This window comes from Streptomyces glomeratus (genome assembly GCF_021462825.1).
Lineage (GTDB): Bacteria > Actinomycetota > Actinomycetes > Streptomycetales > Streptomycetaceae > Streptomyces > Streptomyces glomeratus.
In genome coordinates, this window is the sequence record NZ_JAKEEB010000013.1 from 114542 (window position 1) to 169405 (window position 54864).

The 54864-nt window shown below is 69.4% G+C and carries 47 protein-coding genes, 3 tRNA genes and 1 pseudogene (1 of these 51 running past the window's edge); 28 read left to right on the forward strand and 23 right to left on the reverse strand.

What is annotated here, in order from left to right; translation table 11 throughout:
• On the reverse strand, positions 1–225 hold the 5' portion of the coding sequence (locus LZ604_RS17965) for a CCA tRNA nucleotidyltransferase (RefSeq protein ID WP_234516281.1). 1245 nt of this gene lie to the left of the window's left edge; the window shows 225 of its 1470 coding nt (coding positions 1–225); its start codon is at positions 223–225; its stop codon lies off the left edge, out of view.
• A 243-nt stretch (positions 226–468) separates the two neighbouring features.
• On the opposite strand from LZ604_RS17965, the gene LZ604_RS17970 reads away from it, so the two are divergent.
• The 7 genes from LZ604_RS17970 to trxA all read left to right on the forward strand — a co-directional run bounded on the left by LZ604_RS17970 (position 469) and on the right by trxA (position 10289).
• Positions 469–2895 carry a DUF6049 family protein gene (locus tag LZ604_RS17970; RefSeq protein WP_234516282.1) on the forward strand — a complete coding sequence of 809 codons (2427 nt, stop codon included), beginning with the start codon at positions 469–471 and terminating at the stop codon, positions 2893–2895.
• A gap of 46 nt (positions 2896–2941) precedes the next feature.
• On the forward strand, positions 2942–5254 hold the full coding sequence (murJ, locus tag LZ604_RS17975) for a murein biosynthesis integral membrane protein MurJ (RefSeq protein ID WP_234516284.1): 2313 nt from the start codon (positions 2942–2944) through the stop codon (positions 5252–5254).
• Positions 5255–5372: 118 nt separating this feature from the next.
• The gene (locus LZ604_RS17980; RefSeq protein ID WP_234516286.1) at positions 5373–7091 is read left to right on the forward strand and encodes a protein kinase family protein; all 1719 of its coding nucleotides are present in this window, start codon (positions 5373–5375) and stop codon (positions 7089–7091) included.
• A 26-nt stretch (positions 7092–7117) separates the two neighbouring features.
• On the forward strand, positions 7118–7831 hold the full coding sequence (sigM, locus tag LZ604_RS17985) for an RNA polymerase sigma factor SigM (RefSeq protein WP_234516288.1): 714 nt from the start codon (positions 7118–7120) through the stop codon (positions 7829–7831).
• Entirely contained in the window at positions 7828–8757 is a 930-nt protein-coding gene (locus tag LZ604_RS17990; protein WP_234516289.1) for an anti-sigma factor family protein, read from the forward strand. Before sigM ends, LZ604_RS17990 begins: the two co-directional genes overlap by 4 nt.
• Before the next feature lie 185 nt (positions 8758–8942).
• Positions 8943–9914 carry a thioredoxin-disulfide reductase gene (trxB, locus tag LZ604_RS17995; RefSeq protein ID WP_234516292.1) on the forward strand — a complete coding sequence of 324 codons (972 nt, stop codon included), beginning with the start codon at positions 8943–8945 and terminating at the stop codon, positions 9912–9914.
• A gap of 42 nt (positions 9915–9956) precedes the next feature.
• Positions 9957–10289: a thioredoxin gene (gene trxA / locus LZ604_RS18000; RefSeq protein ID WP_234516294.1), complete on the forward strand. Its 333-nt coding sequence runs from the start codon at positions 9957–9959 to the stop codon at positions 10287–10289.
• Between the two features lie 98 nt (positions 10290–10387).
• On the opposite strand, the gene LZ604_RS18005 is transcribed toward trxA, so the two are convergent.
• From LZ604_RS18005 to rpmH, 9 genes are all read right to left on the reverse strand, one after another.
• The gene (locus LZ604_RS18005; RefSeq protein ID WP_234516295.1) at positions 10388–11005 is read right to left on the reverse strand and encodes a GNAT family N-acetyltransferase; all 618 of its coding nucleotides are present in this window, start codon (positions 11003–11005) and stop codon (positions 10388–10390) included.
• A 329-nt stretch (positions 11006–11334) separates the two neighbouring features.
• The gene (locus LZ604_RS18010) at positions 11335–12438 is read right to left on the reverse strand and encodes a ParB/RepB/Spo0J family partition protein (protein WP_234516297.1); all 1104 of its coding nucleotides are present in this window, start codon (positions 12436–12438) and stop codon (positions 11335–11337) included.
• Positions 12435–13508 (reverse strand): ParA family protein, encoded by a 1074-nt coding sequence (locus tag LZ604_RS18015; RefSeq protein ID WP_308283605.1) that lies wholly within the window; start codon positions 13506–13508, stop codon positions 12435–12437. The genes LZ604_RS18010 and LZ604_RS18015 overlap by 4 nt, the downstream gene beginning before the upstream one ends.
• 306 nt (positions 13509–13814) lie before the next feature.
• On the reverse strand, positions 13815–14531 hold the full coding sequence (rsmG, locus tag LZ604_RS18020) for a 16S rRNA (guanine(527)-N(7))-methyltransferase RsmG (RefSeq protein WP_234516298.1): 717 nt from the start codon (positions 14529–14531) through the stop codon (positions 13815–13817).
• Positions 14532–14692: 161 nt separating this feature from the next.
• Positions 14693–15205: a Jag family protein gene (locus tag LZ604_RS18025; protein ID WP_234516300.1), complete on the reverse strand. Its 513-nt coding sequence runs from the start codon at positions 15203–15205 to the stop codon at positions 14693–14695.
• 15 nt (positions 15206–15220) lie between these two features.
• Positions 15221–16492, reverse strand: coding sequence for a membrane protein insertase YidC (gene yidC, locus LZ604_RS18030; RefSeq protein ID WP_234516301.1), 1272 nt, complete (start codon positions 16490–16492; stop codon positions 15221–15223).
• Between the two features lie 3 nt (positions 16493–16495).
• Entirely contained in the window at positions 16496–16849 is a 354-nt protein-coding gene (gene yidD, locus LZ604_RS18035) for a membrane protein insertion efficiency factor YidD (protein WP_234516303.1), read from the reverse strand.
• Positions 16846–17220: a ribonuclease P protein component gene (rnpA, locus tag LZ604_RS18040; protein WP_234516305.1), complete on the reverse strand. Its 375-nt coding sequence runs from the start codon at positions 17218–17220 to the stop codon at positions 16846–16848. Before rnpA ends, yidD begins: the two co-directional genes overlap by 4 nt.
• Before the next feature lie 18 nt (positions 17221–17238).
• On the reverse strand, positions 17239–17376 hold the full coding sequence (rpmH, locus tag LZ604_RS18045; protein ID WP_003956500.1) for a 50S ribosomal protein L34: 138 nt from the start codon (positions 17374–17376) through the stop codon (positions 17239–17241).
• 413 nt (positions 17377–17789) lie between these two features.
• Between rpmH and dnaA the strand changes: the two genes are divergently transcribed.
• From dnaA to LZ604_RS18090, 9 genes are all read left to right on the forward strand, one after another.
• The gene (gene dnaA / locus LZ604_RS18050) at positions 17790–19691 is read left to right on the forward strand and encodes a chromosomal replication initiator protein DnaA (RefSeq protein WP_308283603.1); all 1902 of its coding nucleotides are present in this window, start codon (positions 17790–17792) and stop codon (positions 19689–19691) included.
• A 949-nt stretch (positions 19692–20640) separates the two neighbouring features.
• Positions 20641–21771, forward strand: a complete 1131-nt coding sequence (dnaN, locus tag LZ604_RS18055) for a DNA polymerase III subunit beta (RefSeq protein WP_234516307.1) — start codon at positions 20641–20643, stop codon at positions 21769–21771.
• Positions 21772–21947: 176 nt separating this feature from the next.
• Positions 21948–22823, forward strand: coding sequence for a phosphogluconate dehydrogenase (NAD(+)-dependent, decarboxylating) (gene gnd, locus LZ604_RS18060; RefSeq protein ID WP_234516356.1), 876 nt, complete (start codon positions 21948–21950; stop codon positions 22821–22823).
• 53 nt (positions 22824–22876) lie between these two features.
• On the forward strand, positions 22877–23998 hold the full coding sequence (gene recF / locus LZ604_RS18065; RefSeq protein ID WP_234516308.1) for a DNA replication/repair protein RecF: 1122 nt from the start codon (positions 22877–22879) through the stop codon (positions 23996–23998).
• Positions 23995–24528, forward strand: a complete 534-nt coding sequence (locus tag LZ604_RS18070; RefSeq protein WP_234516310.1) for a DciA family protein — start codon at positions 23995–23997, stop codon at positions 24526–24528. Before recF ends, LZ604_RS18070 begins: the two co-directional genes overlap by 4 nt.
• A gap of 362 nt (positions 24529–24890) precedes the next feature.
• Positions 24891–26966: a DNA topoisomerase (ATP-hydrolyzing) subunit B gene (gene gyrB, locus LZ604_RS18075; protein ID WP_308283604.1), complete on the forward strand. Its 2076-nt coding sequence runs from the start codon at positions 24891–24893 to the stop codon at positions 26964–26966.
• A 40-nt stretch (positions 26967–27006) separates the two neighbouring features.
• Positions 27007–29592, forward strand: coding sequence for a DNA gyrase subunit A (gene gyrA, locus LZ604_RS18080; RefSeq protein WP_234516311.1), 2586 nt, complete (start codon positions 27007–27009; stop codon positions 29590–29592).
• 18 nt (positions 29593–29610) lie between these two features.
• Positions 29611–30327 (forward strand): DUF3566 domain-containing protein, encoded by a 717-nt coding sequence (locus LZ604_RS18085; protein ID WP_234516313.1) that lies wholly within the window; start codon positions 29611–29613, stop codon positions 30325–30327.
• A 133-nt stretch (positions 30328–30460) separates the two neighbouring features.
• A tRNA-Ile gene (locus LZ604_RS18090) sits at positions 30461–30537 on the forward strand.
• A 1039-nt stretch (positions 30538–31576) separates the two neighbouring features.
• On the opposite strand, the gene LZ604_RS18095 is transcribed toward LZ604_RS18090, so the two are convergent.
• The gene (locus tag LZ604_RS18095; RefSeq protein WP_234516314.1) at positions 31577–31939 is read right to left on the reverse strand and encodes a DUF6344 domain-containing protein; all 363 of its coding nucleotides are present in this window, start codon (positions 31937–31939) and stop codon (positions 31577–31579) included.
• Positions 31940–32275: 336 nt separating this feature from the next.
• Here LZ604_RS18095 and LZ604_RS18100 point away from each other — a divergent pair, with 336 nt between their 5' ends.
• On the forward strand, positions 32276–32404 hold the full coding sequence (locus LZ604_RS18100) for a DLW-39 family protein (RefSeq protein WP_003999697.1): 129 nt from the start codon (positions 32276–32278) through the stop codon (positions 32402–32404).
• Between the two features lie 230 nt (positions 32405–32634).
• Entirely contained in the window at positions 32635–34002 is a 1368-nt protein-coding gene (locus LZ604_RS18105) for a hypothetical protein (protein WP_234516316.1), read from the forward strand.
• Positions 34003–34009: 7 nt separating this feature from the next.
• On the opposite strand, the gene LZ604_RS18110 is transcribed toward LZ604_RS18105, so the two are convergent.
• Positions 34010–35746, reverse strand: a complete 1737-nt coding sequence (locus LZ604_RS18110) for a serine/threonine-protein kinase (protein ID WP_234516317.1) — start codon at positions 35744–35746, stop codon at positions 34010–34012.
• Between the two features lie 86 nt (positions 35747–35832).
• Positions 35833–36381 carry a helix-turn-helix domain-containing protein gene (locus LZ604_RS18115; protein ID WP_234516320.1) on the reverse strand — a complete coding sequence of 183 codons (549 nt, stop codon included), beginning with the start codon at positions 36379–36381 and terminating at the stop codon, positions 35833–35835.
• Between the two features lie 179 nt (positions 36382–36560).
• Here LZ604_RS18115 and LZ604_RS18120 point away from each other — a divergent pair.
• Positions 36561–36633 (forward strand) — tRNA-Ala (locus LZ604_RS18120).
• Between the two features lie 424 nt (positions 36634–37057).
• Here the strand turns inward: LZ604_RS18120 and LZ604_RS18125 are convergent.
• The gene (locus LZ604_RS18125) at positions 37058–37753 is read right to left on the reverse strand and encodes a DUF5324 family protein (RefSeq protein ID WP_234516322.1); all 696 of its coding nucleotides are present in this window, start codon (positions 37751–37753) and stop codon (positions 37058–37060) included.
• A 475-nt stretch (positions 37754–38228) separates the two neighbouring features.
• Here LZ604_RS18125 and LZ604_RS18130 point away from each other — a divergent pair, with 475 nt between their 5' ends.
• Positions 38229–38762, forward strand: coding sequence for a peptidylprolyl isomerase (locus LZ604_RS18130; protein ID WP_234516323.1), 534 nt, complete (start codon positions 38229–38231; stop codon positions 38760–38762).
• Between the two features lie 96 nt (positions 38763–38858).
• A complete protein-coding gene (locus tag LZ604_RS18135; protein WP_234516324.1) occupies positions 38859–39770 on the forward strand; it encodes a rhomboid family intramembrane serine protease in 912 nt (303 codons plus the stop codon).
• A 305-nt stretch (positions 39771–40075) separates the two neighbouring features.
• On the opposite strand, the gene crgA is transcribed toward LZ604_RS18135, so the two are convergent.
• Complete coding sequence (crgA, locus tag LZ604_RS18140) at positions 40076–40330, reverse strand: cell division protein CrgA (protein WP_234516326.1); 255 nt, start codon at positions 40328–40330, stop codon at positions 40076–40078.
• A 141-nt stretch (positions 40331–40471) separates the two neighbouring features.
• Between crgA and LZ604_RS18145 the strand changes: the two genes are divergently transcribed.
• The 6 genes from LZ604_RS18145 (at position 40472) to LZ604_RS18170 (ending at position 44849) form a co-directional block, all read left to right on the forward strand.
• Entirely contained in the window at positions 40472–41275 is an 804-nt protein-coding gene (locus LZ604_RS18145) for a DUF881 domain-containing protein (RefSeq protein WP_234516328.1), read from the forward strand.
• A gap of 30 nt (positions 41276–41305) precedes the next feature.
• Positions 41306–41998 carry a class E sortase gene (locus LZ604_RS18150; protein ID WP_234516330.1) on the forward strand — a complete coding sequence of 231 codons (693 nt, stop codon included), beginning with the start codon at positions 41306–41308 and terminating at the stop codon, positions 41996–41998.
• 52 nt (positions 41999–42050) lie between these two features.
• Positions 42051–42212: a hypothetical protein gene (locus LZ604_RS18155; RefSeq protein ID WP_234516332.1), complete on the forward strand. Its 162-nt coding sequence runs from the start codon at positions 42051–42053 to the stop codon at positions 42210–42212.
• Entirely contained in the window at positions 42209–42847 is a 639-nt protein-coding gene (locus LZ604_RS18160) for an aminodeoxychorismate/anthranilate synthase component II (RefSeq protein WP_234516333.1), read from the forward strand. Before LZ604_RS18155 ends, LZ604_RS18160 begins: the two co-directional genes overlap by 4 nt.
• Positions 42844–44013 (forward strand): class E sortase, encoded by a 1170-nt coding sequence (locus LZ604_RS18165; protein ID WP_234516334.1) that lies wholly within the window; start codon positions 42844–42846, stop codon positions 44011–44013. Before LZ604_RS18160 ends, LZ604_RS18165 begins: the two co-directional genes overlap by 4 nt.
• Positions 44014–44087: 74 nt before the next feature.
• The gene (locus LZ604_RS18170; protein ID WP_372482155.1) at positions 44088–44849 is read left to right on the forward strand and encodes a class E sortase; all 762 of its coding nucleotides are present in this window, start codon (positions 44088–44090) and stop codon (positions 44847–44849) included.
• A gap of 100 nt (positions 44850–44949) precedes the next feature.
• Here LZ604_RS18170 and pknB read toward each other — a convergent pair whose 3' ends face one another.
• The 6 genes from pknB to LZ604_RS18200 all read right to left on the reverse strand — a co-directional run bounded on the left by pknB (position 44950) and on the right by LZ604_RS18200 (position 53087).
• Positions 44950–46944: a Stk1 family PASTA domain-containing Ser/Thr kinase gene (gene pknB / locus LZ604_RS18175; RefSeq protein ID WP_234516335.1), complete on the reverse strand. Its 1995-nt coding sequence runs from the start codon at positions 46942–46944 to the stop codon at positions 44950–44952.
• 170 nt (positions 46945–47114) lie between these two features.
• On the reverse strand, positions 47115–48602 hold the full coding sequence (locus LZ604_RS18180) for a peptidoglycan D,D-transpeptidase FtsI family protein (protein ID WP_234516337.1): 1488 nt from the start codon (positions 48600–48602) through the stop codon (positions 47115–47117).
• Positions 48599–50035, reverse strand: coding sequence for an FtsW/RodA/SpoVE family cell cycle protein (locus LZ604_RS18185; RefSeq protein ID WP_234516338.1), 1437 nt, complete (start codon positions 50033–50035; stop codon positions 48599–48601). Before LZ604_RS18185 ends, LZ604_RS18180 begins: the two co-directional genes overlap by 4 nt.
• A gap of 27 nt (positions 50036–50062) precedes the next feature.
• Positions 50063–51592 (reverse strand): Stp1/IreP family PP2C-type Ser/Thr phosphatase, encoded by a 1530-nt coding sequence (locus tag LZ604_RS18190; RefSeq protein ID WP_234516340.1) that lies wholly within the window; start codon positions 51590–51592, stop codon positions 50063–50065.
• 120 nt (positions 51593–51712) lie between these two features.
• On the reverse strand, positions 51713–52225 hold the full coding sequence (locus LZ604_RS18195) for an FHA domain-containing protein FhaB/FipA (protein WP_234516341.1): 513 nt from the start codon (positions 52223–52225) through the stop codon (positions 51713–51715).
• A 10-nt stretch (positions 52226–52235) separates the two neighbouring features.
• Positions 52236–53087 (reverse strand): FHA domain-containing protein, encoded by an 852-nt coding sequence (locus LZ604_RS18200; RefSeq protein ID WP_234516343.1) that lies wholly within the window; start codon positions 53085–53087, stop codon positions 52236–52238.
• Positions 53088–53701: 614 nt separating this feature from the next.
• On the opposite strand from LZ604_RS18200, the gene LZ604_RS18205 reads away from it, so the two are divergent.
• Positions 53702–53788, forward strand: a tRNA-Leu gene (locus LZ604_RS18205).
• A 418-nt stretch (positions 53789–54206) separates the two neighbouring features.
• On the opposite strand, the gene LZ604_RS18210 is transcribed toward LZ604_RS18205, so the two are convergent.
• Positions 54207–54473, reverse strand: coding sequence for a hypothetical protein (locus LZ604_RS18210; RefSeq protein WP_234516345.1), 267 nt, complete (start codon positions 54471–54473; stop codon positions 54207–54209).
• A 200-nt stretch (positions 54474–54673) separates the two neighbouring features.
• Positions 54674–54864 (reverse strand): annotated as a pseudogene (locus tag LZ604_RS18215) (DUF4097 family beta strand repeat-containing protein); the annotation flags it as partial.

A 54864-nucleotide genomic window follows, 5' to 3' on the forward strand; every position in this document is an offset into this window, starting at 1 on the left:
CAGCACATCCTCGGGGCGGGCGTCGGTCGTGAAGTCCAGATCATTGCCGAGCCTGCCGAGGAGGGCATCCCGCACCGAGCCGCCGACCAGGGCGAGCGAGAAGCCCGCCTCCTGGAAACGGCGGGCGAGGTCGTCGGCGACAGGGGACACCCGCAGCAGTTCACTCACCGCACGGTGCTGCACCTGGCTCAGGGCACTGGGGTTGTCTTCGTTGGCGTTCGGCACAACAGAAAAGGGTACGTGGCCCGCGCATGGGCGGGCGCCTCCATTAAACGGGCACAAGCTTTCCGTATTCATGCGTAAGCGCCCGGTACGGATTCCCAGCTCGATACACGTTTATATAGGACAGCCCTCCCCGGTCCCCGATCTTGGGAGGCGGACCGCGGCACTTCCCCTCCGCGCGCATCGTTACCATGCCTGGACGCACATTCCGACGAGCACTGACGACGACGAGGGACGGGCGAGCGCGTGGCCGAGGCGGCAGAATTCCAGGGGATGAGTCCCTCACCTGCCCGCCGGTGGCTCCGGCGCACCGGAGCACTGCTCGCGGGTGCGCCCCTGCTGGCCGGCCTGCTGCAGCTGCCCGCCGGGCCGACGGCGCACGCCGCCGAGCAGAGCGCTCCCATGGCGGCGGGCGGCTCCCGCACGGTCAGCGTCTCCCTCGACTCGGTCAGTCCCAACGCTCCGGCCGACGGCGACACCCTCACGGTCTCCGGCACGGTCACCAACAACGGCAAGCAGGCGATCACGGACGCACACGTGGGCCTGCGGGTCGGCCCGTCGCTGAACAGCCGTGGAGCGATCGACGGCGCCGCCCGCCGCACCGGCTTCACGCCGGGTCTCGACGGCACCGAGATCGGCGGCAAGTACATCGAGAAGTTCCCCAAACTCGCCCCGGGGGTCGCGCAGAACTTCACGCTGTCCGTGCCCGTCAAGGAGCTGGATCTGGGCTCCGACGGGGTCTACCCGCTCGGCGTCTCGCTCTCCGGCCAGACCTCCACACAGCCCTACGAGCAGGTCCTCGGCATCCAGCGGACGTTCCTTCCCTGGCAGCCGGACGGCGCCGACACCAAGACGAAGACGACCTACCTCTGGCCTCTGATCTCCTCCGTCCACATGAGCGCGGAGACCCTTCCCAACCAGCAGCAGACCCCCGTCTTCCAGAACGACGACCTGGCCAAGGAGATCGCTCCGGGCGGCCGCCTCTCCCAGCTGCTGTCGCTGGGCAAGGACCTGAATGTCACCTGGGTGATCGATCCCGACCTGCTCGCCTCCGTGGACGCCATGGCGGGCAGCTACAGCGTCAAGGGCGACGGCGACTCGGTCACGACCGGCAAGAACCAGGCGGCCGCCAAGCAGTGGCTCGCCGAGCTCGAGCAGGCGGTCCAGGACAGGGACGTCGTGGCTCTCCCCTTCGCGGACCCTGACCTCGCATCGCTCGCGCACGACGGCAAGAACGTCACCGGCTCTCTGAGCCACCTGAAGGACGCCACGGATGTGGCCGGGAGCACCGTGGAGACCATCCTCCACGTGAAACCCGAGACCGACTTCGCCTGGCCCGTGGACGGCGCGATCGATCCCTCGATCGTCAAGGTCGCCACCTCCGCCGGTGCCGACAAGATCATCGCCCGCAGCGACAGCCTCCAGGAGACGGGCGGCCTGCCGTACACCCCGACCTCGGCGCGCCCCATCGGCGGCGGCACCACGGCGGTGGTCGCGGACGCCGGCCTGTCGACCGCGTTCGGGGGCGACATGAGCTCGGCCGGCAGCTCCACACTGGCGGTGCAGAAGTTCCTGGCCCAGAGCCTGATGATCAACCTGGAGGAGCCGCAGAAGCAGCGCAGCATCGTGGTCGCCCCGCAGCGGATGCCGTCCGCGAGCCAGGCACAGTCGATGGCACAGGCGCTGCGCGAGCTCCAGTCCGGCGCCTGGTCGCTGTCCGCCGGGCTGTCTACGGCCGCCGACGCCAAACCGGACCGGCGGGCCACGACGCGGGTGCCGTCCATCTCCCGCTACCCCTCCTCGCTGCGCCGGGAACAGCTGCCCCAGTCGGCGTTCCAGAAGATCGAGGACACCCAGGACAAGCTCGACAACTTCAAGGTGATCCTCACCGACCCCGCACGGGTCGTGACGCCCTTCGGGCGAGCCATAGACCGCGCCATGTCCACCTCGTGGCGGGGGCGCTCCACCGACGCGTCGGAGTTCCGCCAGGGTGTGGAGTCCTACCTCGACGGGCTCACCGCCCAGGTCCGGCTGATCCAGAAGTCGGAGACCAAGCTCTCGGGCCGTAGCGCCACGATCCCCGTGACGGTGCAGAACAACCTCATGCAAGGGGTCGACCACCTGGTACTGCGGCTCACCTCCCAGCAGCCGACGCGTCTCAAGATCGGCAACGGCCCCTACGCGGAACAGCCCATCACCGTCTCCGGCGGGCACAGCCAGTCCGTGAAGTTCACCACCACGGCCAACGCCAACGGCCGAGCTACCGTGGTCGCCCAGCTCTTCACGGAGGACGGCCAGGCGTACGGCCCCGCCGTCACCTTCGACGTAAACGTCACCGAGATCACGCCCACGGTGATGCTGGTCATCGCGGGCGGTGTGCTGCTGCTCGTCCTCGCCGGGTTCCGCATGTACACCCAGCGCAAGCGCCTGGCCGCGCAAGAGGCCGAGGAGGAGCGGAACGACCCGGACACCACCTCGCAGGAGGGGGGTCTGAACGACTCCACGGACGGCCCCGTAGACACTGGAGACACCGATGGCTCCTCGGCGGACCCCGAACAGGCGTCGGACGCGGAGCCCGGGGCAGACGACCAGGAGCAGCCGAGTGACCCGGCACCGGACACCGCACCCGAAAGCGCCGACCCGTCCAGCACGGGTGAGAGAGTGGACCGTTGAGCGACGTCGTGGCCGGTCGGCCCGGGGACAATGAGGTGGGGTAACCATGAACGCGCCGTACGACGGTGACCACGGCCAGGGCGCCGTGGGCAGCTCGGGCCACCCCGGGGGCCCGCCGCCGCACGAGCCCGGCCAGGTTCCGCCGCAGCCCCCCGCGGACATGTATCTCCAGGACGCCTACCAGCAGGACCCCTACCAGGCACAGGACCTCTCCGCCCAGGATCCGGTCACCGAGGCCCTCTACGACCGCGCCGCGCACCCCCCGCCGCCCCCGGGCACCTACCAGCCCCGGCAGCCGCTCTACGGACAGCCGCCGACACCGCAGTACGCCCCGGACCCCCACGTGTGGGCCCAGCCGCCCGCGCCGGAACCCGAGGGACCGACGCAGCACCTTCCCTATGGCGACGACCCCCGCACGACGCAGTTCGTCGGCGTCGACGACCTGGTCATCCAGGCCGGCGAGGAACGCCATGAGCCGGACGCCTTCGCCCACCTCTTCCGGGACCAGCAGCAGGGCGGCGGTCAGCCGTACACACAGCCGACGTCCGTACCGGCTCCTGCTCCGGGCCAGGACCCGGTGGGCCGCTACCAGGAACCGGCCCACGCCCCCTCGTACCCGGCCGCGGCGTACGAGCCCACGCCTGGTCCGGCCGCCGCATCCGCTCCCACGGCCGCACCGGCCGACGCCGCACCCGCTGCACCCGCCGCACCCGCCAAGAAGGGCGGGCGGGCCTCGGGCCTGCTCAAGTCCAGCGCGGTGATGGCGGCGGGCACGATGGTCTCCCGGCTCACGGGCTTCATCCGCTCGGCGATGATCGTCTCCGCCCTGGGCGTCGGCGTACTCGGTGACACCTTCCAGGTCGCCTACCAACTGCCGACGATGATCTACATCCTCACTGTCGGCGGCGGCCTGAACTCCGTCTTCGTGCCGCAGCTCGTCCGCGCGATGAAGGAGGACGAGGACGGCGGCGAGGCGTATGCGAACCGGCTGCTCACGCTTGTGATGGTGGCGTTGGGCCTGCTGACGGCACTCGCGATGCTCGGGGCGCCGCTGCTGGTCCGGGTGCTGTCGAACTCGGTCGCGACCAACCCGCAGGCCAATGAGGTCGCTGTCACCTTCACCCGGTACTTCCTGCCCTCGATCTTCTTCATGGGCATCCACGTGGTGATGGGGCAGGTCCTCAACGCCCGCGGAAAGTTCGGCGCGATGATGTGGACTCCGGTCCTGAACAACATCGTCATCATCGTGACGCTGGGCATGTTCCTCTGGGTCTACGGCAGCGCCGCGCACTCCGGAATGACCGTGGACAACATCCCGCCGGAGGGCCAGCGGCTCCTCGGCGTCGGTGTGCTGCTCGGCCTCGTCGTCCAGGCCCTCGCCATGATCCCGTATCTGCGCGAGACCGGTTTCCGGCTGCGCCTGCGCTTCGACTGGAAGGGCCACGGCCTGGGCAAGGCCGCCATGCTCGCCAAGTGGACCGTGCTCTTCGTCCTGGCGAACCAGGCAGGTGCCATGGTCGTCAGCCAGCTGTCCACCGCCGCGGGCGAGCACGCCGGCAAGAACTTCCCCGGCACCGGCTTCGCTGCCTATGCCAACGCCCAGCTGATCTGGGGCCTCCCCCAGGCCATCATCACGGTGTCCCTGATGGCCGCCCTGCTGCCGCGCATCTCGCGCTCCGCCGCAGAAGGCGACGGAGGCGCCGTCAGGGACGACATCTCCCAGGGCCTGCGCACGACCGCCGTCGCGATCGTGCCGATCGCCTTCGGGTTCCTCTCGCTCGGCATCCCCATGTGCACCCTGATCTTCGGCTCCTCGGGCACCGGCTCCGCGACCAACATGGGGTACATGCTGATGGCCTTCGGTCTGGGCCTGATCCCTTACTCGGTGCAGTACGTGGTGCTGCGTGCCTTCTACGCCTACGAGGACACCCGCACCCCGTTCTACAACACGGTCATCGTGGCCGCCGTGAACGCGGGCGCCTCGGCCGCCTGCTACGTTCTGCTCCCGGCCCGCTGGGCCGTGATCGGTATGGCGGCCTCCTACGGACTCGCGTACGCCATCGGCGTCGGAGTCGCCTGGGCACGGCTGCGCAAGCGGCTGGGCGGCGACCTGGACGGCGCCCGGGTCCTGCGTACGTACGCACGGCTCGGGATCGCCTCGGTACCGGCCGCCGTGCTCAGCGGGGCGGCCTGCTACGCAATCGGCCACACGCTGGGCCAGGGCGTCGGCGGCTCGCTCGCCGCCCTGATCGGCGGTGGTGCCCTGCTCCTCGGTGTCTTCTACGTCGCCGCACGGAAGATGCGCATCGAGGAACTCAACTCAATGGTCGGCATGGTCCGCGGGCGCCTGGGGCGCTGAGGCGGGGGTACGCGCACAACCATCGTGCGTCGCCGTGTGTCGTGCATAGCGGCGGACTGTGGGCACAATTGGTTTCTGCGTCGGACAGCGCGCAACGGATGGGGAGGCAGGAACGACGGTGGCGGAACGGAGCACGGCTGCCGTCGACGTGGCAGACAACAGCGGCGACGAGCCGCTGACCGCCAAGGCGGACCAGTCCACGTCCGACGGGGTGGCCCAGGAGCGGGAGCGGGACACGGACGGCGACGACTCGCCGGGGGGCGGAGTGACCGGACATCCCGGAAAGGCCTCACCACCCGAATTGCACAGCGGCCACAAACTCGCCAGACGGTACCGTCTCGAGGAGTGCCTCACCCGTCTGGACGGTTTCAGCAGTTGGCGTGCGGTGGACGAGAAGCTCCGCCGCGCAGTCGGTGTGCACATCCTGCCCGCGGACCATGCGCGGGCCCGTTCCGTGCTGGCCGCGGCCCGCTCCTCCGCGCTGCTCGGTGACCCGCGCTTCGTGCAGGTCCTGGACGCGGTCGAGGAGAACGACCTCGTCTATGTCGTGCACGAGTGGCTCCCCGACGCCACCGAACTGACCACGCTGCTCGCCTCGGGGCCCCTGGAGGCCCATGACGCCTACCAGATGGTCACCCATGTCTCCCAGGCGATGGCCGCCGCGCATCGCGAGGGGCTCTCCCATCTGCGCCTGAACCCGGGCACCGTGCTGCGCACCTCCTCCGGTCAGTGGCGCATCCGGGGTCTCGCCGTGAACGCCGCCCTGCGCGGCATCGGGTCAGACACCCCGCAGCGCACCGACACCGAGGCCATCGGCGCCCTCCTGTACGCCGCCCTCACCCAGCGCTGGCCGTACGAGGACGACGCCTACGGTCTGTCCGGGCTGCCCAAGGGCGTCGGCCTGATCGCCCCCGACCAGGTGCGCGCCGGCGTCCACCGCGGCCTGTCCGAGCTGGCCATGCGGGCACTGGCCAACAACGGCGCCACCGCCTCTCGCCATGAGTCCCCGTGCACCACGCCCGAGGAACTGGCGAAGGCGATCGGCGAGATGCCCCGCATCCGGCCCCCGGAGCCCGCGTTCACGGCGCCGCCCGAGTACCAGCGCACCACCTATCAGCAGGGCACATACGGCCGCCCCTCGGGCGCCCCGGGCCTCACCCAGCCCGTGCCGACGCCCCCGCCCCCGTTGCAGAGCCGCACCGGCAAGGCCCTCAAGTGGGTCGTGTCCGCGCTGCTGATCGCCGCGTTGGGACTGGGGAGCTGGCAGCTGGCCGAGGCGCTGATGGACCACAAGTCCAACGACACCCACCAGACGCAGACGCCCGGCGGGAACGACGAGAACGGCGGCGGCGAGAAGAACACCGGCGCGCAGATCAAGGTCCGGGGCGCCAGGGAGTTCGTGGCGAAGGGCGATGCTCAGCACCCCAACGACGTCGACAAGACCTATGACGGCGACAGCTCGACCGTCTGGAAGACCAGCACGTTCATAGACGGCCCTGCCCTCGCGCCGTACAAGCCGGGCGTGGGCATCGTCTACGACCTCGGCTCGGCCCAGAAGGTCACCACGGCGTCCATCGGGCTCCGGTACGGCGGCGATCACACGACGGTCGATGTGTACGCGGCCGACTCCCTGACGCCGTCGTCGTTGACCTCGATGACCAAGATCGGCACCATCACGACGAGCGGTACCACCGCGACGGTGAAGGTCACCAAGCCGGTGAAGGCGCAGTACGTGCTCGTGTGGCTCACCGCCATGCCGTACTCGGGCCCCGATGCCAGCACGTACACCCGCGCCGGTTACAAGCAGGCCATCACCGATGTGAAGTTCACGGGCTGAACAGACGCCGAGGGGGAGGGGGTCCGGTGGCGGACGAGGCCGCATACGGCGATGCAAGCGATCAGGACCTCCTCGCCCGGCATGTGAAGGGCGACGGCGACGCCTTCGGTGAGCTGGTGCGGCGCCACCGTGACCGGCTCTGGGCGGTGGCCCTGCGGACGCTGGGGGACCGCGAGGAGGCCGCGGACGCCGTCCAGGACGCCCTCGTCTCCGCCTACCGGGCCGCCCACACCTTCCGCGGGCACTCGGCCGTCACGACCTGGCTCCACCGGATCACGGTGAACGCCTGCCTCGACCGCGCCCGCAAGGCGGCGTCCAGGAAGACCTCGCCCGTCGACGACACGGAACGGCTGGAGCAGCTCCTGGAGCCGCACGAGTCGGCATCCGCCCCGGCCGAGCGCAACGATCTCCATCGCGAGCTGCTGGAAGCCCTGGGCACTCTTCCGGCCGACCAGCGGGCCGCCCTGGTTCTGGTAGACATGCAGGGCTACCCGGTGGCGGAGGCCGCCCGCATCCTCGATGTGCCGACCGGCACGGTGAAGAGCCGCTGTGCCCGCGGTAGAGCCAGACTGCTGCCGCTGCTCACCCATCTGCGCACGGAGGGCAGCGGCCGGGACGGCAAGAAGTCGAACGACGGGCGGAACCGGACGGGGGGAGCGTCCGTCCCACCCGCAGCGGGACCACGTGACACAGGGTCGAGCGATTCAGCTGCTGTGAAGGGCGGAGGTGGGCGAGCGTGACATCCACGACCGGCACGGCCGGGCACCCGGAAGTCGAGGAGCTCTCCGGCCTCAGCGAAGGTCTCCTCCCGCCGACTCGTACCGCGGACGTGCGACGGCATCTGGACGACTGCGCTCTCTGTGCCGACGTCTATGACTCCCTCGCGGAGATCCGCGGTCTCCTGGGCACTTTGCCGGCACCGGAACGCATGCCGGACGATGTGGCGGGCCGCATCGACGCCGCGCTTGCCGCGGAGGCCCTGCTGGACGCGACGGCGCCCGCCACCGCGGAGGCTCCCTCCGTGGAGTCGGCAGCCACGCGTGTTTCACGTGAAACATCGTCCGCTTCCCCGGCCGGCCGTCCTTCCGGTCACGGTCGCGGAGCCACGGGACCCGGTCGTACCCAGCGCACACGCCGCGGCGGCCGCAGGGCCGTCGTGCTGGGAGCCGCTTTCACGACCGCAGCCCTCGGCCTGGGCGCCCTGTTGATGCACATCCTGAGCGACGACACGGACAAGACCCGGAATACGGTCGCAGAGCAGCACACCGACGCGGCCCACACCTACGCCGGAGGCACCCTGCAGAAGCAGGTGACCGACCTGCTGGGCGGACAGAAGACGGGCGGGGGGCGCGCCGGCAGCGGCAAGCCGTGGGGCGTCGAGTCCGAAGACAACACGTCGGGGTCCCCGGGCATGCGGCCCAACAGGACCTTCCAGGACACCACCGCCAACGTGCCGAGCTGCATCGAGCAGGCCATCCGCACCCACCAGGCCGTGCTCGCCGCCGACAAGGGCGTGTACCGGGGAATCGCTGTCTATCTCGTCGTCACCCCCGACGCCTCCGACACCACCAAGGTCACGGCCTACCTCGTCGATGCCGCCTGTGCGAAGAAGGCGTCGGCCGCGCCTGGCAAGGTGCTGCTGACCCGTTCATACGAACGCTCCTGACGCTCGCGCAGCGGACGGCTCCTGCCCAGGCGCCGCCGGACATATGTGTGTGGTGCCCGGTGCTGCGTGTGCCCGGGCACACCGGGAATGCGGGCCCCTTAGGATCCGTTGGGTGGGGTGAGAGTACTGAGAGAAGCTCCCACCGGCAGTAGCAGCAGCAGTCTCCAGAGACGAGGAATCAAGCCGTGAGCGACGTCCGTAACGTGATCATCATCGGCTCCGGGCCCGCCGGCTACACGGCGGCGCTCTACACCGCGCGCGCCTCCCTGAAGCCGCTGGTGTTCGAGGGCGCCGTCACCGCGGGCGGTGCGCTGATGAACACCACCGAGGTGGAGAACTTCCCCGGCTTCCAGGACGGCATCATGGGCCCTGAGCTCATGGACAACATGCGCGCGCAGGCCGAGCGCTTCGGTGCCGAACTGATGCCGGACGACGTCGTCTCCGTCGACCTCTCCGGTGAGATCAAGACGGTCACGGACACCGCCGGCGCGGTCCACCAGGCTAAGGCCGTCATCGTCGCCACCGGCTCCCAGCACCGCAAGCTGGGCCTGCCGAACGAGGACGCCCTCTCCGGACGCGGTGTCTCCTGGTGCGCCACCTGTGACGGCTTCTTCTTCAAGGACCAGGACATCGCCGTGATCGGCGGTGGCGACACCGCGATGGAGGAGGCCACCTTCCTCTCGCGCTTCGCCAGGTCGGTCACGATCGTCCACCGCCGTGACACCCTGCGCGCTTCCAAGGCGATGCAGGACCGCGCCTTCGCCGACCCGAAGATCAAGTTCGTCTGGGACAGCGAGGTTGCCGAGATCAAGGGCGACCCGAAGCTGGAGGGCCTGACGCTGCGCAATCTGAAGACCGCGGAGCTCACGGAGCTGCCGGTGACCGGTCTGTTCATCGCGATCGGACACGACCCGCGAACCGAACTCTTCAAGGGCCAGCTGGACCTCGACGAGGAGGGGTACCTCAAGGTGAACGCCCCCTCCACCCGGACCAACCTGACGGGTGTCTTCGGCGCTGGCGACGTCGTCGACCACACCTACCGCCAGGCAATCACCGCGGCCGGTACCGGCTGCTCCGCCGCCCTTGACGCCGAGCGCTTCCTCGCCGCCCTCGCGGACAGCGAGCAGCAGGCCGAGCCCGAGAAGACCTCCGTCTGACCCCCTTTCGCCCCACTGCACCACTGATTTAAGGAGCCCACTGTGGCCGGCACCCTGAAGAACGTGACCGACGACTCCTTCGAGCAGGACGTACTCAAGAGCGACAAGCCCGTCCTGGTGGACTTCTGGGCCGCCTGGTGCGGTCCCTGCCGCCAGATCGCGCCGTCGCTCGAGGCGATCGCCGCCGAGTACGGCGACAAGCTCGAGGTCGTCAAGCTCAACATCGACGAGAACCCGGCCACCGCGGCCAAGTACGGTGTCATGTCGATCCCGACCCTGAACGTCTACCAGGGCGGCGAGGTTGCCAAGACCATCGTCGGTGCCAAGCCGAAGGCCGCGATCGTTCGCGACCTCGAGGACTTCATCGCCGAGTAGTGAGCGGTGACGCCGCTGAGCCGAAGCGGCGATGTTTCACGTGAAACACGAATGGGCCAGCCCGTACGGGCTGGCCCATTCGCATGAATGCGCGCCGGTCACAGCGGCCGCAGCGCCGGCTCCTTCTGCACCGCTCCCAGAAGACGGTCGAGCGCCAACTCGACGTCCTCCTTCCAGGAGAGCGTCGAGCGCAGCTCCAGCCGCAGCCGGGGATACGTCGGGTGGGGGCGTACCGTCTTGAAGCCCACGGCGAGAAGGTGATCGGCGGGAAGGAGACACGCCGGTTCCTTCCAGCGGGCATCACCGAAGGCTTCGACCGCTTTGAAGCCTCGACGCAGCAGGTCCTTGGCGACCGTCTGGACCATCACACGACCGAGCCCCTGGCCCTGGTATCCGGGCATGATGAAGGCGGTCATCAACTGGACAGCATCCGGCGAGACCGGACTCGTGGGGAACGCCGTGGAACGCGGAACGTAGGCGGGCGGCGCATACAGCACGAAGCCCACCGGCACGTCGTCCACGTAGACCACCCGGCCGCAGGAACCCCAGTCCAGGAGAACGGCGGAGATCCACGCCTCCTTCTCGAGTGCGGAGGTTCCGGTCTTTACCGCTGCCTCACCGCTGACGGGGTCCAGCTCCCAGAAGACACACGCGCGACAGCGCTTGGGAAGGTCCGGGAGGTTGTCCAGCGTGAGCGGTACGAGCCGACGCCCCATGAAGGCAGTTCCTCGCTTCCTTCGCCCGCAGCGCCGCGGGCGGCTGTCAGAGCACTCCACTCCCTGAGCAGGCTGCCGACGAACCCACCGACCGCTCCCAGGCTCAAGCCCGCGGTCATCAGTCCGGTACGGCCCATGGTTCGCATGGCCCCCGCCTCCCCAATGAAGGTACCGCCAGGTGGATGCGCCATAACCCTTCGCATCGTATCCATGATGCGATTCCCTCGATACTGCCTGAAAGCAAAGAGCGGGCCGTGTTCCGGTACACACCGGACACAGCCCGCTTTCTCTACGACGGTCGATCGGCTCCCGCGGTCTCGGCGGCGGGCTCAGACCTCGAACTCCTCGGAGTCGTCGTCCGCCAGGCTCCTTTGAAGGACCGGTCCCTCACCCGGCGCGAGCGAGCTCAGGATCCGTTCGAGATCCTCCATCGAAGCGAACTCGACGGTGATCTTGCCCTTCTTCTGGCCGAGGTCGACCTTTACCCGGGTCTCGAAGCGATCGGAGAGCCGGGTCGCCAGCTCGCTGAGCGCGGGGGAGAGACGAGCGCCCGCGCGCGGCCCCTTGGAGCGCGGTGCGCTCTGCGGCCGGGATCCCATGAGGGTGACGATCTCCTCGACGGCTCGCACGGACAGCCCCTCGGCCACGATGCGGTGAGCCAGCCGGTCCTGTTCCTCCGAGTCCTCCACGGACAGCAGGGCTCGGGCGTGCCCCGCGGACAGCACCCCGGCAGCGACCCGGCGCTGCACCGCGGGCGACAGCTTCAGCAACCTGAGGGTGTTGGACACCTGCGGGCGCGACCGGCCGATGCGGTCCGCCAGCTGGTCGTGGGTGCAGTTGAAGTCCTTGAGGAGCTGGTCGTAGGCGGCAGCCTCCTCCAGCGGATTCAGCTGGGCCCGGTGCAGGTTCTCCAGGAGGGCGTCCAGGAGGAGCTTCTCGTCGTCCGTGGCCCGCACGATCGCCGGAATGGCGTCGAGGCCGGCCTCACGGCAAGCCCGCCAGCGCCGCTCACCCATGATGAGCTCGTAGCGCGACGCACCCAGCTGCCGCACCACGATGGGCTGGAGCAGTCCCACTTCCTTGATGGAAGTGACGAGTTCGGCGAGCGCGTCCTCGTCGAACACCTCACGCGGCTGCCGCGGGTTCGGGGTGATCGCGTCGAGGGGCAGCTCGGCGAAGTGGGCACCCAGCGGAGGCGAGGACGTCTCCCCGGCGCCGGTCGCCGACAGCTCCTCGGTTTCCTGTGAAACAGACGGAAGCGTGGCCACTTTCGCGGCCGCCACTCCTCGGTCCGTGGTCAGTATGGGCATCGCGCCCGGCGAGACGGACGGACCACCGACCGCCGCAGCCGGGGGCGCCGCCTTCTCCCCTGTCGGGGCAGCAGGGATCAGCGCGCCGAGACCACGGCCCAACCCCCTCCGTCGCTCGCTCACTGGATCCCCTCCACCATGCTCTGTTCCGTCTGAGCGCCGATATGAGCGTGCTCCGCGTCATAGCTGACGCCGACACCCTTCAGCGCGATTTCCCGTGCCGCCTCAAGATACGAGAGAGCACCACTCGACCCTGGATCGTAGGTCAGCACCGTCTGCCCGTAACTCGGGGCCTCCGAGATGCGGACCGAGCGGGGAATGCTCGTCCTCAGCACCTCGTCGCCGAAGTGGCTACGGACCTCTTCCGCGACCTGGGACGCAAGGCGTGTCCGGCCGTCGTACATGGTGAGGAGAATGGTCGACACATGCAGGTCCGGGTTGAGGTGGCCCCGCACCAGGTCGACGTTGCGCAGCAACTGGCCCAGGCCCTCCAGTGCGTAGTACTCGCACTGGATCGGGATGAGGACCTCCTGCCCGGCGACCAACGCGTTGACCGTCAGCAGGCCGAGCGATGGCGGGCAGTCGATGAGGATGTAGTCCAGCGGCTGCTCATAGGCCTGGATCGCCCGCTGCAGTCGACTCTCCCGCGCGACGAGAGACACCAGCTCGATCTCCGCACCGGCGAGATCGATGGTTGCAGGGGCGCAGAAGAGACCCTCGACATCGGGAACGGGCTGGACCACCTCAGCGAGGGGCTTGCTCTCGACCAAGACGTCATAGATGGAAGGCACTTCGGCGTGATGGTCGATCCCCAGCGCCGTGGACGCATTGCCCTGAGGGTCGAGGTCGATCACCAGGACTCGGCCACCGTGCAGCGCAAGCGACGCAGCGAGGTTGACCGTCGTCGTGGTCTTGCCCACTCCGCCCTTCTGGTTGGCGACCACCATGACCCTGGTCTGCTCCGGTCGCGGCAGGCCCTCGCCGGCGCGACCCAGTGCCTCCACCGCCAGTTGGGCAGCACGACCGATGGGAGTGTCGTCCATCGGGGGCGGTGTTTCACGTGAAACATCGTCCCCCATCGACTCGGTACGGGGACCGGGGACCGGATCGGTCATCGGTCCCGCGATGTTGGCGTCGGACCGCAAGGATTCACTCTCCTCGACTTCAGGCTCGCGATGAACAGAGCCTCCCATGCCTTCGGGGTTGTGAACCAGTGAGGTCTGGTCTTCTGTGGAGAAATCCACCTCTGTGGACAACTTCGTGCCCTGCCCGGGGGACGGAGCTCCCGAGGTGGACAGCCCTCCAAGGGTTCCCAGCGGTTTACGGTCGCGGGGTTCGGCCGCAGCCCGGCCCCGACTGATGATGCCGTGCAGCAGTGAGCGACGTTTCACGTGAAACACGATGCACAGCGGCCGTGGCCGGAGCTCCGCGACACTCCGAGATGCGTAGGTTGGGCAGCTTGGGTGGAGTACCGCGACTCATCCAGGATGCGCGGATCTTCAGCGACGTCGTCGCGCGCGCCCCGTCCGGGCCGCCTTCGCCCGCTTGGCCGCAAAGCGCACACCGCCCGGGCTCTCCCCCACCTCCACGCGCACCACGGTCGACAACGGATCCACGATCCCTTCGCCCACATGGAGAATCGACGTCTCCACGGCGCCGAGTTTGGACAGCGCGGTAGCGGCGCTCTTCAGCTCCTCCTCCGCGGTGTCCCCCTTCAGCGCGAGCATTTCCCCGTAGGGGCGCAGTAGAGGGATGCCCCAGGTGGCCAGGCGGTCCAGCGGGGCCACGGCGCGCGCGGTGACCACATGAACCGGCGGAATCTTGCCCATGACCTCCTCGGCACGGCCGCGGACGACGGTCACATGGTCAAGCCCCAGCAGTTCGACGACCTCGCTGAGGAAGTTGGTACGCCGCAGCAACGGCTCCAGCAGCGTGATCTTCAGGTCTTCCCGGACGAGCGCGAGGGGAATGCCGGGCAGCCCCGCGCCGGAGCCCACATCGCACACGGTCACCCCGTCGGGCACAACCTCGGAGAGCACTGCGCAGTTCAGCAGATGGCGCTCCCACAGTCGGGGCACTTCCCGTGGGCCGATGAGACCGCGCTGCACGCCTGCTTCCGCGAGCAGCTCCGCATAGCGGACAGCGTCCGCGAAGCGATCACCGAACACCTCACGCGCCTGCTCCGGCGCAGGGGGAAGCTCTGCTGCCTCCGTCACGGGGACCGTCCTTCCGTACCGCACGAGCGCACTGGGCGCAGACCACCAGAACTATCAGGGACCCACGGCTGCCAGGCACACAGCTGTGAGGGAACTACCAGGCTGACAAAGTTCGGCCCCGCCTGCTCAACAGACGGGGCCGGAAGAAGCTACGGACCGATTCAGGCGGGCAGCACGACGACGAAGCGCTGCGGCTCCTCGCCCTCGGACTCGCTGCGCAGACCCGCGGCCTTGACCGCGTCGTGCACGACCTTGCGCTCGAACGGCGTCATCGGCTTGAGCTTCACAGGCTCACCGGAGCTCTTGACCTCGGCCACCGCCTTGGCGCCGAGTTCCGAGAGCTCCGCGCGCTTCTTGGCGCGATAGCCCGCGATGTCCAGCATCAGCCGGCTGCGGTCGCCGGTCTCCCGGTGCACGGCCAGGCGGGTCAGTTCCTGGAGTGCCTCCAGCACCTCGCCGTCACGACCGACCAGCTTCTGCAGGTCCCGGCTGCCCATGTCACTGATGATCGACACGGACGCACGGTCGGCCTCGACGTCCATGTCGATGTCGCCGTCGAGATCGGCGATGTCCAGCAGACCCTCGAGGTAGTCCGCCGCGATCTCGCCCTCCTGCTCCAGGCGGGTCAGGGTGTCTGCACCCTCGGCAGCCGCGGAGGTGGTGCCTTCCGTCACGGGATGGACTCCTTCTTACTTCTTGGACGGGGACTTGGGCCGCTGCGGCCCCTTGCGCTGACCGGACTGAGCCCGGCTGCGGGTGCCGGAGCCGGTCTGCGGCGTCGCCTTCTTGGCGTTGCCGGCCGGCTTGGCGTCCTCCGGCTCGTCGGACTCGGTCAGCGACGGCTCGGTGGAATCACCGGCCGGCTTGGCCCCGCCGGACTGACGCTGGGACTTGGTCTGCCGCTTGGGCTGCTGGCGCTTGGGGGCCTCGGTGCTCGGCGTACCGTCCTCGACGGTGGCGACGGCCGCGGCCTCGCTCTTCATCACGGAGCCGTCGGACTGGGCCACGAGACCCGCCTTGCTCAGACCGTTGATGAACTTGCGCTCGAACTCGTTGCGGTCGCGGCCCTTGGCGACGATCGCCTTGACGATGGCCTTCTCGCTCCGCCTGCGGATCTTGCCGTGGTGCGTGACGTGCTTGGTCAGACGCTCCAGGTAGGCGGCCTGAGCCTTCGAACCCGGGGTCGGGTTGTTGTGGATGACGTACATCTGCTGGCCCATGGTCCACACGTTGGTGGTCAGCCAGTAGACGAGGACACCGACCGGGAAGTTGATACCGAAGACGGCGAACATGACCGGGAAGACGTACATCAGCATCTTCTGCTGCTGCATGAACGGCGTCTTCACCGTGGTGTCGACGTTCTTCGTCATCAGCTGACGCTGCGTGTAGAACTGCGACGCCGACATCAGGACGATCATGACCGCGGTGACGACCCGGACGTCGGTCAGCGAGGCGCCGAGGGCGGCGACCTTGTCCGCACCGTCGGTGAACTTCGCGGCCAGCGGGGCACCGAAGATGTGGGCCTTACGGGCGCTGGCGAGCAGCGGCTCGTTGATGACGCCGATCGTCTTGCCCGTCGCGATGCCGTTGAGCACGTGGTACAGGGCGAAGAAGAACGGGGACTGCGCCAGGATGGGAAGGCACGAGGAGAGCGGGTTGGTACCCGACTCCTTGTACAGCTTCATCATCTCTTCGGACTGGCGCTGCTTGTCGTTCTTGTAGCGCTCCTGGATCTTCTTCATCTCGGGCTGCAGCGTCTGCATCGCCCGAGTCGCCTTGATCTGCTTCACGAAGAGCGGGACCAGGCAGATACGGATCAGGATCACCAGGGACACGATGGACAGGCCCCAGGCCCAGCCCGTGTCAGCGCCGAAGACAGCGCCGTACACCGTGTGGAACTGGACGATGACCCAGGAGACGGGTGTCGTGATGAAGCTGAAGAGGCTGGCAATCGTGTCCACTAATCATGCTCCTTGGGCATGGGACGAGGTCTCTGCGGCCGGGCTCGAGGAGAGGTTCCCCTCGGTGGCCGGTTCGGCGGCGGAGGGCCCGCCCTTGCGTACGCGCCATGCGTCGCGCAGCATTTCGTGCCACCGCGGGCGCTTGCGCGGCGGGACATGGTCCACACCGCCCAGCGACCACGGATTGCACCGCAGGATGCGCCAAGCGGTCAGTGCCGTTCCCTTGATCGCACCGTGCCGGTCGATGGCCGTGTAGCCGTAGTGAGAACACGACGGGTAGTACTTGCACACCGGCCCCAGTAGTGGACTGATCGTCCACTGATAGATCTTGATCAGGGCCAGAAGTGGGTACTTCATCGCGCGCCCCCTCCTCCCAGCAGCCGCTGAAGGGCGGCATCCAGGTCTCGGGCCAGCTGTGCAGGGTCGGCGTCACCCGCACCGGGCAGCGCTCGTACGACTACCAGGCTACCGGGGGGCAACAGGGCCACTCGGTCACGCATCAGATGGCGAAGCCGGCGCTTCACCTTGTTGCGTACGACCGCACCGCCCACGGCCTTGCTCACGACGAAACCCGCACGCGTCGGGGGAGCGCTCTCCCCAGGCGCGTGCGGGTCCGTGGCACCGCTACGAAGGTGGACGACGAGGAGCGGGCGTCCGGCCCGGCGTCCTCGGCGTACCGCGGTCGCGAAGTCCTCGCGCCGCCTCAGCCGATGCTCGGTAGGCAGCACGTCATGACCTGTGCGCGATCAGGCGGACAGGCGGGCGCGACCCTTGCTGCGGCGGGACGCCAGGATGGCGCGGCCGGCACGGGTGCGCATACGCAGCCGGAAGCCGTGGGTCTTCGCGCGACGACGGTTGTTCGGCTGGAAGGTGCGCTTGCTCACTCGGGGGCTCCAGTAATGATTCGGTGGGTGGCGGGGTGTCGTCTGGCTGTCACCGTGCGCCCACGAGTAGCTCGCATTACGCCCGAGTGCACCGCTTCCCGATCACCGCATGTTCCCTGGTGGGAACACTGGACGTGATCTGTGCCCATCGGAGGCAGGCGGCAGCAGCCATCGACAACTCGACCTGGTTACGGTACGCGGGGCTGCGGCGTTCGGTCAAACCAGCGACCCGTGAGGGACACTTGTCCACAGCCTGGGGACAACAACTTGAACCACGCCGCTCGCCCTGACTACCGTGACTGGACTCCGATTCGTTCCCTTGTCCCCGGCCGAGCCGTTTCGTCCCCGGCCGAGTTACCTTCCGACCCGTCCCGCGACCACACGTGCGTGGGACCTGTGAGAGAGCGTGCCCTGTGGCTGACGTACCTGCCGATCTTGCCGCAGTGTGGCCACGAGTACTGGAAAAGCTCCTCGGTGAGGGGCGTGGACCGGGTGTCGAGGCGAAGGACGAGCACTGGATCCGGCGCTGCCAGCCGCTGGCACTGGTCGCCGACACCGCCCTGCTCGCCGTGCCGAACGAATTCGCGAAGGGTGTCCTCGAAGGCCGGCTGGCACCGATCGTCAGCGACACGCTGAGCCGCGAGTGCGGCCGCCCCATCCGCATCGCGATCACCGTCGACGACTCCGCGGGCGAGCCCCCGGCGCCGGCGCCGCCCGCCCAGCCGCGCTACGAGGAACCCGAGCTCCCCGGCCGCGACGCCTACGACGGCCAGGGCGGCTACGAGGAATACGGCCGCCACCGCGCGGACGACCACCGCGCGGGCCGCCCCGACCAGCTGCCCACGGGCCCCGGCGACCAGCTCCCCTCCGCCCGCGCGGACCAGCTTCCGCTCGCCCGTGCCGACCAGCTCCCGCCGGCTCGTCCCGCGTATCCGGGCGAGTACCAGCGCCCAGAGCCGGGCGCCTGGCCCCGCTCGTCGCAGGACGACTACGGCTGGCAGCAACAGCGTCTCGGCTTCCCCGAACGCGACCCCTACGCGACGCCGGCGCCGGACTACCGCACGCAGTCACTGGAGCGCTCGCCGTACGAGCAGCAGCGCCCGGGCTACGAGAGCGCCCGCGGCGACTTCGACCAGCAGCGCCCCGACCGTCGCGAACTCCCGGAGCCGCCCTCCGGCGGCCATGCGCGCCGGGGCGGTCCGGCCGGCCCGGGTCTGCCCCCCACCGGCGCCCCGGGACCGCTGGCCGCGCAGCCCGCGCCCGCCACCGGACCGGGCGAGCCCACCGCGCGGCTGAACCCGAAGTACCTCTTCGACACGTTCGTCATCGGCGCCTCGAACCGCTTCGCGCACGCGGCCGCGGTCGCCGTCGCCGAGGCACCGGCGAAGGCGTACAACCCCCTCTTCATCTACGGCGAGTCCGGGCTCGGCAAGACGCACCTGCTGCATGCCATCGGGCACTACGCTCGCAGCCTCTACCCGGGCACCCGTGTGCGGTACGTGAGCTCGGAGGAGTTCACCAACGAGTTCATCAACTCGATCCGCGATGGCAAGGCCGACGCGTTCCGCAAGCGCTACCGCGACATGGACATCCTGCTCGTCGACGACATCCAGTTCCTGGCGCAGAAGGAGTCGACGCAGGAGGAGTTCTTCCACACCTTCAACACGCTCCACAACGCCAACAAGCAGATCGTGCTGTCCTCGGACCGGCCGCCCAAACAGCTGGTCACCCTGGAGGACCGGCTGCGCAACCGCTTCGAATGGGGTCTGATCACCGACGTCCAGCCGCCGGAGCTGGAGACGCGCATCGCGATCCTCCGCAAGAAGGCGGTGCAGGAGCAGCTCAACGCGCCGCCGGAGGTGCTGGAGTTCATCGCCTCGCGTATCTCGCGCAACATCCGTGAGCTGGAGGGCGCGCTGATCCGGGTGACGGCGTTCGCGTCGCTCAACCGTCAGCCCGTGGACCTCGGCCTGACGGAGATCGTCCTCAAGGATCTGATCCCCGGCGGGGAGGACGCGGCCCCCGAGATCACCGCGACGGCCATCATGGCGGCCACCGCCGACTACTTCGGTCTGACGGTGGAGGATCTGTGCGGCACCTCGCGCGGCCGTGCCCTGGTGACCGCCCGGCAGATCGCGATGTACCTGTGCCGTGAGCTGACGGACCTGTCGCTGCCGAAGATCGGCGCGCAGTTCGGCGGCCGCGACCACACCACGGTGATGCACGCCGACCGCAAGATCCGCGCGCTGATGGCCGAGCGGCGTTCCATCTACAACCAGGTGACCGAGCTGACGAACCGCATCAAGAACGGCTGACAGCCGCACGCGAGACGGCACCGAGGGCGCCCCGGGACTCTATTCCCAGGGGCGCCCTCCGCCGTTCCCGGACCGCTCCCGTACGGCTCGCGGGCGCACCGGTCCGGTCCTCCCCGGGCCCCTGTGGCGGGCGCTCTCCGCCCCTCCGGCGATGGCACCCCGGCAACCCGCTGTTCGATTACTCGCCGCGTTACGGCCACTCTCCACAGATCCGGCGACTTTCTTCCGTCCACACGCTGGGGACTGCGGAGTTGTCCAGATCGCATCCACAGGTTGGGCCCCCGGAAAACGATCCGTCCAGCTCAGCCACCTGTGGATTGGTGGACGAAGGATCTCCACAGACTGTGGACGACATGAAGATCCACAGGCTGTGCACGGAGTTGTCCACCGGCGACCCACAGGCTCCGGCCGGTTGTCCCCAGTGTTTCCCCACTTCTCCACATCCCTGTCCACTGTTCGGCAATGCGACGCGGTCTCTCACCAGACGGAGTGAAAGGCGTCACATCGAGGTGCCCGGTTGGCCTGTGGGCAAGGCGGGTAAAGCTGGGGACGGCACTGGGGAGAAGTGCCCCCCGGCTGTGCACGGACTGTGCAGAACTTTCCGTTCTCCACAGAGAACCCTGGTTGTCCACTGCCGCCGCCCACAGGGCCGGTGGACAAAATCTCCGCGCTGAGCTGGGCAAACGTGGTTATCCACGGTATCCACAGGCCCTACTACTACCCCTACACGTAGAGAGCGGGGAATTCGTCTGGAAGCGGGTCCTGTGCACAACTCGCTCTCCGGCTCCCGACCGCCCCTCGTCACGACTTGACCCCGAGAGGCACCGACTGTCAGCGGCGTGCGTCAGACTGGTCCCCGGTGTCCTTCCCGTCACAGGGGCGCTCGACACCGAGTCACGACGAAGGCCAGCAGGGCGAGAACGCCGGCAACAGCAGGAGGCGGCTTACGGTGAAGATCCGGGTGGAACGCGACGTACTCGCGGAGGCAGTGGCCTGGGCGGCGCGCAGCCTTCCGGCCCGTCCGCCGGCGCCTGTCCTCGCCGGCCTGCTGCTGAAGGCCGAGGACGGACAGCTGAGCCTGTCCAGTTTCGACTACGAGGTCTCCGCGCGCGTGTCGGTGGAGGCCGAGGTCGAGGAGGAGGGCACGGTCCTCGTCTCCGGCCGCCTTCTCGCCGACATCTCCCGGGCCCTCCCCAACCGCCCGGTGGAGATTTCCACAGACGGTGTACGGGCGACGGTGGTCTGCGGCTCCTCCCGGTTCACCCTGCACACCCTCCCTGTGGAGGAGTACCCGGCGCTGCCCCAGATGCCGAACGCCACGGGCACGGTCCCGGGCGAGGTCTTCGCCTCCGCCGTGCAGCAGGTCGCCATCGCCGCGGGCCGCGACGACACGCTGCCCGTGCTCACCGGTGTGCGCATCGAGATCGAGGGCGACACGGTGACGCTGGCCTCCACCGACCGCTACCGCTTCGCGGTCCGCGAGTTCCTGTGGAAGCCGGAGAACCCGGACGCGTCTGCGGTCGCCCTGGTGCCCGCCAAGACGCTCCTGGACACCGCCAAGGCACTGACCAGCGGCGACTCCGTGATCCTGGCGCTTTCCGGTTCGGGCTCGGGCGAGGGCCTGATCGGCTTCGAGGGCGCGGGCCGGCGCACCACGACCCGACTGCTGGAGGGCGACCTCCCGAAGTACCGCACGCTGTTCCCGACGGAGTTCAACTCCGTCGCCACCATCGAGACCGCCCCCTTCGTGGAGGCCGTCAAGCGCGTCGCCCTGGTCGCCGAGCGCAACACCCCGGTGCGGCTGAGCTTCGAGCAGGGCGTGCTGATCCTGGAGGCCGGCTCCAGCGACGACGCACAGGCTGTGGAAAGGGTCGACGCCCAGCTGGAGGGCGACGACATCTCGATCGCCTTCAACCCGACCTTCCTGCTGGACGGTCTGAGCGCCATCGACTCCCCGGTGGCCCAGCTGTCCTTCACCACGTCGACGAAGCCCGCCCTGCTGGGTGGGAAGCCGGCGGTGGACGCCGAGGCGGACGAGGCCTACAAGTACCTGATCATGCCGGTGCGGCTCAGCGGCTGACGGCTGTCCACAGGGCGCCCCGAGCCCGGTGGAGCACCGGGCTCGGCGGACGAAGCCGCAGGTGGGAGGGGTTACGCATGAGCGCGTAGGCCCACAGGTGTGCATGAGGAGCCGGGTTTAGGCTCGGACACAGGTACGAAAGTGCCCTCATGCCATCGCAACCTAAGGAACAACTGATGGAGCTCGGTCTCGTCGGCCTCGGCAAGATGGGCGGCAATATGCGCGAGCGTATCCGCCGCGCAGGCCACACCGTCATCGGATACGACCGCAACCCGGACCTCGCCGATGTCCACAGCCTCGAAGAGCTTGTGGGCAAGCTGCAGGGCCCGCGCGTGGTGTGGGTGATGGTCCCGGCCGGTGCCCCGACCCAGTCCACGATCGACGAGCTGGCGACGCTGCTGGAGCCCGGCGACGTCGTCGTGGACGGCGGTAACTCCCGCTGGACGGACGACGAGAAGCACGCCGGGGAACTCGCGGCCAAGGGCATCGGCTTCGTCGACTGCGGCGTCTCCGGCGGTGTCTGGGGCCTCGAGAACGGCTACGCGCTGATGTACGGCGGCGACGCCGGGAACGTCGCCAAGGTGCAGCCGATCTTCGACGCCCTCAAGCCGGAGGGCGCGTTCGGTTCGGTGCACGCGGGCAAGGTCGGCGCGGGCCACTTCGCGAAGATGGTCCACAACGGTATCGAGTACGCCATGATGCAGGCCTACGCCGAGGGCTGGGAGCTGCTGGAGAAGGTCGACTCGGTGGACAACGTGCGCGAGGTCTTCCGCTCCTGGCAGGAGGGCACGGTCATCCGCTCCTGGCTGCTGGACCTTGCGGTCAACGCCCTGGACGCCGACGAGCACCTGGACAAGCTGCGCGGCTGGGCGGCCGACTCCGGCGAGGGCCGCTGGACCGTGGAGGCGGCCATCGACAACGCGGTGCCGCTGCCGGCGATCACCGCGTCGCTGTTCGCGCGGTTCAGTTCGCGGCAGGACGACTCGCCGCAGATGAAGATGATCGCGGCGCTGCGGAACCAGTTCGGCGGCCACGCGGTCGAGAAGAAGTAGTCCACAGGGCCGCCCCGCGGTCCACAACCCCTGGGGGAGGTCGGCGAACGACCATGCACGTCACGCATCTGTCGCTGGCCGACTTCCGCTCGTACGCCCGGGTCGAAGTCCCGCTCGACCCGGGCGTCACCGCCTTCATCGGCCCCAACGGCCAGGGCAAGACGAACCTCGTGGAGGCGGTCGGCTACCTCGCCACCCTGGGCAGCCACCGTGTCTCCTCCGACGCGCCCCTCGTCCGCGTGGGCGCCGAACGCGCGATCATCCGGGCGCAGGTCAGACAGGGCGAGCGGCAGCAGCTGGTCGAGCTGGAGCTGAACCCGGGAAAGGCCAACCGCGCCCGCATCAACAGGTCCTCGCAGGTCAGGCCCCGCGATGTGCTCGGCATCGTCCGCAGTGTGCTGTTCGCGCCCGAGGACCTCGCACTGGTCAAGGGCGACCCCGGCGAGCGGCGCCGCTTTCTCGACGAGCTGATCACCGCGCGCTCCCCGCGCATGGCGGGCGTCCGCTCCGACTACGACCGGGTCCTCAAGCAGCGCAACACCCTCCTGAAGACGGCCGCGCTGGCCCGCCGCCACGGCGGGCGCTCCCTCGATCTGTCGACCCTCGACGTGTGGGACCAGCACCTCGCGCGCGCGGGCGCCGAGCTGCTCGCCCAGCGCCTCGAACTGATCGCCGCGCTCCAGCCGCTCGCCGACAAGGCGTACGAGCAGCTGGCCCCCGGCGGCGGCCCGGTCGCCCTCGAGTACAAGCCGTCCGCGCCCGGTGAGGCCCACACCCGCGAGGCCCTCTACGAGCAGCTGATGTCCTCGCTCGCCGAGGCCCGGAAGCAGGAGATCGAGCGCGGAGTCACCCTGGTCGGACCCCACCGCGACGACCTGCTCCTCAAACTCGGTGAGCTGCCCGCCAAGGGGTACGCCTCCCACGGCGAGTCCTGGTCCTACGCGCTGGCGCTGCGCCTGGCCTCGTACGACCTGCTCCGCGCGGAGGGCAACGAGCCGGTGCTCGTCCTCGACGACGTCTTCGCCGAGCTGGACACCCGCCGCCGCGCACGCCTCGCCGAGCTGGTGGCGCCCGGCGAGCAGGTGCTGGTGACCGCCGCGGTCGACGACGACGTACCGCATGTACTGACGGGGACGCGGTACTCCGTGTCCGACGGCACCGTGGAGCGCGCATGAGCACCGACGAGCCCGCACCGGAGAAGACTCCCGAGCTGTCGGGAGTGGACCTCGCGCGCGTGGCACTGCGGGCGGCGAAGGAACAGGCACGCGCGCGGGGGGACGCGGCGCGGCAGAAGAAGCAGGCGCGGCTCGGCGGTCTGCGCTCCGGCGCGCGCGCCGACCGCCGCGACCCCATGGCGCTCGGGACCGCGATCAACCGTCTGATCACCGAGCGCGGCTGGGAGACCCCGGCCGCGGTGGGCGGCGTGATGGGCCGCTGGCCGCAGATCGTCGGCGAGAACCTGGCCAAGCACTGCGTTCCGCAGCGGTACGACGAGGACGAACGCGTCCTGACGGTGGCGTGCGACTCCACGGCATGGGCGACGCAGCTGCGGCTGCTGGCTCCGCAGCTGGTCGCGCGCCTCAACGAGGACCTCGGACACGGCACGGTCCGGCTGATCAAGGTCCACGGCCCTGGCGGCCCCGCCCACCGCTTCGGGCCCCTGCGTGCTCCGGGGAGCACGGGCCCCGGCGACACCTACGGGTGACCGACATCACTTCGGACCGCCGGACGCAATGCGCCGGCGACCCCTTCGCCGTTCCCGCGCGCGATCGCGAACATCCACCTGACTCCGACGTAGCCAAGGGTTGACAGCCGGAAGCGCTGAGTGCCTCTTAGAGCCTCTTGGAGCCCCGCTCCGCATATGGGGAGTCGGCCGAGACCGGTTCAGGGCGGCACATGGGGACCCAGGTACCGGCAAACCCCCATCACTGTCGGCGCTACCGGTAGACTGGGAGACAATCCCGCCCCGATCGTGGGGACCGTCCGGGTAACGCTGAGCAACGCTGATCAAGGCTTACCAACGCAACACGCCGCAGCCGCTCCGGCAACCGCCGACGAGCTTGGCTTGTGCTGTGCCAGAAAGGGCGCTTCGTGGCCGATTCCGGCAACCCCAACGAGAACATTCCGTCCACCGACGCCGGCGCGGCGACCAGTTCGAACGGCGAGGTCACCGCGTCGTACGACGCCAGCGCCATCACCGTCCTCGAGGGTCTGGACGCGGTCCGCAAGCGACCCGGCATGTACATCGGCTCGACCGGTGAGCGCGGACTCCACCACCTCGTGTACGAGGTGGTCGACAACTCCGTCGACGAGGCGCTGGCCGGTCACGCGGACACCATCGACGTGACGATCCTGGCCGACGGCGGCGTGCGCGTCGTCGACAACGGCCGCGGCATCCCGGTGGGCATCGTGCCCTCCGAGGGGAAGCCGGCCGTCGAGGTCGTGCTGACCGTGCTGCACGCGGGCGGCAAGTTCGGCGGCGGCGGCTACGCGGTCTCCGGCGGTCTGCACGGTGTCGGCGTCTCCGTGGTGAACGCTCTGTCGGCCAAGGTCTCGGTCGAGGTCAGGACCGACGGGTACCGCTGGACGCAGGACTACAAGCTGGGCGTCCCGACGGCCCCGCTCGCCCGGCACGAGGCGACGGAGGAGACCGGTACCTCGGTCACCTTCTGGGCCGACCCGGACATCTTCGAGACCACCGATTACTCCTTCGAGACGCTGTCGCGGCGCTTCCAGGAGATGGCGTTCCTCAACAAGGGTTTGACGATCAAACTCACCGATGAGCGCGAGTCGGCGAAGGCCACCGCCGGGGCGGACGAGGCGGGCGCCGACGAGAAGGACGAGGTCAAGGCCGTCACGTACCACTACGAGGGCGGCATCGTCGACTTCGTGAAGTACCTCAACTCCCGCAAGGGAGACGTGGTGCACCCGACCGTGATCGACCTCGAGGCCGAGGACAGGGATAAGAGCCTGTCCCTCGAGGTCGCCATGCAGTGGAACAGCGGCTACAGCGAGGGCGTGTACTCCTTCGCCAACATCATCCACACCCACGAGGGCGGTACGCACGAAGAGGGCTTCCGCGCCGCGCTGACCTCGCTGATCAACAAGTACGCGCGCGACAAGAAGCTGCTGCGCGACAGGGACGACAACCTCACCGGTGACGACATCCGCGAGGGTCTGACGGCGATCATCTCCGTCAAGCTGAGCGAGCCGCAGTTCGAGGGCCAGACCAAGACCAAGCTGGGCAACACGGAGGCGAAGACCTTCGTGCAGAAGGCGGTCTACGAGCACCTCAACGACTGGCTGGACCGCAACCCGAACGAGGCGGCGGACATCATCCGCAAGGGCATCCAGGCGGCCACTGCGCGCGTGGCGGCCCGCAAGGCCCGCGACCTGACCCGCCGCAAGGGCCTGCTGGAGTCGGCCTCCCTGCCGGGCAAGCTCTCCGACTGCCAGTCGAACGACCCGACCAAGTGCGAGATCTTCATCGTCGAGGGTGACTCCGCCGGCGGCTCGGCCAAGTCCGGCCGCAACCCGCAGTACCAGGCGATCCTCCCGATCCGCGGCAAGATCCTCAACGTCGAGAAGGCCAGGATCGACAAGATCCTGCAGAACCAGGAGATCCAGGCGCTGATCTCCGCCTTCGGCACGGGCGTGCACGAGGACTTCGACATCGAGCGGCTCCGCTATCACAAGATCATCCTGATGGCGGACGCCGACGTCGACGGCCAGCACATCAGCACCCTGTTGCTGACCTTCCTGTTCCGCTTCATGCGGCCGCTGGTCGAGGCCGGGCACGTGTACCTCTCCCGCCCCCCGCTGTACAAGATCAAGTGGGGCCGGGACGACACCGAGTACGCCTACTCCGACCGCGAGCGCGACGCCCTGATCGAGCTGGGACGGCAGCGCGGCAAGCGCATCCGCGAGGACTCGATCCAGCGCTTCAAGGGTCTCGGCGAGATGAACGCCGAGGAGCTGCGCGTGACCACGATGGATCAGGACCACCGCGTCCTCGGCCAGGTCACCCTCGACGACGCCGCACAGGCCGACGACCTGTTCTCGGTCCTGATGGGCGAGGACGTCGAGGCCCGCCGCGCGTTCATCCAGCGCAACGCCAAGGACGTCCGCTTCCTCGACATCTGAGTCGGTCTCAGCTGACCGCCAGGAAGGATCTTCACCAGTAATGGCCGACGAGAACACTCCCGTCACCCCCGAAGAGGGCGGCGAAGTCACGATGCGAGTCGAGCCCGTCGGGCTCGAGACGGAGATGCAGCGCTCGTACCTGGACTATGCGATGTCCGTCATCGTGTCCCGTGCGCTGCCCGACGTCCGCGACGGTCTCAAGCCCGTCCACCGCCGCGTCCTGTACGCCATGTACGACGGCGGCTACCGCCCCGAGCGCGGCTTCTACAAGTGCGCCCGCGTCGTCGGCGACGTCATGGGCAACTACCACCCGCACGGCGACTCCTCCATCTACGACGCGCTGGTCCGCCTCGCGCAGCCGTGGTCGATGCGGATGCCGCTGGTGGACTCCAACGGCAACTTCGGCTCCCCGGGCAACGACCCCGCGGCCGCCATGCGCTACACCGAGTGCAAGATGGCGCCGCTGTCCATGGAGATGGTCCGCGACATCGACGAGGACACCGTCGACTTCACGGACAACTACGACGGCCGCTCCCAGGAGCCGACCGTCCTGCCGTCCCGCTTCCCGAACCTGCTGATCAACGGCTCCGCCGGTATCGCGGTCGGTATGGCGACCAACATCCCGCCGCACAACCTGCGCGAGGTCGCGGCCGGCGCCCAGTGGTACCTGGAGAACCCGGAGGCCTCGCACGAGGAGCTGCTCGACGCCCTCATCGAGCGGATCAAGGGCCCCGACTTCCCGACGGGCGCCCTCGTGGTGGGCCGCAAGGGCATCGAGGAGGCCTACCGCACCGGCCGTGGCTCGATCACCATGCGCGCGGTCGTCGAGGTCGAGGAGATCCAGAACCGCCAGTGCCTGGTGGTCACCGAGCTCCCGTACCAGGTCAACCCGGACAACCTCGCGCAGAAGATCGCCGACCTGGTCAAGGACGGCAAGATCGGCGGTATCGCGGACGTCCGCGACGAGACCTCGTCCCGTACCGGCCAGCGCCTGGTCATCGTGCTCAAGCGGGACGCCGTCGCCAAGGTCGTCCTGAACAACCTCTACAAGCACACCGACCTGCAGACGAACTTCGGCGCCAACATGCTGGCGCTGGTCGACGGCGTGCCGCGCACCCTGTCCCTGGACGCGTTCATCCGCCACTGGGTGACGCACCAGATCGAGGTCGTCGTCCGCCGTACGCGCTTCAGGCTGCGCAAGGCCGAGGAGCGCGCGCACATCCTGCGCGGTCTGCTGAAGGCCCTGGACGCCATCGACGAGGTCATCGCGCTGATCCGGCGCAGCGACACCGTCGAGATCGCCCGCGACGGCCTGATGAGCCTGCTGGAGATCGACGACATCCAGGCCAACGCCATCCTCGAGATGCAGCTGCGCCGCCTCGCGGCCCTGGAGCGCCGGAAGATCGTCCAGGAGCACGACGAGCTCCAGGCGAAGATCCGCGAGTACAACGAGATCCTCGCCTCGCCCGTCCGCCAGCGCGGCATCATCAGCGAGGAGCTCGCCGCGATCGTCGAGAAGTACGGCGACGACCGCCGCAGCCAGCTGGTGCCCTTCGACGGCGACATGTCCATCGAGGACCTCATCGCCGAGGAGGACATCGTCGTCACGGTCACCCGCGGCGGCTACATCAAGCGCACCAAGACCGACGACTACCGCGCACAGAAGCGCGGCGGCAAGGGCGTGCGCGGCACGAAGCTCAAGGAAGACGACATCGTCGACCACTTCTTCGTGTCCACCACGCACCACTGGCTGCTGTTCTTCACCAACAAGGGCCGCGTCTACCGTGCGAAGGCGTACGAGCTGCCCGACGCCGGCCGGGATGCGCGCGGCCAGCACGTCGCCAACCTGCTCGCCTTCCAGCCGGACGAGTCGATCGCCGAGATCCTGGCGATCCGGGACTACGAGGCCGCGCCGTACCTGGTCCTCGCCACCAAGGGCGGTCTGGTCAAGAAGACGCCTCTGAAGGATTACGATTCGCCGCGCTCCGGCGGAGTCATCGCGATCAATCTCCGTGAGATGGAGGACGGTTCCGATGACGAACTGATCGGGGCCGAGCTGGTTTCGTCCGATGACGATCTGCTCCTGATCAGCAGGAAGGCGCAGTCGATCCGGTTCACCGCGACCGACGAGTCCCTGCGCCCGATGGGCCGTGCCACCTCGGGTGTCAAGGGCATGAGTTTCCGTGAGGGCGATGAGCTGCTCTCGATGAATGTTGTTCGACCCGGTACGTTCGTGTTCACTGCCACAGACGGCGGGTACGCGAAGCGGACCGTCGTCGACGAGTACCGCGTCCAGGGGCGCGGCGGCCTCGGTATCAAGGCCGCCAAGATCGTCGAGGACCGCGGTTCGCTCGTCGGCGCGCTGGTGGTCGAGGAGACCGACGAGATCCTCGCCATCACGCTGTCGGGCGGTGTGATTCGTACGCGAGTCAACGAGGTCAGGGAGACGGGCCGTGACACCATGGGCGTCCAACTGATCAACCTGGGCAAGCGCGATGCCGTGGTCGGTATCGCACGTAACGCCGAGGCCGGGCGCGAGGCGGAGGAGGTCGACGGTGACGTGGACGAGACCGCCGAGGCCGCGGCCACCGGCACGGACGAGGGTGAGGCGCCCTCGGCCGAGTAGCACGAGGAGTGAGTCAGCGTGAGCGGAGCCACGGGCGCCGGACCGACCGGTACGGACACGGACGGCGGCGGCCGTGGCTCCGCCGCGGAGCAGACGCACTCCCATGAGTCTCATGGATCCCAGGGGGGAACTGTGACGGACACCCGAGGCCCGCAGACCCAGCAGTACGCGGCTGGAGCGGGCCCGGCCGCTCAGGGCGCCACGCATCCCGAGCCGGAGCCGCAGCCGGCCGCGGCCTCCCCCCTGCCGGGAGAGCGCAGGCCGCAGCAGTCAGCGGGGCCCTACCACCCCCCGCAGGCCTACGCGGCGGAGCCGGGGACGGGCGCCGTGCGCCGCCCCCGGACCGGCGCACGCACCACTCCGCGCACCCGTAAGGCACGGCTCAGGGTGGCGAAGGCCGACCCCTGGTCGGTGATGAAGGTCAGCTTCCTGCTCTCCATCGCGCTCGGCATCTGCACGATCGTGGCGTCCGCGGTGCTGTGGATGGTCATGGACGCCATGGGGGTCTTCTCCACGGTCGGCGGCACGATCGCGGAGGCCACCGGCTCCAACGAGTCGAACGGCTTCGACCTCCAGTCCTTCCTGTCCCTGCCGAACGTGCTCATCTTCACGACGGTCATCGCGGTCATCGACGTGATCCTGGCGACCGCCCTCGCGACACTCGGCGCGTTCATCTACAACCTCTCCGCGGGCTTCGTGGGGGGTGTCGAGCTGACGCTGGCCGAGGACGAGTGAGCGTGGCCCGGGACCGGGCCCCGGCGGTTCGGAGGCCCGGAGTCCGCTCCCCGGGTAACCGATTTTGGGACTTCCCACGTCGTGCGCTAATCTTCAGGGGTCAGCGCGCGGGACATACACCGCAGAGCGCGGCGGGGCTATAGCTCAGTTGGTTAGAGCGCATCCCTGATAAGGATGAGGCCACAGGTTCAAATCCTGTTAGCCCCACCAGCGAAAAGACCCCCGGCCCACCAGGGCCGGGGGTTTTTTGACACCGACAGGGCCCCAGGCTCACGGTGTGGTGGGCTTCATCGGGCACCTCGCCGGGGCGGTGGGAGCCGAGGGAGCAGGGCAGAGCTCTCGGCCGGCCCTGATAGTCGCTGGCCGCGGGCCCCGCCCGCTCTAGCGGGTCTTCAGTTCCCCGATCCGAGCCGCCGTCGTTCCCGTCTTCGGGCATGTCCACACCGCCGTGTCCATGCGGACGGTCGCCGTCAGCGGATGTGTGTCCGGGTGTGTCGGGCACTGTGGCCAGATCGCCGATGCACCTTGGGACCATAGTGTCTCCACCGCCCAGTCCTGGACCTGATCTGCCAGGTGTACGAGCAATTCCGCGGCGGTGCCCTCGGGATGTGGAGTCAGGCCCTGGCCTGAACCGTCCGGGGCCCAGAGCGTGATCCCGTTCCTGTCATCCGAACGTATCTCTGGCTGCACCGCGCACTGTGCCCGGAGGTCCCGCAGGACTGTCTCCACAGCTTCGGCGAATTCCATGTTCACTGGGGCTCCTGATCACCTCGGGGAGAACTGCCTCACAGTCTCCCCTGCCCCTGTAGCTTGCGGATGATCTTTTCCGGCCCAGGGCCACCGTTTCAGCAGTCGCCTCAGCCTCGGCGCCGCGGCTGCCACCAGCGGCTGACGCCGACAAACGCGGACGGTGGCGGTCGGCGCCGGACCGCGCAAGACGGCCGGCTCGTGGAGGTTCCGGTGCCGCGCGCTCGCCGGTATCTCCGGCCGAATCACTTCACAGGCGAGGTCGATCCGGACTGCCCCGGAACTCCGGTCCGCACGGACGGGCCCGGTGGCTCGCCCGAAGGGGGATGACCGCCGGTTTTCGGTCAGCGCCGGGGGGTTCCGACGGCGAGAAGCGGACGGCAGCGTCCGGCCCGGTCCGGCGGAGTGGGAGCTTTCATGCCGACGGCCCGGCACCTGGGAGCAGATGCCGGGACGTTCGCCGTGGGGTTGTGTACGCAATCCCGTCCCGGCCGGGGCCGGTTCAGTGCTGGAGCCGCACGGTCGCTTCGGGAGGTTCGGCGGGCCGGCTGGGGGCTCTGAGGGCGCAGCGGGCGAGGCGGAGTGTCGGTGCGGAGGCCGGCAGCCGGTGGCGGCAGGAAGGGGAGGAACCGTGGGCCTCGGCGCGGATGCGCTGTTTCATCGTGGGGGGCAGGGACCGGTCCCGGGGCCAGCGTCCGTGGTCCGGTCGCGACGGCGTCACCTGAGCCGTGCCGTTGCGGGCCGGCTGGGACTGGGGTACCTCCGCGGCGGCGGTGGTCGTGGTGATGAGTCCCAGCGCGGTGAACAGCGCGAGGAAGGCGCTGACGATGGCGGTCCACAGCTTCATGACCTTGGTGCGGGCCATGACCCCTCACTTTCGGGTCGGGCGATTTGCGTACTTTCCTCATGATGTGTAAGGGGGCTCCGAAGTGGGGGACCGACGCCCATGGCGCGTCGATCTTCGGATGAACACCACTCGGATGGACGTACGGGGCCCGGAAAGGTCGGAAGAGGCGGGGGAGGGCGTCGAGCGTCACGGTCCGTGAGGCCCGCTCACGCGGAGACGCACCGGTGGCGTCGAGCCGTACTGCGGTGCGCCGGCGAGGAGTTGAGCACCGACTCAGGTCACCGAACGATATCGATCGGTGTGTATAGTCGGGCGCCAGAAGTCCCCTACGTCAAGGAAAGACGAGGTCGCGCGGTGAAGAAGCTTCTCCTGGTCGCACTGGCCGCCATCGGCGGGCTCCTCGTGTACCGCCAGATCCAGGCGGATCGCGCCGAGCAGGATCTGTGGACGGAGGCGACCGACTCCGTGCCCACGGGTTCGTGAGTCCTCAGGACGACAGACATCAGAGCAGGCCCCGACCGCCGACGCGGTCGGGGCCTTGTGTTTCCCGGGCTGCACGGGGAAGCGTTTCGGCCGCTCGTACGTAAGAGCGGAATACCGCCGTGGTGCGCGGGGCAGGATGGGCGGCGGTCCGGGACTGCGGAGCACGGCGGGGGTGCAGCGTGAGAAAGCGGCGTGCGGAAGCAGGGCACGCGTTCCCGCGGCGCGGTCGTATGGCGGCTCACGCGGCCGTCGCCCTGTGTGCGGTGTTGGCGCTCGGCACGGCCGCGGCGCTCCCCGCGCGGGCCGCGCCGCCCTCCGCAGCCGGCGACGGCAGTCCGGACGCGTACGCCTTCGCCCGCGACGCCAGAACGGTCGGTGGCGCGAGTGGCACCACGGACGCCGTACGCCTGGACCCCGGCCACATCTACCGGAGCGTCCTGCCCCCGGGCGCCAAGCGCTACTACCGGCTGGACCTCGACGCGTCCGCCAACGCCTACGTCTCCGCGACGGCCGTGCCCCGGGCCGGGGCACGGGTCTCCTCCTCCGACGGTCTGAAGGTGTCCGTCCAGGACGCCGACGGCACCACATGCTCCTCGGGAACCTCGTACTTCGGGCCCACCCAGAGCCCGCACCCGATCGCCGCCTGGGCCTCGCGCGAGACCGGCCCCGGCACCTACGGCTGCAAGGGGGCGGGCGCGTACTACGCGGTCGTCGAACGGCGCGATCCGACCGCCGTCCTGCCCGTCGACTGGGACCTCGAGCTGGACTGCGTCTCGGAACCCGCCCCGCGCCGGGCCGGGGCCACGGCCCCGCCGCGGACCTGGGACTCCGGATCGCCGGAGCCCGTCGTGGGGCAGGCCGCGCAGCGCGCGGGCGGGGCGGGCTTCGCCACGGCGAGCGCTGTGGGGCAAGGCGTCTGGCAGGACGGGATCAGGCCCGGGCAGACACTCTTCTACAAGGTTCCCGTCGACTGGGGACAGCAGCTTTCGGCCACCGTCGAGATGGGCAGCTCCGAGGGCGGCGACGGCTATGTCGGCACCGCGCTGGCCATGTCGCTCTACAACCCCGTCCGGGCCTTCGTCGACGACGCCGACGCCGGTTACAGCGGCGCGCAGACCTCGGCGTCGCTGGATCCGCTGCCGCCCGTCGACTACGCCAACCGCCGTGCCGTCGGCCAACGTGCCGGCGGGATGCGGTTCGCGGGCTGGTACTACCTCGCGGTGCACCTGGGCGCACCCGTCGCGGAGCGGTTCGGCGACGGCCCGTTCGGACTGACGCTGCGCGTGCGGGTCGGCGGGGAACCGGTGCCCGGGCCGGTGTACGCCGGGCGGTCCGCACCGGGCGAGGTGTTCCGGATCACGGCTGCGGACAGGCAGGAGGCCGCGGCCGGGGCGGAGACCGCTGCGGGCGGAGGCAAGGAATCCGGCGGCTCCTCGCCCCGCGCCGCGACCGGCGCCGGCGGCGGGGCGGCGGGGGACACCCGCACGATGAGGATGGTCGCCGTGGGCGGGATCGGCACCGGGAGCGCACTGGTCCTGTGGCTCGGGGTGTGGACCCTGGCCGCCCGGCGGCGGTCCCGGCGCCGGTGGGCGGGGTGACCGCCGCTCAGATCCGGGTCAGTGCCCAGAAGCCCACCGCGAAGCAGACGAGCGCGAGGAGCAGGACCGGTACGGCGACCTTCGCCGGCGGTCCCGCGCGCCGGACGGCCGCCCTCCTGCCGTGCCGCCCGCTCCGCTGCGGCCGGGTGGGCGCGTGCGGCGACGCGACGGTGTTCGCGTAGGCGGCCTGCCGGGCGGCCACCGCCGGAGCCGTGGGCGGGCCGGAGACGGGCACATACGTCGGTTCGTGGTGCAGGGCGGGCGCCGTGTACGCGGGGGCCGGAGCCGGGGCCACCAGGGTGGCGGGCGGCGTGGGCGGCTGCTCGGGCGTTCCCGGCATCTCACCGGGCGCGGGGCGGGGCACCGGGGGCGGCAGATGGAAGCTTCCGGTGTCCGACATCGTGGACGGCCGCGAGTGCGGCGTCGGATCGACGGCCGGCCTCGGCGGTACGCCGTAGGGCGCGGACTGCGGCCGTACGGCGGGGGGAGGCGGCGACCCGGGCGCGACGCCGGGGACGCCGGTGCCGGGGGGAGGGGCCGCGGGGGTGCCGGAGGGGGAGCCAGCGCCGGAAGGGGCGAAAGGGGCCGACGGGGTAGGAGGCGCCGGCGGTGCCGAAGGTGTCGGAGGTGCGGAGGCCGGTGTGGAGGCCGTCGTGTGGGACGCCGTCGGGGCGGTGGCCGGCCGCGGAGGTATCGCACCGCCGGTCGACCGCGCCGGTCCGCCGTCGGTCCCGACGGAGTCGCCGGGCGCGCCACCGGCCGGGGAGCCCGGTGTGCCGGCCGCGGTTCCCCGGCCGGCGGTCGCGGGATCCGGGGTGCGCCGGGCGTCCGGTGCGGTCTCCGGCCTCACCCCGGACCCCGTACCCAGCGGCCCCTCGGGCCCGAATCCCGCCGGGAGCGGCCCGATGTGATCGAAGATCTCGACCTGTTCCTCTTCGGCCCCCGGCTCGGGCAGCAACTCCCTGGCCGACGCGAGGGCCTTGCGCGCCCCCGTGGCGGTGCGGAAGCGGGCGGCCGGGTCCGGTTGCAGCAGCGTCGCCACGACCTCCCACAGCGGCCCGGGAATGCCGTGCGGTGCCCCGGGCGTGCCGTGGGCGGCGAAACGCTCGACCAGTGCCCTGGCGTCCGGCTTGGCGCCCTGGAGCAGATACAGCGCGACCAGGCCCACGGCGAACAGGTCGGCCGCGAAGTCGGGCTCCGCGCCCAGCAGTTGCTCGGGGGCGAGATAACCGGGCGTACCCACCACGTAGTCGGTCTCCGTCAGCCGCGGCTCGCCCAGCCGCATGGCGACTCCGAAGTCCGACAGCCGCAGCCGGGGCCGGGCGGTTCCGGTGGCCTCGAGGAGCACGTTGGCCGGCTTGACGTCCCGGTGCACGACCCCCTCCGCGTGCACGGCCGCGAGCCCGGACAGCAGCTGGTCGAGCAGAGTGCAGACGAACGAGGGAGGCAGCGGGCCGTAGTCCCCGACGAGGTGGACCAGCGAGCCCCCGGCGACCAGGTCCATGGTGAACAGGACCTTGTCGTCGTCCGCGGCCCAGCTGGCGGGCGCGAGCACATGGGGGTGGTCGATGCGCAGCGCCTGCTCGCGCACGAACCGCAGCAGCGCATGGGCGTCGCTCTGCTGCAGGACCTTGGCGGCCACATAGCGGCGCCGCCGGTGGTCCCAGGCGCGCCAGACCGCACCGACTCCCCCGCGCCCGATGGGGTCGACCAGTTCGTACCGTCCGGCGAAGACCTCACCCATGGTCGTGCGTCGCTCCCCCTTCCGGACGGCGCCGGGGACTCCCGCGCACCCCCCGGCACGAGGGCCCCCGGCGGCCGAGGCCTCGGCTAGTTCTGGTGTGACTGGTAGTGGGCCACCGCGTCGGAGGTCCGGCCGGCGCCGTACACCCGGAGGAACTCTGCCAGCTCCGGGTGGCTCGGGGCGAGGGTGTCCGCCGCCTCGATGATGTCGCCGGCCGCCGCCACCGAGCGCAGCAGCGACTGGATCTCGCGGACCACCCGCTTGACCGTGGGCGCTCCCGAACTGCTCGTCGTCTGCGTGGTGTTGTTGAGCACCGAGCCCCCCTGCGACTTTCTGATCTCGTCCATCCGTTCGGTGGCCTCGGCCGCGCTCACACTGCCGTCCGAGACCTGCCCCGCCAGGTCCTGCAGCAGCTGCACCCGCTGGACCACCGCGGGATTGCCGATCTTGGCGCGCTGACCGCTCATCAGCTGCGACAGCATCGGCGCCGACAGCCCCAGTACACCGGCGAGACGCGCCTGGTTGAGACCGAGATCGTCGATGAGCTTACGGAAGAGCGCCCCCAACGGCTCCCCGTACCAGTTCCGCTGCAGCTCCCGCGCTCTTGCGGTGGCTTCCTGCTGTGCGGCGTCCATTGCGTCTCCCCATCGCTTCCCCAATACCGTGGTTCGCTGTAGCGAACCACGACGAGCATCTTACGGAGAGTGGTCGTCCACGGGGACCCCCCTCTTTTTGCGAGATATGGGGGGTGACCCGGTACGCTTGTCCGCAGCGCCCGCCGGTGTGTGTCCGCTCCGGCCGGACGTGTCATCTCGGGGCCTTAGCTCAGTTGGTAGAGCGCTGTCTTTGCATGGCAGATGTCAGGGGTTCGACTCCCCTAGGCTCCACGTCTCGGACCGGCCAGACGCCTCCCCGGCGGCTGGCCGGTTTTCTTGTGGGGTGACCCGCGTCACATCAGTGCGTTTGCAGCAATTGCATTCCTTTGCGCAAACATGCGCACGCGCGCCCGGGGGTCGCCGGGTCAACCTGTGGCTGACGGGCGGCCGTGCGGGGGCAGTGCGAGGTGATTTGAGGCGTCTTGGGCGGGCCACCGCACCTGCGCAGGCATAAGTGGAGGAATACGTTCCGTAAAAGAAGTCTCCACGGAATGTGCACACATGACGCGTTGCAAACGTCATCGCACGGGGAAACGTGAACGCTCGTCGCGGCGTTCCACGTGAAACGTCACCCGGGCAGCACGGTGGGGCAGGAGCCGTTCAAGTCTCCTGCCCCACCCAGGCGTTGGTGTCCGGCCCCGGAGCGCCGCGCGGCTCAGCGTCGGTCGTCGTCCTCCGCGGAGTCCTCCTCGGCCTGCTTCGCCTGGACATCCGGGTCCAGCGGGCCGCTGCCGTCCACCGCCGTCAGGCGCTCGTTCTGCGAAACCTCCGTCGCGGCGGGCGGCTCGACGAGCCAGTCGGGGTTCGCCTGCTTGTCCCACCACTTCCACGCGGCGAAGGCACCGCCGGTCAGGAGGCTCAGCAACGCCAGCCCCTTGACGGCGCGGCCGGCCCTGGCCCGCCGCTGCTGCCGGCGCACGAGCTTCTGGATCTGCCGCGGCGAGACCTGGCCGCGCAGGGCGGCCAGTGCCGCGGCGCCACGGGCCGCGGCCTCCTCCCGTACCGGCCCGGCGGCGGCGGCCGCGTGCTCGATCTTCGGACGGGAGTAGTCGGCCGCCTGGCGGGCGGCCTTGATGGTGTAGGCAGCCGCTTCGTGTGCGGCCTGGTCCACCCTTGGCGGCACATGAGCGCGCACCTGTCCCAGTCGCGGGGCGAGATGGGCGTCGTACTGCATGCGGGCCTGTCCGGCGGCCTGCGACACCTTGGGCGCAAGACGAACACGCGCCTCGTGTGCGTAGTGCGCTGCCTTGTCCTTGGCCGTGTCGGCGTAGGGCGCCACCACTTCCGCGGCATGCAGCACGCTGTCCTTCGCCGAACCGGTCGCGGCGCGCACGCTGTCGATGCGGGTCACGGCGTTCCTCCTCCTCGGTGGCGTACGGTAATTCGACTTTCCAGCCTTTTACGGATCATGCCTCTCGAAGGACTACCGGGCATGCGAGGGCGGGCATCCGGGTCAGTGCGGCCCACGGGGAGCCACACGGGGCGCCTCCGGTCGGCGCTCCGACGAGCGACGAACGGGACGATCACGGGCAGGGAAGCGGACATCACATGCGGGGAACCGGACGATCATGTGCAGGCAACCGGACGATCATGTGCCCGGGCCACGCCTGCGTGGGCTGATCGCGTGTGATAGCTGACGAATACGGGGCAAGGGGGCTTGTCGTCGACAATGCCATGGATCGCCCCGTCGCGCCCCCGAGACGAGGCGACCGGGCCGATTTCCGGCAACACATCGGGGATGTGGGCCCAGCGGCCGTGGCCGGGCGACTCAGGGCGCGTACCGTGCGAGGATCGGGGAGTCACAGAGGACACACGGAAGGCACATCGTGGCTGAGCAGCTTTACGCCACCCTGAAGACCAACCACGGCGACATCCAGGTCCGGCTTCTGCCGAACCACGCGCCCAAGACGGTCCGTAACTTCGTCGAGCTCGCCAAGGGCGAGCGTGAGTGGACGCACCCCGCGACGGGCGAGAAGTCCACGAAGAAGCTCTACGACGGCACGGTCTTCCACCGGGTGATCAGCGGCTTCATGATCCAGGGCGGTGACCCGCTGGGCAACGGCACCGGCGGTCCGGGGTACCAGTTCGAGGACGAGTTCCACCCGGACCTCGCCTTCGACAAGCCGTACCTGCTGGCCATGGCCAACGCCGGCCCGGGCACCAACGGCTCGCAGTTCTTCATCACGGTCTCCCCGACGGCCTGGCTGACCCGCAAGCACACCATCTTCGGCGAGGTCGCCGACGCGGCCAGCCAGAAGGTCGTGGACTCCATCGCCACCACCCAGACCAACCCGCGCACGGACCGCCCGGTCAACGACGTCGTCATCGAGTCGGTCGTCGTCGAGTCCCGCGAGGGCTGACCCCTCCGGGGCACCCGCACGAGGGAACAAAAGCGCCCCGCCCATCCGTAAAAGGAAGGGCGGGGCCACCCGTTCGTACGGAGAGTGAGGGGACCCATGGACCAGGCGCCAGGCAGCCCGCAGGATCCGCAGAACCAGGGGCCGCACGGAGCCCGGGAACAGCCGGTCTGCTACCGGCACCCCGACCGCGAGACGGGTATCCGCTGCACCCGCTGCGAGCGTCCCATCTGCCCGGAGTGCATGGTCGGCGCCTCGGTGGGCTTCCAGTGCCCCGAATGCGTCCGCGGCGGCTCCGGCACGGGCCACCCCCCGGCCGCGTCCCGGCCGCGCACGCTCACGGGCGGCACGGTCACGGAAGACCCCCGGCTGGTCACCAAGGTCCTCATCGGGATCAACCTGTTCGTCTTCCTGCTCCAGCTGTCGCTGGGTGACGCCTTCAGAGACCATTTCGAGCTCGTCGGAGACGCACGGTTCACGGCCGCAGGCCCGCTCGAGGGTGTCGCGCAAGGGCAGTGGTACCGGCTGCTGACGGCGATGTTCCTGCACGCCAACTACGTCCACATCCTGTTCAACATGCTCAGCCTGTGGTGGATCGGCGGCCCCCTCGAGGCGGCCCTCGGCCGTGCCCGCTATCTCGCGCTCTACTTCACCTCCGGGCTGGCCGGCAGCGCGCTCACCTATCTGATCGCCGCCCCGACCCAGCCCTCGCTCGGCGCCTCCGGCGCGATCTTCGGGCTCTTCGGCGCCACCGCCGTGCTCATGCGCCGGCTCCGGTACGACATGCGCCCCGTGATCGGTCTTCTCGTGGTCAACCTGATCATCACGTTCGGGTGGGGCAACATCGCATGGCAGGCCCACATCGGGGGACTCGTCGGCGGTGTCGTGGTCGGCTATGCCATGGTCCACGCCCCGCGCGAGCGGCGCACTCTCGTCCAGTACGGGACGTGTGCGCTGGTGCTCGCGGCCGTGGTCGTGATGACCCTGGCGAGGACGGCCCAGCTCACCTGAGCGGCGGATCCGCACAGGCAGTAGCCCAAGGTTGTACCCAGCGTTGTCCACAGTCTGTGGCGGATCTTGTGCACGCTGTGGGGAACAGACGTGCCCCCTGTCACCGAGCGGAGTTTCCGCAGGTGAGACAGGGGGCGAACGCATTTGCGGGGGCCGGTGATTCCGTCATACCGGCGTCAACGCCCGATCCGGTTATCCACAGATCGTCGTTCTTTTTCCACTGGTCGCCGCCTCTGTGGACAAAGGCTGTGGATAACTCGCCGCACCCCACCGGACGGAGCCGGACGCAGAGCCCCGCGGGGCCGCTACTTCCACTGTGTGGAGACGCCGAACCCCGCCGCGATGAAGCCGAAGCCCACCACGATGTTCCAGTTGCGCAGCGCGTGGATGGGCAGCGAGCCGTCGGTCACGTAGAAGACGACGATCCACGCGAGACCGATGAGGAACATCGCCAGCATGACCGGCGCGACCCAGCCGCGGCTGTCCAGCTTGATGTTGGTGGCCTGCTTGGACGGCGGCGGCGTGTAGTCGGCCTTCTTGCGGATACGTGACTTCGGCACGAGGGTCTCTCCTGTCGATGCGCTGCGTGGCCGCGCAGGGAACGGGGCGGGCTCCGGGGCAGCGTACAAGGGGACACTGAGCGCTCCCCCGGGCGTCCGTTAGCGTAGTGCTTCCGCGGCGCCGAAGGAGATAAGGGTACGTTGAGCAATACGGCCGACTCCCCCCAGGCGGGTCCCGGGTCCCCCCGAACGGGGCCCCTGCCCCCCGCCGCGCGCCGGCTGCGGCCCGTGCGCGTGCTCACGGTGGGTGTCTTCGCCCTCGCCGGGCTGCTGTTCATCACGAGTTTCAACACGGCCAGGGGCACCAACATCCGCACGGACACCTCGCTGCTGAAGCTCTCCGACCTGATCCACGACCGCAGCCAGAAGAACGCCCGCCTCGACGAGTCCAACGCCGTGCTCCGCGACGACGTCGAGGCCCTCGCCAAGCGGACCGGCGGCGGCACCAGCAAGGCCGAGGAAGCCCGGCTCGCGGCGCTGGAGAAGAACGCCGGCACCCAGAAGCTCACCGGCAGGGCCGTCACGGTCACCCTCAACGACGCCCCGCCGGGCGCCACCGCCAAGCTCCCCGGCTACCCCGAGCCGCAGCCCGACTACCTGGTCATCCACCAGCAGGACCTCCAGGCCGTGGTGAACGCGCTGTGGCAGGGCGGCGCCCGGGGCATCAAGGTCATGGACCAGCGGCTGATCTCCACCAGCGCCGTGCGCTGCGTCGGCAACACCCTGATCCTCCAGGGACGCGTCTACTCGCCCCCGTACAAGATCACCGCGGTCGGCGACCCGGACAGACTGCAGAAGGCGCTCGCCTCCTCGCCCGCGATCCAGAACTACATGGTGTACGTCAACGTCTACGGCCTCGGCTGGAAGGTCACCGAGGACGGAACGGTGACTCTTCCCGGCTACTCGGGCACAGTGGATCTGCACTACGCGAAGCCCGTGCAGTAGAGCCCGGGATCGGCTGCCGCAGGGGGACCTGTGCCGGTACGCGTGATCGTCAGGACCGTCAGCGAACTGTGCATCACCGTGGGCGCCCTCATCGTGCTTTTTGTGGTCTACGTCCTGTTCTGGACCGGAGTGCGGGCGGACCGCGCGATGAACGACCAGATCGACCAGCTGCAAAGGCAGTGGTCGAAGGCGACGGCGGCGACCACCGCCGCACCCGGCGGTCCCGCGAGCCAGGGACGGCCCGGACCGTACGTCCCCGGCAGGCCGTTCGCCGTCATGTACATTCCCCGGCTCGGTTTCACGTGGAACAAGCCCGTGCTCGAGGACACCGCGGTGGACACCCTGAAGAAGGGCCTCGGCCACTACCCGGGCACCGCCCGGCTCGGCCAGGAGGGCAACTTCGCGGTCGCCGGACACCGGCGCACCTACGGCGACCCCTTCAAGGACTTCCCCCGGCTGCGCCCCGGGGACGCGGTCGTCCTCACCGACGGAAGCACCTGGTTCACGTATCGGATCGACAAAGGCCCTTACAAAACCGTGCCCACGGACGTTGAAGTAATCGACCCTGTGCCACGTAAGTCGGGGTACGGGCGTCCGGGACGCTATCTGACGCTGACCACGTGTGATCCGGAATGGGGGCACAGTCACCGGTTGATCGTCTGGGCGCACCTCGATGCCGCACAGCCTGTGGACGCAGGCAAACCGGCGGCCCTTCGCCGTTAGTCTGGTGGCGTACGGCGGGAGTCTGGTGCCGTGATGAGACGGAAGGGACGGCATGTACGGCTGGATCTGGCGGCGTCTGCCGGGGAACGCTTGGATCAAGGCGATGATCTCGCTCGTGCTGGTCCTGGCCGTGGTCTACGTCCTCTTCCAGTACGTCTTCCCGTGGGCCGAACCGCTGCTGCCCTTCAACGATGTGACGGTGGACAACCAGTGAGCGCGCGCATTCTCGTCGTCGACAACTACGACAGCTTCGTCTTCAACCTGGTGCAGTACCTCTACCAGCTGGGCGCCGAGTGCGAGGTGCTGCGCAACGACGAGGTGTCGACCGCGCACGCGCAGGACGGCTTCGACGGTGTGCTGCTGTCGCCCGGCCCCGGCACTCCCGAGGAGGCCGGCGTCTGCGTCGAGATGGTGCGGCACTGCGCCGCGACCGGCGTGCCCGTCTTCGGCGTCTGCCTGGGGATGCAGTCGATGCAGGTGGCGTACGGCGGTGTCGTCGACCGGGCGCCGGAGCTCCTGCACGGCAAGACCTCCCTGGTCGAGCACGAGGGCAAGGGCGTCTTCGCCGGTCTGCCCTCCCCCTTCACCGCGACCCGCTACCACTCCCTGGCGGCCGAGCCGGAGACGGTGCCGGCCGAGCTGGAGGTCACGGCACGTACGCACGACGGGATCATCATGGGCCTCAGGCACCGCGAACTCCGCGTCGAGGGCGTGCAGTTCCACCCCGAGTCGGTGCTCACCGAGCATGGCCACCGGATGCTGGCCAACTGGCTGACGGAATGCGGTGACCAGGGGGCCGTGGCGAGGTCGGCGGGGCTGGCCCCGGTGGTGGGCAGGGCCACGGCGTGACCGCGCTGCGCCCCGAGCGCGAGAGCGGCGCCGCCTACGGTGGCGCCGCGGACCACGCATCCCCGTACGGGCAGCAGCCGTACGGGGACGGCGGCGCTTGGCAGGAGCAGGCGTGGCAGGCGGCAGGCGGGCACGGCGAGCCGTACGGGCAGCAGATACCGCACCAGGCATACGACCAGACGGCGCTGCTCCCCCCGTACGAGGAGCCCGCAGCCGCTCCGTTCCACGACCCGTACGTGCCGATGGACAACGAGACGGTCGCGCTGCGCGCCGTCGGCGTCGACGACGCCCGGGAGACCGCGAACCGCGCGGCCGGTCCCGCCGCCCCGCCCGGTGGCCGTGCCGCGCGGCGCAAGGCCGCCAGGAGGCACGGACGGCACGGAGGCGGCCAGGGCGGCCCCGGCGGGCCACAGACGCCCGCGAGAGGCCCTGGGGCGGCCTCGACGGCTCCCCGGTCCCGGGTGGAGGCCCGTCGGGCGGCACGGGCCCAGAAGCCCGGCGCAGCGGTTGTCGTGAGCCGGCTGGTCGGCGAGCTGTTCATCACCACCGGTGTGGTGATGCTGCTGTTCGTGACCTACCAGCTGTGGTGGTCGAACGTGCGGGCGCACCAGGAGGCGGGCAGCGCCGCACAGCACCTCCAGCAGGACTGGGCGAGCGGCAAACGGGCGCCGGGGACCTTCGCGCCCGGGCAGGGCTTCGCCATACTGCACATCCCGAAGCTGGACGTGGTCGCGCCCATCGCGGAGGGCACCAGCAAGACCGACGTCCTGGACAAGGGCATGGTCGGCCACTACGGCCAGGGCCGCCTCAAGACGGCCATGCCGGACGCCAAGACGGGCAACTTCGGGCTCGCGGGGCACCGGAACACGCACGGCGAGCCGTTCCGGTACATCAACCGTCTCCAGCCCGGCGACGCGATCGTGGTCGAGACACAGGACGACTACTTCGTCTACAGGATGACGTCCATCCTTCCGGTGACCTCGCCGGCGAACACCAGCGTCCTCGATCCCATACCGAAGGGCTCGGGCTTCACCAGGCCGGGCCGCTACATCACCCTGACCACCTGTACGCCGGAATTCACCAGCAAGTACCGGATGATCGTCTGGGGCAAGATGGTCGAGGAACGGCCGCGCAGCAAGGGCAAGCCGGACGCCCTCATCTCGTAGTGCCCGGATTCCCCGGGCCGTTCATTTCGTAAGGCCCGTGTACGCACGGGCACGTACAGACGGAGCAGATTGCAGTGGGCGTGACGACCGACCAGGACGAGCAGACCGACGCGCCGTCGTCCGGTCCCGACTCCCCCTCCTCGCCCCGGCGCCGCGGCACCGGCCGGATCGCGTTCGCCGTCAGCGTCTTCGGGGAGCTGCTCATCACCGTGGGCCTGGTGCTCGGCCTGTTCGTCGTGTACTCCCTGTGGTGGACGAACGTCCTCGCCGACCGCAAGGCGGACCGGCAGGGCGACAAGGTGCGCGACCACTGGGCGGCCGAGAAGGACAGCGGACCGGGCGCCCTGGACACCAAGGACGGCATCGGGTTCCTGCATGTGCCGGCCATGGACAACGGCGAGGTGCTGGTCGAGATGGGCACGTCGGCGAAAGTCCTCAACGACGGCGTGGCCGGCTACTACACGGACCCCGTCAAGGCGACCCTGCCGATGACGGGTCTGACCGGCAACTTCGCGCTGGCCGCGCACCGCGACGGGCACGGGGCGAAGTTCCACAACATCGACAAGCTGAGGAAGGGCGACCCGGTCGTCTTCGAGACCAAGGACGACTGGTACGTCTACAAGGTCTTCGCGATCCTCCCGGAGACGTCGAAGTACAACGTGAAGGTCCTCTCCGCGGTCCCCAAGCAGGCGGGCGTGACGAAACCGGGCCACTACATCACCCTGACGACCTGCACCCCGGTCTTCACCTCCGAGTACCGCTACATCGTGTGGGGCGAACTGGAACGCGTGGACAAGGTGGACAGCGAGCGGACCCCGCCGCCGGAGCTGCGCTGACCACCGGAGCTGCGCTGACCGCCGGTCCTCCCCGGTGCACGACTGGGCCCCGGCCCCCTGTCGAGGGGGGCCGGGGCCCGGTGTCGTACCAGGGGGCGGGTCAGTTCCTCCTGCCGCCGGTCAGGCCGCCGAAGATGTTCGTGCCGCCGTTGCCGCCGTTGCCGCCGTTGTTGCCACCCTGGTCGGCGGTGACCAGGTCCACCGAGCTGCCCTGCTGGACCTGACTGCCCGGGGCCGGGTTCGACCCCAGCACGGTGGCGTCGTCGTTCTGGGAGCCGACGATGTTGCCCACCTGGAGACCCGCCTGCTTCAGCGCCTGCTTGACGTCCTTCAGCCTCTGGCCCTGGATGTTCGGGACCTGGGTCTGCTGGGGCGCCTTGCCGACCTGGATGGTGACGGTGGAGCCCTTCTTGACCGTGCTGTTGGCCGCGGGCACCGTCTGGACGACCTTGCCGGCCTGGTTCGGGTCGCTGACGTCCACCTCGACGCAGTTGCCGGTCAGGTTGTTGGCCTGCATCTGCTGCTTGGCGGCTTCACAGGCCTGGTTCGTCACGTCCGGCACGGTCGTCGTCGCGGGGGCGACGGCCACCGTCAGCGTGATCACCGTGCCCTTCTCCTTGTCCGTGCCGCCTTCCGGGTCCTGCTCGGTGACGACACCCGGAGTCTGGTCGGACTCCTGCGTCTTCTGCTCGACCTTGAAGCCCTTGTCCTCGAGCTGCGACTTCGCCTTGTCGAACTGGACACCCCGGACGTCGGGCACCGTCACCTTCGGGGCGCCCGTGGACACCACCAGGTTGATCGTGGTGCCCTTCTTGACCGAGGTCTTGAACTTCGGGTTCTGGTCGCAGACGTTGCCCTTGGCCTGGTCGTCGCAGGGCCTGCTGGAGAACGCCAGCTTCAGGTCGGAGTTGTCCGCCAGCTGCCGCGCATCGGCCCTGGACTGGCCGACGAAGTTGGGCACGGAGACGTTCCCGTTGCCCGGGCCGCTGCCGCTGAACATCCACTTGCCGATGAGGATCGCGCCGAGCAGCACCAGCACACCCGCGACGACCAGCAGGATCGTCGAGGTGTTCGCCTTCTTCTTCTGGCGGCGGCGGTCCGGGCGGTCGTCGTAGCCGAAGCCGCCGTCGTCCGGGTTCATGGGCGGCAGCATCGTCGTGGCGCCGGCGGGCTCGGCGCGCAGGGCCGTCGTCGCCTGGTCGTCGGCGTACCCGCCGTAGCCGACGGAGCCCATGGCCGCCGTCGCCGCGACCGGCTGGCCGTCGAGGCACGCCTCGATGTCCTGGCGCATCTCGTCGGCGCTCTGGTAGCGGTAGTCCGGGTCCTTGACCAGCGCCCGCAGCACGATCGCGTCCATCGCGGGCGTGATCTCGGGGTCGAAGACGCTCGGCGGCTGCGGCTCCTCGCGTACATGCTGATAGGCGACCGCGACCGGGGAGTCCCCCACGAACGGCGGGCGGACCGTCAGCAGCTCGTACAGCAGGCAACCGGTCGAATACAGGTCGGACCGGGAGTCGACCTGCTCGCCCTTCGCCTGCTCCGGCGAGAGGTACTGGGCCGTTCCGATGACCGCCGCCGTCTGCGTCATCGTCATACCGGAGTCACCCATCGCGCGGGCGATACCGAAGTCCATCACCTTGACCTGGCCGTTGCGCGTCAGCATGACGTTCGCGGGCTTGATGTCACGGTGGACGATGCCGTTGCGGTGGGCGTACTCCAGGCCCTGGAGGATGCCGATGGTCATCTCCATGGCCCGCTCCGGCAGCAGCTTGCGGCCGCTGTGAAGAAGCTCACGGAGCGTGGAGCCGTCGACGTACTCCATCACGATGTACGGGATCGAGACCCCGTCGATGTAGTCCTCGCCCGTGTCGTACACCGCGACGATCGCGGGGTGGTTGAGCGAGGCGGCCGACTGGGCCTCCCGGCGGAACCGTGCCTGGAAGGAAGGGTCGCGCGCCAAGTCGGCGCGCAGCGTCTTCACCGCCACGGTGCGGCCGAGGCGCGTGTCATGCGCGAGGTAGACCTCGGCCATGCCACCACGGCCGAGCACATGGCCCAGCTCGTACCGGCCGCCGAGGCGACGCGGCTCTTCCATAGCTTCCTACCAGCCCTCTCCGTCGGTCCCGACCACACCCGCGTGTGGTCCGGCGGTGTGCTGTCCGGGCATACGGTACCCGGCTCGCTCTGTGTGACCTGGCCACATCCGCCACCCGATACAGGACCGGTATCGCAACGTGCATCGATGTGAAGGGGACGTGATCGGGGTCACTTCTTGCTGTTGATGACCGCCTCCATGACGTTCTTCGCAATCGGGGCGGCGAGGCCGCCACCGGAGATGTCGTCACGGTTGGCGTTGTCGTCCTCGACCACCACGGCCACGGCTACCGGCGAACTGCCGTCGCCGAGCTTGGCGAACGAGATGAACCATGCGTACGGCTTCTCGCTGTTGTTCAGGCCGTGCTGGGCGGTGCCGGTCTTGCCGCCCACCGTCACGCCGTCGATCTGCGCGTTCTTGCCCGTACCGTCCTTGACGACCGTCTCCATCATCGACTGGAGGATCTGGGCGTTCTTCTCGGACAGCGGCCGGCTCAGCTCCTGCGGCTGGGTCTGCGTGATCACGTCCAGGCCGGGCGTCTGCAGCTTGTCCACCATGTACGGCTTCATCAGCTTGCCGTCGTTCGCGACCGCGGAGGCCACCATCGCCATCTGCAGCGGGGTCGCGGCCGTCTCGAACTGGCCGATCGAGCTGAGCGCCGTCTGCGGCTTGTCCATGTCCTTGGGGAAGTTGGAGGCGTTGGCCCGCACCGGCGTGAACTGCTCGGAGTTGAAGCCGAACTTCTTGGCCTGCTCCAGCATCTTGTCCTTGCCCAGGTCGGCGCCGATCTTGCCGAAGACCGTGTTGCAGGAGAACTGCAGCGCGACCCGCATGGGCGCGTTCTTGCAGGGGATGTTGCCCTCGTTCTTCAGCTCGGTCCGGGTGTTCGGGAGGGTGTACGGCAGCGGCGAGTCGGTGTTCTGATCCGCGCTGTCGTACAGCCCGTTCTGCAGCGCCGCGGCCGCGGTGACCACCTTGAACGTGGAGCCCGGCGGGTAGGTCTCGCGCAGCGCCCGGTTCAGCATCGGGTCGCTCGGGTCGTTCTTCTTCTGCAGCTTCGTCCACGCCTTGGAGTCGACGGTCGTGGAGTTGCCGGCGAACGACGACGGGTCGTACGACGGGTAGGAGGCGAGCGCCAGGATCGCACCCGTCTGCGGGTCGAGCGCGACGGCCGCGCCCTTGCCGCCGACCCTCTTCAGACCGTCGTAGGCGGCCTTCTGCGCGGCCCCGTTGAGCGTGGTGACGACATTGCCGCCCTGCTGCTGCTTGCCGGTCAGCATGTTCAGCGTGTTCCGGAAGAACAGCCGGTCGTCGTCGCCGGTGAGGATGCCGTCCTCGAGGGACTCCAGCTGCGTGGCACCGAACGCCTGGGACGCGTAGCCGGTGACCGGCGACCACATCGCGCCGTCCTTGTAGGTGCGCTTGTAGGCGAAGTCGTTGAGGCTGTCGGCGGACGTCTTCTTCGACCCGGTGATCGGGTCGCCGTCGACGATGATGTCGCCGCGGGGCTTGGAGTACCGGGCGATCAGGACACGGCGGTTGTTCGGGTCGGTGCGCAGACTGTCGGCCTGGAGGTACTGGAGCCAGTTGTCGCGGACGAGCAGCGCGAGGACAAGGAGCCCGCAGAAGATCGCGATCCGGCGCAGGGGCTTGTTCACGGGCGGACCACCTGGGTCATCTCGGCGTCGGGGTTTGGAGCGGGGGACGGCGCCGGGCGGCGCGCGGTGTCGCTGATGCGCAGCAGGATGCCGATCAGGGCCCAGTTGGCGATGACGGAGGAACCGCCGTACGCCAGGAACGGCATCGTCATACCGGTCAGCGGGATGAGCCCCATGACACCGCCGGCGACCACGAACACCTGGAGCGCGAAGGCGCCGGACAGGCCCACGGCGAGCAGCTTGCCGAACGGGTCGCGGGCGGCGAGGGCGGTGCGCACGCCGCGCTCCACGATCAGGCCGTAGATCAGCAGGATCGCCATGATCCCGGCCAGGCCCAGCTCCTCGCCGAAGGTCGCGAGAATGAAGTCGGAGTTGGCCGCGAACCGGATCAGGTCCGAGTGGCCCTGACCGAGGCCGGTGCCGAGGGTGCCGCCGGAGCCGTACGCCCACAGCGCCTGCATGGCCTGCTCGGAGTGGCCTGCGACACCCTGCCGGGAGAGCGTGTACTCCTTCATCGGGTCGAGCCACGCCTGGACACGCTGCTGCACATGCGGTTCGAACGAGGCCACGCCGACGGCGCCGACCGCCGACATCAGCAGACCGAAGACGATCCAGCTGGTCCGCTCGGTGGCGACGTACAGCATGATGACGAACATTCCGAAGAACAGCAGCGACGTACCGAGGTCGGTCTCGAAGACCAGGATCAGGATCGAGATGAACCAGACGACCAGGATCGGGCCGAGGTCGCGGCCGCGCGGCAGGTACAGACCCATGAAGCGGCGGCTGGCCAGCGCGAGTGCGTCGCGCTTCACCATCAGGTAGCCGGCGAAGAACACCGCCAGCACGATCTTCGCGAACTCACCGGGCTGAATGCTGAAGCTGCCGACGTGGATCCAGATCTTCGCGCCGTAGATGTTCGCGCCGAGACCCGGGATGAGCGGCAGGAGCAGCAGGACCAGCGCGCCCACCATGGAGATGTACGTGTACCGCTGAAGGACCCGGTGGTCCTTCAGGAAGATCAGCACGACGACGAAGAGGGCGATGCCCATCGCGGTGTACATCAGCTGGCGGGGCGCAGCGGTGCCGGCCTGCTTGATGGACTGCAGCAGCTTCGACTGGTCCAGCCGCCAGATGACGACCAGGCCGAGCCCGTTCAGCAGCGTCGCGAGCGGCAGCAGCAACGGGTCCGCGTACGGGGCGAACTTCCGTACGACGAGATGGCCCACCCCGGCCAGCAGACCGAGGCCGACGCCGTAGCTCAGCAGGCCGGGCGGCACCTTGTTGTTGATGGCGAGGCCCACGTTGGCGTAGGCGAACACCGGGATGACGACCGCGAACACCAGCAGCGCCAGTTCGGTGTTGCGGCGGCTCGGCGTGCCGATCGCGCCGATCGTGGACGTGTGATGCGTCGTCGTGTTCGTACTGCTGCTCATGGTGTGACAGGGCCCCTCACGGCTTGCTTACTGCTTACCGCACAGTGAGACGACCTTCTGCTCTTCCTCCGAGAGGGTGGGGCCGGGTGTGGGAGTGGGTGCGGTTGGGGTCTTGGTCGCCGGCGGCGACGCCGAGGACGTCGGGGTCGGCGAGGCCTTGGACGTGAAGGAGGCCTTCGTGGTTCCCGTGGTGTCCCCGGCCTTGCCCTTGCCGGTCTTCGCGCTGGTCTGGCTCTGCGTCTTCAGGCGTTCGTTCTCCTTCCGGCACGCGGACGCCTGCACGGACAGCTCGGAGATCTTCGACTGGGCCGCCGTGAGACCGCCCTCGGCGATGGTCGCCCTGACCTGCTTCTGCTGGTACGGCGGCAGGTACTTGAGTTCGATCTCGGGGTGGTCCTTCTCCACCTTCGACAGCGACACCCAGGCGAGGTCCTGGCTGATGCCGCGGTAGAGCGCCACGTGCGTGCCGTTGGCGCCGACGTAGTACTGCGTCTGCGTCCACTGGTAGGCGCCGTAGCAGCCCCCGCCGATGACGCCGAGCACGAGAGCCGTGTAGAACGATCTCTTCAGCCACCTGCGGCCCTTGCGCGGCTTGACGAAGTCCTCGTCGGTGTAGTCGCCGAAGCTGCCCGCCGGGACGTAGCCGGTGGTGTCACCGCTGCCGGGCGGCCCGAACTCGCCGCCGCCCTGCCCGGGCACCGGCCGGCCCAGTCCGGAGGCACGGCCCGCGGGCGTCTGCATGATGCCGTTGTCGTGCAGGTGGTGCTGGTTCTCCGCGACCGCGCCCACCACGACCGGGGTGTCGGACAGCTGCCCGGCGAGGGTGTCCCCGGTGTCCAGGTCCAGGACGTCGGCCACGATGACCGTGATGTTGTCGGGGCCGCCGCCGCGCAGCGCGAGCTGGATCAGCTCCTGCACGGTCTCCTGCGGGCCCTGGTAGCTGGCGAGGGTCTCCTCCATCGTCTGGTGGGAGACCACCCCGGACAGCCCGTCGGAGCAGATCAGATACCGGTCGCCGGCCCGTACCTCGCGGATCGACAGGTCGGGCTCGACGTGGTCGCCGCTGCCCAGTGCGCGCATCAGCAGCGAGCGCTGCGGATGGGTGGTGGCCTCTTCCTCCGTGATGCGGCCCTCGTCGACGAGCCGCTGTACCCAGGTGTGGTCCTGGGTGATCTGCGTCAGGACGCCGTCCCGCAGCAGATAGGCACGGGAGTCTCCGACGTGGACGAGGCCGAGCCGCTGACCGGTCCACAGCAGGGCGGTGAGCGTGGTGCCCATGCCCTCCAGCTGGGGGTCCTCCTCCACCATCGCCCGCAGCTGGTCGTTGGCGCGCTGCACCGCCGTGCCGAGCGAGGTGAGGATGTCGGAGCCGGGGATGTCGTCGTCGAGCGCGACGATCGTGGAGATCACCTCGGAGGAGGCGACCTCGCCGGCGGCCTGGCCGCCCATCCCGTCGGCGATCGCGAGCAGGCGCGGACCGGCGTAACCGGAGTCCTCGTTGCCCTCGCGGATCATGCCTTTGTGCGATCCGGCGGCGAAGCGCAGTGACAGACTCATGCGCACCTCGCCCGTCGGCTCCGGGTACATCCGCACGGTGCCCACCCTCCGGTCGGGAGCGCGCCGGGGCCCATGGTGTGGTCCGCCGCTGCGTGCTCGCTCCGCTCGCTCATTGTCGTACTACTTCCGCAGCTCGATGACGGTCTTGCCGATGCGGATCGGCGCACCCAGCGGAATCGGTGTGGGAGTCGTCAGCCGGGTCCGGTCGAGGTACGTGCCGTTGGTGGACCCGAGGTCCTCGACGATCCACTGGCCGTCCCGGTCGGGGTAGATCCGGGCGTGCCGGCTGGAGGCGTAGTCGTCGTCCAGCACGATGGTGCTGTCGTGGGCGCGGCCGAGCGTGATGGTCTGGCCCTGCAGCGCCACCGTCGTGCCGGTCAGGGACCCCTCGGACACGACCAGCTTGGTCGGCGCACCTCGGCGCTGGCGGCTGGCGCTCGGCTGCTGCCGCTGCGGTGGCGGCCCCGCCGCCCGGGCGGCCTGCTGCGGCCGTCCGGCGTCCCGGCGCGAGCCGCGCTGGGTGACGCGCGTACCGAACAGGTCGCTGCGGATGACCTGCACGGCCACGATCACGAACAGCCACAGTACGGCCAGGAAACCCAGCCGCATGACCGTGAGGGTCAGCTCTGACATTGCCCCCGCTTCACCCTTCGGCTTGCCGGTAAATGATGGTGGTGCTGCCCACGACGATCCGCGAGCCGTCGCGGAGCGTAGCGCGGGTGGTGTGCTGCCCGTCCACCACGATGCCGTTGGTGGACCCGAGATCCTGGATCGTCGAGGGCGTTCCGGTCCGGATCTCGCAGTGCCGGCGGGAGACGCCGGGGTCGTCGATCCGCACGTCCGCTTCGGTGCTGCGGCCCAGCACCAGCGTCGGACGGGAGATCTGGTGGCGGGTGCCGTTGATCTCGATCCAGTGGCGGGTGCGCCCGCCGGATGCCGGAGCGGCACCGGGACGCTGGCCCGCGGACTGCGGGTACCCGTAGCCGCCGGGGCGTCCGCCGGGCGGCGGCGCGGACGGCATGGGCGGTGCTCCCGCCGGCGCGGCGGCCGGCGGATAGCCGTAGCCGCCCGGGCCCTGCCGTCCGGAGGGGGCGGCGGGAGCGGGAGCCTGCTGGCTGGTGGAGGAGGCCAGCGTGCGGCTGCGCACCCGGTACAGGCCGGTGTCGAGGTCGTCGGCCTTCTCCAGGTGGACCTTGATGGGGCCCATGAAGGTGTAGCGCTGCTGCTTGGCGTAGTCGCGCACCATGCCGGCGAGCTCGTCGCCGAGCTGGCCGGAGTAGGGGCTCAGGCGCTCGTAGTCCGGAGCGCTCAGCTCCACGATGAAGTCGTTGGGGACCACGGTCCGCTCGCGGTTCCAGATCGTCGCGTTGTTGTCGCACTCGCGCTGCAGCGCGCCGGCGATCTCCACGGGCTGGACCTCGGACTTGAAGACCTTGGCGAAGGTGCCGTTGACCAGACCTTCGAGACGCTGCTCGAACTTCTTCAGGACTCCCATGAGGCACCTCCTCCGTCGTTGCCGTCCTGGGTACTGCTTACCTGGTACTGCTTACTGATCGTATCCACGCGCCGGAAAATCGGCTGGTTCCCCCTGTCGGCCCTGTCGACGGGTGTCGACGCCTGCGGAGTTCCCTCCGGCCGACCCCTTCGAACTCCTCCTGCTCGTACTCCGTGCTCGTACTCCTGGCATGGATCGTAGAGGCGGCCGCAGACCAGTGTCCCGCACCTGACTGTGCACCCTGCCCCCTCCTGGAGAGATGAGCGGGACCGGTACGAGGTTGATACGTGAACCGATACGGCTCGAGACGTTGCCGGGGCGCCGGGGGCGCCTGGGGAGCGAGGGCTGTGCGGGGGCGCGGCGAGGCGCTGCGGTTGCCTGGGGGACGGGGCGGGTGCCGGTACCGGCGCTGGTCGAACGGGTGGGTGGTCGTACCGGCGCTGGTCGAACGGGTGTCCGTGGGGCTGGTCGGAGGCCGGTCGCAGGGGCGTCCACCGGTGGGGCCGGTGCCCTGCGGGAAAGCGATGTGAACCCACCCTCGCCAGCGTGCTAATGTTCTCGATGTCGGAAGGCGCCGACACCGCAAGGGGCCGGAGCCGGAAGACACACCCAATGCGCGGGTGGCGGAATAGGCAGACGCGCTGGATTCAGGTTCCAGTGCCCGCAAGGGCGTGGGGGTTCAACTCCCCCCTCGCGCACCAGAGAAACCGATGAGACGGGTCTCTGCCGGTGACGGAAGTCACGGCGGGGCCCGTTTCTCGTTGTCCCGGGACTTGTGAGGGACCACACAGCCCGGTGGACGGATGCGCCGGGCCCGCCGGTGAGCTATCTCACCAAGGGGCCTGCGGCTTCGGCTCCTCTGCAGCCACTTCTTGGTCTTGCGGTGGTTCGCGTGGGCCGGCGGGAAGGTGAGCAGGATCGTTGTACCGCGGTGCCGTGATGCCGGGGATGCGGCGGAGCCCGCGGATTCGGTGCCTTCGGTCGCTCAGCCCGTCGGCTGAGCCGGCTCAGCCCGCCCGCCGCGGAACACCTCGTTGACCATCCTCTGGTGCGCCTTCCCGAACGCCACCGCCGCCTGCGCGTCGTCGAGCGGGGCGTCCCCGGTGGTCAGCGAGGCGGTCAGGTCGAACCGTCGCCGGGCGTGCCGTACGTCAGTGCCGCCCAGCCCGGGAAGCCGCCGCCGTGGGTGAAGACGGTGGCCCCGCAGTCCGTCTCCTGCACGAACAACCCCAGGCCGTAGCCCGACTTGGGGCGCGGTTCGCCCATCTCGGCCGGCAGCGGGGCCGGCAGGTGTCCGCCGGCGGCTCGGGGATGTCCGGCGAGGCGTCCGGCACCACGGTGCCCGATGCCCGACAGGCCGAGTGGACTCAGGATCCGCCGCTGCATCTCCTCGGCGAACGGCCCTCGGCCACCAGTTGCAGCACCAGGGTCGCGGTGAGGTCTTGGTGCTGCTGCCGACCCGGAACCGCCCGTCGGTCGGCGGCTCGGCGCTCTCGCCCGGCTTGCGCACACCGGCGCTGCCGACCCACCCGCCCCGCTGATCATGCACGTGCAGCCGTACTCCGGCCCAGACGGAATCGGCGATCTCAGACGCTGCGGGCGGTGATGTCGCCGTAGGCGGTGGTCGCGTGGATGTTCAGGCCGGCGGCGTCGCCGTCGGTGTTCTTCAGCGCGTTGTGGATCCGGCCGTAGGCGGTGCCGGCGTCCAGGGAGGCGGAGACTCCGCGGGCGGCGCCGACCGAGATCCCGCCGTGTTCGGTGCGCAGTGTGACCGTGC

What these genes read in the sequence shown, in the direction of transcription:
- LZ604_RS18210 (WP_234516345.1), bottom strand. Translation starts at nt 54,473, where the DNA reads ATGCAGCGGCGGATCCTGAGTCCACTCGGCCTGTCGGGCATCGGGCAC.
- recF (WP_234516308.1), top strand. Translation starts at nt 22,877, where the DNA reads ATGCACGTCACGCATCTGTCGCTGGCCGACTTCCGCTCGTACGCCCGG.
- LZ604_RS18110 (WP_234516317.1), bottom strand. Translation starts at nt 35,746, where the DNA reads ATGGGTGAGGTCTTCGCCGGACGGTACGAACTGGTCGACCCCATCGGG.
- LZ604_RS18185 (WP_234516338.1), bottom strand. Translation starts at nt 50,035, where the DNA reads ATGAGCAGCAGTACGAACACGACGACGCATCACACGTCCACGATCGGC.
- gnd (WP_234516356.1), top strand. Translation starts at nt 21,948, where the DNA reads ATGGAGCTCGGTCTCGTCGGCCTCGGCAAGATGGGCGGCAATATGCGC.
- pknB (WP_234516335.1), bottom strand. Translation starts at nt 46,944, where the DNA reads ATGGAAGAGCCGCGTCGCCTCGGCGGCCGGTACGAGCTGGGCCATGTG.
- LZ604_RS18200 (WP_234516343.1), bottom strand. Translation starts at nt 53,087, where the DNA reads ATGGGAGTCCTGAAGAAGTTCGAGCAGCGTCTCGAAGGTCTGGTCAAC.
- LZ604_RS18135 (WP_234516324.1), top strand. Translation starts at nt 38,859, where the DNA reads ATGGACCAGGCGCCAGGCAGCCCGCAGGATCCGCAGAACCAGGGGCCG.
- LZ604_RS18115 (WP_234516320.1), bottom strand. Translation starts at nt 36,381, where the DNA reads ATGGACGCCGCACAGCAGGAAGCCACCGCAAGAGCGCGGGAGCTGCAG.
- murJ (WP_234516284.1), top strand. Translation starts at nt 2,942, where the DNA reads ATGAACGCGCCGTACGACGGTGACCACGGCCAGGGCGCCGTGGGCAGC.
- LZ604_RS18095 (WP_234516314.1), bottom strand. Translation starts at nt 31,939, where the DNA reads ATGGCCCGCACCAAGGTCATGAAGCTGTGGACCGCCATCGTCAGCGCC.
- LZ604_RS18190 (WP_234516340.1), bottom strand. Translation starts at nt 51,592, where the DNA reads ATGAGTCTGTCACTGCGCTTCGCCGCCGGATCGCACAAAGGCATGATC.
- LZ604_RS18105 (WP_234516316.1), top strand. Translation starts at nt 32,635, where the DNA reads ATGGCGGCTCACGCGGCCGTCGCCCTGTGTGCGGTGTTGGCGCTCGGC.
- LZ604_RS18005 (WP_234516295.1), bottom strand. Translation starts at nt 11,005, where the DNA reads ATGGGGCGTCGGCTCGTACCGCTCACGCTGGACAACCTCCCGGACCTT.
- LZ604_RS18195 (WP_234516341.1), bottom strand. Translation starts at nt 52,225, where the DNA reads ATGTCAGAGCTGACCCTCACGGTCATGCGGCTGGGTTTCCTGGCCGTA.
- LZ604_RS18070 (WP_234516310.1), top strand. Translation starts at nt 23,995, where the DNA reads ATGAGCACCGACGAGCCCGCACCGGAGAAGACTCCCGAGCTGTCGGGA.
- gyrA (WP_234516311.1), top strand. Translation starts at nt 27,007, where the DNA reads ATGGCCGACGAGAACACTCCCGTCACCCCCGAAGAGGGCGGCGAAGTC.
- yidD (WP_234516303.1), bottom strand. Translation starts at nt 16,849, where the DNA reads ATGAAGTACCCACTTCTGGCCCTGATCAAGATCTATCAGTGGACGATC.
- LZ604_RS18155 (WP_234516332.1), top strand. Translation starts at nt 42,051, where the DNA reads ATGTACGGCTGGATCTGGCGGCGTCTGCCGGGGAACGCTTGGATCAAG.
- LZ604_RS18015 (WP_308283605.1), bottom strand. Translation starts at nt 13,508, where the DNA reads ATGGGAGGCTCTGTTCATCGCGAGCCTGAAGTCGAGGAGAGTGAATCC.